Genomic DNA, 57110 nt, shown 5'->3' with positions numbered 1-57110 from the left:
GCTCTACGGGTCGACGCGAGGCTCGCGACGTTGGTCCTACAACGAGCGCGCCATTGCCAAAGAGAGCCGCAGCCGAGACGGGCTAGCGCTCGGCCGAAGCACCATCGGCTGGGAAGGTGACGCGCTCGTCGTCCGCATCGACGAACGCCAAACGCCCTTCGGCGGGCTGTTCCATGGCGGCGCCATTCGCGGGACCGTCGTCTTTCGGCCGGAGTACGGAGGCGGCGAGGCTCACGCGCTAGACGAGCGAGGCGACCACCTCTGGTGGCCCGTCGCTCCAGCGGGACGAGCCGAGGTCGCCTTCGAGGAGCCCTCTCTGCGGTTCGCGGGCCACGGCTATCACGACGCGAACGCCGGTCGCGTGCCCCTCGAAGAGTCGTTTTCCCGTTGGACGTGGTCGCGCGCGCGGCTCGGCGCTGGGACCGCCATCACCTACGACGCGATGACCAAAGACGGCCGCTTGGCGGCGTCACGCGTCGCGATGGTCGCGTCGCACCGCGGCGTCGAGGCCCTCTCGAACGCCGAGTCTTTCGCGCTCCCGACGTCGCGCTGGCAGCTCGAGCGACGAGCCCAAAGCGACCGCGGACGGGCGCCGACGCTGCACCGGAGCCTCGAAGACGGGCCGTTCTACGCGCGCGACTTGGTATCCGCGTCGTTCCACGGGGAGCGCGTCCTTTCTGTTCACGAGACCCTGTCGCTCGACCGATGGCGGGCGCCGTGGGTGCGCGGCCTCGCGGCCTTCAAATGTGGGAGCGCCCGTTGAACCTGCGCCTCCTTGTCCAGGCCTGGAGCCTCGCGCCGGTGGCCGTGGCGCTCTACGCCGTCGTGGCTCGGCGCAGCGCCCGCCTGAGCGTTTCCGCCCAAGTCACAACGGACGCGGGGCCGCTCGTTCTCTTGCGGCCAGCAGCCGGCGCCGAGCCCGAGCTCTACCGAAGCCTCGCCTCGTCGCGGCATGTGCCACGGGACGCGTCGGTGCGGTTTCTCTTGGCGTCGATCGACGATGCCGCGTACCCGTGCGCAGAAGCTGTTGCCGAGGAGCTTCGCGGCGAAGGTGTCGACGCCGCGTGCCTCATCACGGGAGCCACGAAGGCCAACAAGAAGGCCGACCAGATCGCGCGGGCCCTCTCGGCCTTGCCGCGTCGGCCTGGGCAGCTTCTCGCTGTGGTCGACAGCGACGTTGAGCTGGACGAAAGCTCGCTCGCAGGATTGCTCGGCCCTATTGCCACCGGCGAGAGCGACGTCGCATGGGCCGTACCGGTCGAAACGGAACCCCGAACGTTGGCAGACCATCTCAGCGCCACGATCTTAGGGGCTCGCTCCACGCCTTCGCGCTGCTCTCGCGGCTGGACGACAGAGGCATGGTTGGAAAGTGCTTCGCGGTGCGACGCGAGCTCTACGCGGACCTCGACCCGCACTCGTTTGTTGCGACGCTCGGCGAGGACATGGACCTGGCGCGGCGGATCACGCAACGAGGCGGGCGCATCACCGTTTTAGTCGAGCCGGTTCGGTCGCTGGCAAAGGGCCGCAGTGTCCGCGAGGTTTGGGCGCGCTACCGCCGCTGGATCACGGTGATCCGCGCGCAGCGCGCTCACCTCTTGCCTTCGTATCCGCTCCTCTTCGCGTGCACGCCAATCCTCCTCGTGCTGAGCGCGCTCTTGGCCATCGGCGGCGACACTTCCGCCGCCAGCGAGACGGCGATGGTGGTCCTCCTTACCCGCGTGAGCGTCGCCGCCGTAGCGCGCGCCTCGTCACGGCAGCCGACGTCGCTCGCGTCTCTGGCGAGGCTTGCCTGGCTCACGCTCGCCGCGGACCTCTTGTTGCTCACGGCCTTCGTGGGTGCCCTCGCTTCACGACGCGTCGTGTGGCGCGGCACCCCGCTCATCGTGCGAAACGGCACCGCCGAGGTCGACGGATGATCCCCTCAGCGTTCGCCGAGGCGTCGCGGCGCTGTCAGCCACGACAAGATGCGGGCCGCCACGTCGACCCCAGGTCGCCTTTGGCTTCCGGCGAACAACGGGGCGAAGTCTGCCCCCGTTGTGCCGGCGACGAGCGAACGCTCGATGACGTCGAGCGCTTGGGTGACGCCCTCCTCTTGCGCGGCGAGGGTCTTGGTGAGCACCGGTTCTCCGACGGACACGAAGAGCTCTGGCAGAGGGGCGCTCCGCATCTCGTAGCGAAGTCCAATGGGGATCACCGTCACGGCCCGCGACGCGCGCGCGATATGGGCGCTCCCGGCCTTGAAGCCGAGGGGCCGCTCGGTCACGGGCCGCTCCGCCCCCTGGGGGAAGATCCAAAGGAGCCTCTTCTGCTCATGATCGAGGAGCTTCTTCGCGTAGCGGAGGGCGCGCGCGCCGTCGGCGGGGTCGTCGAGGTCGACGCCGAAGGCCCCGACCTTGGCGAAGAAGGGGAAGCGTCGGAGGTTCTTTGCGTCCATGAGGGCGTACGCGTCCACGTGGAGCACGCGGTACGAGAGCGCGATGGCGACGAGCGGGTCCCACCAGGCCGTGTGGTTCGACACGACGAGCACGGGGCCGGCCCCGGTGGCTGCGGCGAGTCGATCGAGACCGCGAACCCCAACCGAGGAGAAGGCGGCGCGCAACCGGCGCTCGGCATGAAGCGAGAAGAAGCGTCCGAAGAGGTCGCTCTTGGCCGCAGGAATCACAGCGCCACCGAGGTCACATGAGCTCCAGCTTGATGCATGCCCTTGTCTTTGTCCCCACGGCGCTCGCCGCCGCGCTCGCCATGGACCTGTGGGCCGCGTTCCTTCACGGGCGCGTCTGGCATCGCAGCTTGTGGTTCGTCCACGCGTCGCACCACGAGGCGCGGCGCGGTCGCTTCGAAGCCAACGACGTGCTGAGCGTGACGCACGCCCCCTTCGCCATCGCGTTCATCCTCTACGGGTGCCTCGCGGAGCCGACCGTGATGCGAGAGGTCGTCTTCGGCACCGGCCTCGGCATGACGCTCTTCGGCCTCGCTTACCTCATTGTTCACGACGGGCTCGTGCATCATCGGCTCCCGGTACGCATTCTGCTTCGCTCTCGATACCTTCGCACAGTCGTACGCGCTCACTTGGTGCACCACACGGGCCTCTCGGGCGGGCCTCCCTACGGGTTCTTCCTCGGGCCCCTCGAACTAAGACGCGCCGAGCGCTCGCTCGCGCAGAAGAGCGACGATGCGCGCGGCACTACGCACTCGCGGTCCACATCGCGCGGACAGCGCCGAGTCCCCAACGGCCAGCGGTGACGGGGCCGAGACCGCGGATGACCTGACGCCATACGGCGGGGTGCCTCGTGGCGGTGCGACGCAAGAACGCGATGAAGTCGGCTGGCGCCATCTCGTCGCGCAGGAGCGCGGCATAGTGCCCCTCACCCATCTCGAAGAGCGTGCGAAAGGCCGCGTCCAGGAGGCCGTTCAGTTCGCCCCCGGCCATGCTGCGGGAGGCCATCATGTGGGCGAGCGCACCGGAGAGCGAGTGAACGCTTGCGTCGTCGACCACGGCGGCACCCGAGGGGCGCTCGCCGGAAACCATGCCCGCGATTCGCTCCGTCGCGAGGCCGAGTGAACGAAGGGTGGCTCCGAAGCCGCAATAGGTCAGCGGTGAGTGCCGCGCCGCCGCATCACCGACGAGGACCACGTTCCCCGGCGGAGGCCGTGGCGCCGGCGAGAGTCGCGACCAACCGGGGATGAGTCCGAAGGTGGGCCGCAGCAACGCGGCGTCACCGCGCTTGTAGCTAGGCAGCGTGCGAAAGAAGCGGGCGTAGAGTTCGAGGAGGCTAAGGGGCTCGCTCGCCTTGGCGTAGTAGAAGAGGTAGACGGTCGTCTCGCCCGTGCGCCCGGGGAAGGCCTCCCAGATGTGCTGCCGACCTTCGTCGATGCCGTCGATGGTGGCGAGGATGTCTCCGACGCGCGGGTTCATCTCGCAAGGACCGAGGCCTTCGCGCAGGCCCGAGACGACACCGCCGACGGTCGGGCACACCAGATCAGCGGTCGCGTAGGGACTCGCGGCGCCGCGGGCATCGACGAGGACCTTGGCCACGAGGTCTTCCGATACGCCACCGGACGTCGTTCGCACACGAACTCGAGCTCCCCCAACGGAGTGCGAGCCCACGATGCGCCCGTCGAGGTACCGAACGGCCCGCGCCTCACCGAGACGCCGGCCGTGTTCGAGCAGCCCCTTCGCATCGACGGCTTCATCGAGCACGCCGCGGATGGGATAGTCGCCGCCGCCAGCAAATCGACAGGTGCCGTAGTCGTATCGTGCGACGACGAGCTCGCGCAGTTCGGCTTCGGTCATCAAACCGAGCGAGACGAGCCGCGCCAGCTCGGCGCCGCTGGCGTTCCACTCGCGGTGCGATTGCGCGGCGCGCGCGCGGTCGGCGACCATGACGGAGACGCCGCGGGCGCGGAGCAGCGGCGCGAGGAGCGACCACAAGCCGCCGCCGGCGATGACGACGTCGACGTCCACGGAGTCGTCGTCGCGCGGTGGCGGCGGCGCTGCTGACGGGGGCTGCAGCCGCGACTCGCGGAGCCGCTCGAGGTGCAGCAAACGCTCCGAGAGCTCGACGCCACCACGTTCGCGGACGACGCCGAACGCTTGCTCCGCGGCGCGATTCACGGCGCGTCCTCGCAGGCCCGAACGAGAAAGCGCGTCGGCCCGAGCGCCGGCGCCACGGTGGGCGTCGTCCGCCAGAAGCGTGCACCAAGGGAACGAAGGAGCAGCCAGAGCTTGCGCCCTCGCGAGACGTAGGCGCGCTGGGTGACCGAGTCGAAGCCATTTTTCGCCACGACGCGGCCGATGTCCGCGTAGATGAGTCGCGCCGCCCGGATCGACGTCCGGCAATCGCGCGGCAGGCAGCCGATGCCCTCGTCGGCGCGCGCGTAGAGCTCTTCGGCCGTGCGCAGCAATCGCTCAACGACGGCCGCCACGGCGACCGTCGGCTTGGGCTCCGCGAGCCAACGGTCAACGTCGACGCCTTCCTCTCGCAGCCAGGCCAGCGGCAGGTAGACACGACCGCGCGCCGCGTCTTCGCCAACGTCGCGAGCCACGTTGGTGAGCTGCATCGCCACCCCGAGATCGCAGGCGCGCGCCAACACCTGCGGCTGCCGCGGCCCCATCAGCACCGTCATGATGGCGCCCACGGCGCCGGCGACCCGGGCCGCGTACGCATAGAGCTCGTCCAAGGTTTCGTAACGCCGCGCCGTCGCGTCCCACGCGAAGCCTTCGAGGAGCGCGTCCAGCAGCGCAAAGGGAACTCGACCGTTCGCGACGACGGCCGCGAGCGCGCGATCGACCGGCGAGTCGTCAGGGGCCCCCGCGTAGACGCGCTGCAGGCGCTCGCGCAGCGCGTCCACCGTGCTCATCGACGCGTCGGGGTCGGCGTCCACGGCGTCGTCGGCGACGCGACAAAACGCGTAGACGACGGTGGCCGAATCGCGGACGCGCCTCGGAAGCAAGAGGGCCGCCATGGCGAAGCTCTTGGAGCCCGCCGCAAGGAGCGCGCGGCACGCGGCCAAGTCCTGCGCATTGACCTTCACGAGGGCCTCGGAGCTAAGCGGCGGCATCGGGAATGAGCCCATCGAGGACGCGCGCCGAGGAGAGGACACCGGGGACGCCGGCGCCGGGGTGCGTCCCAGCGCCGACGAGGAAGAGCCCGTCGACGTCTTCGCTCCGATTGTGGGGCCGAAACCATGCGCTCTGGGTCAAGACGGGCTCGAGCCCGAAAGCCGCGCCGCGCTCGCTCAGCAACTCTTCTTTGAAGTGGACCGGGGTTATCACCCGGGGACGCGACGATGTGCTTGGAGAGGCCCGGCAGCACGCTCCGCTCGAGCGCCGCAGCGATAGCCCGACGGTACGGCTCGGCGCGCGTGGCCCAGTCGACGCTGGCGTCCAGGTGCGGCACCGGCGAGAGCACGTAGAACGTCTCGCCTCCAGGCGGCGCCAGCCCCGGATCCGTGGCCGTCGGTCGGTGGAGATAGAGGCTGAAGTCCTCCGACAAGACATGACGCTCAAAGATGTCCGTGAGCAGCTCCTTGTAGCGAGGGCCGAGCATGATGGTGTGGTGGGCCACGTCGCCGTACAGGCGATCGGTGCCGAAGTACCAGACGAAGAGGCTCATGGAATAGCGCGCCCGCTCGAGCTTGCGGTCGGTCCAACGGCGGCGCACCTCTGGCGGCAGAAGGCGACGGTAGGTGAAGGCCGAGTCGGCGTTGGAGACGACGATCTCGGCGGGTACGATCTCGCCGCCTTCGAGACGCACGCCGGCGACTCGTCCCTGCTCCACGAGAATCTCCTCGACGGTCGCCCCGGTGCGCAGTCGGCCTCCTTGCCCTTCGAGGAGCGAGACGAGTCCATTCACGAGCGCGCCAGTCCCTCCGATGGGAAAGTGCACTCCCCATTTGCGCTCGAGGTAGGGAATGAGGCTGTAGATCGACGTCGTTTTGAAGGGGTTACCGCCGACCAATAGAGGGTGAAACGACATCACCTGCCGGAGCTTCTCGTTCTTGATGAACTTCGAAACGAGCCCGTAGACGGTGCGATAGCTCTCGAGGCGAACCATCTGGGGGGCGATCTTCGCCATGTCGGTCCAGGAGCCGAAGGGGACGTGCGCGAGCTGCTCGAAGCCGATCTTGAAGATGTCTTCGCTCATCGCCACGAAGCGTTCGTAGCCTTCGACGTCGCCGGGCGAGAGGGCCGCGATCTGCTCTCGCATCCGCGCTGCGTCGCCCGAATAGTCGAAGACCTCGCCATCGTGAAATCGGATCCGATAGAACGGGTCAACGGGGCGAAGATCGATGGTGTCGCTCATGCGCTTCCCGCAGAGCGCCCACAGCTCTTCGAAGAGAAATGGCGCCGTGATCACCGTCGGCCCGGCGTCGAAGGTGAAGCCATTCTCGCGAAACACGCGGGCTCGGCCGCCCGGCTGCTCATGGCGCTCGAGCACCGTGACGTCCCATCCGCGCACCACGAGCCGAATCGCGGCCGCGAGGCCGCCGAAACCGCTACCGATGATCACCGCGCGTCGCGCTTGCGCTCGTTGCATAGAGTTACCTTCTCTTGTATATGGTTCGTATAGGCTTGAGCAGCCTTCGTCAACCCATGGTCGACCGCGAAGACAGAGCCACCGACGCTGAGGGGCCGTTCCGCATCGCGAGCGTCGCGGAAGCGACGGGCGTGCCGGAGCCAACGCTGCGCGCCTGGGAGCGGCGCTACGGCATCCCTTCGCCGGAGCGCACCGACGCCGGCTATCGGCTCTACGGACGGGCGGAGATCGCGGAGGTCCGCGAGATGCGACGCTTGTGCGACGAGGGCATGGCCGCCTCGGAGGCCGCGGGCGTGCTGCTCGCGCGCCGAGGAGGAGGGCGAGGGGGAGAACGTCAGGCGCAGCTCGAGAAGAGCCCTTTCGAGCTGACGGCCGAGGCCATCGTGCGCGCCGTCGAGCACTTCGACGATGACGCGCTCGAGGCCGAGGTCCGACGACTGCTCGTGATGGGTTCGGGCTCGATGGTGTTCGACCGCGCCATCGCGCCGGCGCTCGACATCATCGGGCAGCGTTGGCACGCCGGCGAGCTGAGCGTCGCGCAAGAGCACTTCGCGTCGCAGCGCTTCGAGACGCTCCTTCGCGACCTCTTGCGCTTGTCGCCCGGCGCGTCAGCGGACGCGCGCGTCGTCCTCGGCTCGTTCGCCGACGACGAACACCAACTCGGCCTGCTGGGCACAGCGATTCGCCTGGCCGATTGGGGCTTTAGGCCTGTTCTCTTGGGCGCGCGAACACCTCCGTCGGCGATTCGCGGAACCGTGGCCGCCGTTTCACCCGAGCTCGTCGCGCTCTCCGTCACCTTGCCGCCAACCCGCGTGAGGGCCCGGGAATTGCTCGAGGAGTACGCCGCGGCCTGCGGAACCGTTCCGTGGCTTGTCGGAGGCGCCGCGGCCGCAAGCGTCGGAGACCTCGTGAGCAAGATGGGCGGGCACGTGGCGCCTCCCACCACGAAGGCGCTCTACGAGCTGGTGCGTTCGCTGACGGGCGGCACGCGAAAAGCCAGCGCTCGAGTCCCTACCAAGCGTCGCCCCCAGAGGAGTCGATGAAGCTGAACCTTAGGCTCGTGGCCGCCGGCGTCCTCGCGGCGACCGTCCTCGCGTTGCCGCTGCAAGTGGCGGCGCTTCCGTCGCCGGGCGCTCTGCGGCCCGATGTGCGCCTCGACGATCCCTGGGGACGCGCGGTGCAGCTCTCGAAGTTTCGAGGCATGCCGACCCTCGTGGTCTACGAAGACAAAGGTTCGGCCGAAGAGAACAAGGAGCTCAAGGCGCAGTTGAGCGAGCTGGCCAAGGGCGACAAGTACAAGCGCCTCGTGGCGCTGGTGGCCGTGGCCGACGTGTCCGGCTACGACTTCTGGCCGGTGCGCGGCTTCGTCAAAGACGCGATCCAAGTCGAGTCGCACAAGCAGGGGACGATCATCTACTGCGACTGGACCGGGTCAATCCGGCGGGCGCTGGATCTCAAGGCGAAGGCGAGCAACGTGGTGCTCTACGGGCGCGACAATCGCGTGCTGTTCGCGCACTCGGGTCCCATGGGGCCCGAGCAGCGGGCCGCGCTGATTGGCCACCTGCGGGCGGAAGTGGAAGGCGCGCCCTAGCGCGCCTGAGTGTCAGAGTGCCAGAGGTCGTCGCGGGGAACGCGTCCGGCGTGAGGGCTCCGCGTTAGGGCTCCGCGCAAAAGGGCTCGGGCGGCGTCCCCTCGCAATGCATGAACGCGTTCTCGCGCATGACGAGGGGCGGCGCGCCGCATCGCGCCGAAGGCGCTGCGAGGCGAGGATCACAAACCTCGCGCAGGTCGTCGAGCTCGGTGCACCAGCGCAACGACACGGTCGCGCTCTTCTTGGCGAGCGTGCCCGCTTGCGCGTCGAAGCCCGCCGCCATCTCGTATTCGAGCCACGCGACCTGGTAGCCGACGGTCCCTTGCTTCGCTTCGATGGCGCGGCGCGTGAGCACGCCATCGCGCATCGAGTTGGTCCACGAAATGGAGAACGGCTTTAGCGCGCGCGTCTTCTCAATGGCGCACTTGCGCACCGCGTCCTTGCACTCGTCGTTGCAGACGCCCTCCGGCATCACGAGGCCGCAGTCGCGCGGCACCGTTCGGTCGCGGTGCTTGGCCTGGGCCGCCTCGAGCCAACATCCCGGCGGAAAGGCGGGCGCTGCCGCGCGGGGTGCCCCCGCCTCGCAGCCTGGCAAGAGGAGCGCAAGAAGAAGGCCGTGGCGACGCACGACCTTCTCGTAGCGCGGAGACGGGCCGGCGGCGAGGAGACGCAACCGTGCCCTGAGGACGCTACTTGTTGCAGGTGCTCCCGCACGAGTCGAGGCACGAGCAGAGCTTGCTGTTGCAGCTGCTCACGCACCCGGAGTAGTTCGGGTCTGGCGACGGCAAGCCGGTCGCCGGGTCAACCTTCGTTCCATCTCCGCAGGCGGTCGTGCAGCTGCCGTGTGCGTCGTTGCACTTCTTCTCCTCGTCGGCGGAGCAGACACCGCCGCTGCAGGCCGTCGTGGCCACGGGGCCAGCGAGCGCGATGAGGGCTGCGGCGGCGGAGAAGAAGAGCGAAGCACTGAGACGAAGCGACGACAATGACATGGTGAAACTCCTTCAACTTGAACCGAGTGACTCGGCGATTGTCCTACGAGCTGCACCCCGCGCGCCAAAGACTGGCGGGCCGTCGAGCGAAGCAACAATCGTCTAGTGTTCATGAGATGGCCTCCGAGGTCCCGCCCGGCCCGCGTCATCGGTGACGCGGAGCGCCGCGCCGGCGCCCTCGCGAAGGGCCCTCGATGACGCGGAAGGCACCTGGGTTCCACCGTAAAACCACCAAGATCGACGCGACGTTGAAGCGTCTCGAAGATTCAATCGGCGACCTCCCGGAGACGCGACGCGAGGCCCGTCGCGCATCGCGATGAGCGCGATGACAGCCTCCGCGCTCGCGGGGAAGCGCCGGATCGCAGCACCCGAAGGAGAGTCGCAGGGCATCGTTGATCGTCCTGGGTGGCCAACTTTCGCCCAGAGACCTGGCAAAGACCTTGCGCCGGTCGGGCAACATGCGCACCCATAGGGGCGTCCCATGCGACCGCAGCTCGACGCAAGCAGGCCCAGCGCCGTGGCCGGCACCTTCTACCCAGAAGATCCGGAGGCGCTCGGCGCCCTCGTCGACCGACTCCTCGGCGCCGTGCGGCTCGACGCTAGCGAGCCGTCGCCGAAGGCGCTCGTCGTCCCTCACGCCGGCTACGTGTATTCGGGTGCCGTCGCGGCGAGCGGCTTTGCGAGGCTCGCCAGCGCCCGCGACGTTGTGACCCGGGTGGTGCTTATCGGTCCGGCTCACCGCGTGGCCGTGCGCGGTCTCGTCTGGCCCGGCGCGCGCTCTCTCGCGACGCCCCTCGGAAGCGTCACCGTTGATCTAGAGGCGCTTCGTCAGATTCCGGAGGTCGAGGCGAGCGCCTTCGCCCACGCGAGCGAGCACTCGCTGGAGGTGGAGCTCCCCTTCTTGCAGCGCGTCGTCCCGCGAGCCGAGGTGGTGCCGCTCGCTGCTGGCACCGCCAGCGCAGCGGAGGTCGGTGAAGTGCTCGAAACGCTCTGGGGCGGCCCCGAGACGCGCATCGTCATCAGCACCGACCTATCGCACTACCTGCCGTACGAAGAAGGCAAGCACCGCGACGAAGCCACGGTCGCGCGGATCGTCGCGCTCGATTCGGAAGGCGTCGACCACGACCAGGCCTGCGGCGCCACGGGGCTCGCAGGCCTCTTGTGGGTTGCGCGCCGCAAGGGACTCACGGCGCGGCTCTACGATCGACGAAGCTCCGGCGACACCGCCGGCGACCGCCGCCGAGTGGTCGGCTACGCCGCGTTGGGCTTCTCGGAGCCCGAGAGTTCGGGAGGCCTGTCATGAGAGTCGATGAGGCCGAAGGCAAGAGGCTGGCTGCCTACGCCCGCGCGGTCATCGCCGAAGCGTTGGGCGGCACCCGCGCTAGCAAGCCACATTCGCCGGCCATCGACGAAGAGGGCGCGACCTTCGTCACGCTGCGGCGTCGCGACGGCGACCTCCACGGCTGCATCGGCGCCTTGGAGGCGCAGCGCACCATCGTCGACGACGTCGCAAAAAACGCCGTGGCGGCCGCGCTCTACGACCCGCGCGCTCCGGTCATCACGCTGCGCGACGTCGCCGAGCTCGACGTCGAAGTCTCGCTGCTCTCGCGCCTCGAACCCATCGAGTTCGATGGCACCGAGGGGGGCGCCGTAAGGGCCCTCGTGCCGTTTCGGGACGGCGTCGTCCTCGAGCTGGGCCACCGTCGTGGCACATTTTTGCCTCAGGTTTGGGAGACGTTGCCTCGCCCGGTCGACTTTTTGGAGCACTTGAAAGAAAAGGCGGGACTCGCCAAGACGTTCTGGTCTCCTGACATTCGCCTGTCCCGCTACACGAGTCGCAAGTGGCTCGACCGAGCCTCATGACCGAAAACGCGCCGCATCCCGGCCGCTACTTCAGCAAGACCCACGACGGCCGCGTCCGCTGCGAGCTCTGTCCGCGCGACTGCGTGCTCGCCGAAGGGCAACGCGGCATGTGCTTCGTACGGCAAAACGTCGGCGGCAAGATGGTGTCGACGACCTACGGTCGCTCGTCAGGCTTCGCCCTGGACCCCATCGAGAAGAAGCCGCTCCACCACTTCTACCCGGGCTCGAGCGTCCTCTCCTTCGGCACCGCCGGCTGCAACCTCGCGTGCAAGTTCTGCCAGAACTGGGACATGTCGAAGTCACGTGACATGGACACGCTCGCCGCCGACGCGACGCCGTTGGCGATCGCCAAGGCTGCCCGCGAGAGCGGCGCCAAGAGCGTCGCCTTCACCTACAACGACCCGACGATCTTTCCCGAATACGCGATGGACGTCGCCGACGCTTGCCATGAGCGGGGCATCAAGACCGTGGCCGTGACGGCTGGCTACATCTACCCGAAGCCCCGAGAGGAGTTCTTCTCAAAGATCGACGCGGCGAACGTCGACCTGAAGGCCTTCACGGAAGAGTTCTACTTCAAGCAGACAGCGGCTCATCTCGCGCCGGTCTTGGACACCTTGAAGTACCTGGTCCACGAGACCAACGTGTGGACCGAGATCACGACGCTCCTCATCCCAGGCCTCAACGACTCCGACGCCGAGCTCGTCAACCTCTGCGAGTGGGTCGCGCGCGAGCTTGGTCCCACGGTCCCGATTCACTTCACGGCCTTCCATCCAGACTACAAGATGCAGGACGTCCCTCCGACGCCGCCGGAGACGCTCAAGCTCGCGCGCAGCATCGCGCGAGCGCTAGGCCTGCTCTACGTCTACACCGGCAACGTTCACGACTACGACGGCGACCAGACGCTGTGTCCGTCGTGCAAGACGCCGGTCATCGAGCGCGACTGGTACGAGCTCTTGAAGTACCGCCTCGACGCCGAGGGGCGTTGCGCGTCTTGCAAGGCCGAGGTGCACGGCGTGTTCGCTCCCACCGCCGAACGTTTCGGACGGCGGCGCATGCGCGTGACGGTGTAGCCGCTACGCTCGGGCGCGGGGCGCGACGCCTCAGCGAACGACGCCGCCCTTCGTGGCGCAGCCGAACGCGATCGAGAGCTTCCCCTTCTTCGCGCGGATGTCGCTGCACGTGGCGGGGCACAGCTCCACGCGCGTCGGCGCGTTCGCGTCGTCGTAGTGCCAGCCGGTGCCGCCGGTGCAGTCCTTGTTGTACGTGAGCACGTCGTCGACACCGTTGACGTTCGCCACGACGTTCACGGCGTTGATGTCGAGCTTCTTGCCGTCGGGCGGGCTCGGGAGCGGCACGTTGCACGACAGCTCCTTGCCGCGAATGGCTTCGAGTGCGGCCAGCAGATCCGCCGACGTCTTGGCCGGGTTGCCAACGGTCACGAGCGTGGCCGTGGATGTACCTCCGCCGGCGGCGATCTCGTTCAAGTTCGTGAGGCTTGCGCCGACACCGATGACGTAGGTTTTGAGCGGCGTCTTCGCGTCGGCAGCGGCGGCCTGCGCCACGCCCTTGACGACACCGATGGCTTGGGGCGTCGCGTCGCCGCACTCGGTGGGATCGCCGTCGCTCACGAGGACGATAGCCGTGATCTCGTTGGGGCGCGCCGCCGCGACGGTCTTCGCGTAGGCGATCGTGCCCTTGAGGGCGATCTCCGTTGGCGTGTTACCGCGCGGGGTCTCGCTCGCGATGGCGCCTTTGAACGCGGCCGCGTTGGGCAAGGCTTGCATCGCGACGGCAGGCGTCTCGTACGCGGAGGGCTGGCACATCGTGCCGCCGGCGCCCTGCTTGGGGAAGAACCCCATCGACGCGGAGAGGCCCGCCGACTTGGGATCCGCGAAGAACGTTTCGACCGCTTGCCCAACCGGGACCCACTTCGCGGCCGGGTCAAAGAACAGCGTTTGGCTGCAGCCCGCGGGGCTCGCGCAAAGAATCGCCGGTTCGCCGCCCACCGTCCCCGAGGGGCACGGCGAGCCGTTGTAGTTCGCGCTGGTGGCGTTCGGAAACGTCAACGCCCCAAGCTGGCCCGCGGGGTAGCACGCGTAGAGATCGCTGTTTCCGCTGGGCCCCGTCAGCGTCAACGTCTGGCACACGACGTCGCCGCCGCCGCATGAAGAGATGCGCATCTTGTCGCCCATGCTCCCGCTCTTGTCGTAGAGGAAGACGAGGTTCAGGGGCTTGAGCGTGGCTTCCTGTTGCGAGGTGGCGCACGCGGCGAGGGAGCCGAGACCGCTGCCGGGCCCGGCATCGTTGCTAGAATTCACGAATCCGGGACCGCCGTCGCCCACCCCCTCTGCGGTGCCAGCGTCTGCGGGCCCGCAGGCGTTCGCGAGCACAACGACGAGCGATGCGGCGAGGAGGGTCGTGCCGTGGTGGGGGCGGAGCATGCCGCCTACTGTGACACGCATGCGCCCGGATCAGCGGCGATCGTCCCGTAAATCCCAGGAACGTCCTCGCGGTCGGGACGCTCGCGAGACTCGCCGCGGTACGACCCGCCTGTTGCCTATCGGCCGAGCAAACGCTGAAAGAAGTTGAGCGTGCCCCCGCCCCCGGCTGCGCTTGCGTCACCTAGGGCGCCGGCGCTGTTGCTGGCGATGTCGCGGCCCTCGGTGCGGACCACTTGCCGAGCCACGGCCGCGAGCGCACCACCGTTGGTGCCGTCGGGCGCTGCCAGCGCGCGGGCCGCGGCCTCTCCGCCGTAGGAGCGGAGCGATTGCTGAAGCACCGTGAAGCGAGCGTCGCGCGGCACTTGTTCCATGGCGCCGGCGCCGCGGCCCAACGTTTCCACCGCTTGGTCGGGGCGCACGCGGTAGACGCCGGCCTCGGCGTCGAAGCCGTAGCGGTTTCCGTCGCTGGCCACGCGCTGCGACGCGCGCGCGCGCATCGCGTCGTCGCCCGAGGGACGGCCGCCCTCTTCCGTAGGCCGCGCATTGGCATCTTCCGTCGGCCGCGCCTCGCCGTCTTCGCCGGGTCGCGCGTTGGCGTCTTCCGTCGCCCGCGCCTCGCTGTCTTCGCCGGGCCGCGCGTTGGCATCTTCCGTCGCCCGTGCACCACCTTCTTCGGCGTCCGCGCCGGACGACGGACGCGTCGCGAGGCCCTCTTGGGTGAGCTCGCTCGCGAGGGCCGACGCGCGCGTCGGCTCGGCTTCGGCGCACGAGGTGCAGGTGCGAGACCCGGTCGGTGGAGTCTTTGCTTCTGACGTCACCACCAGGCGCGATAGATCACAAAGGTCGCGGACATTATGGCCTTCCGCGTCCGAATAGTAGCGATTGTAGAACTCGTAGTCGAGGACGCCTCGTTGCCCTGGGACGCCGCCGAGCTCGGCCGGGATCGCATCTCCTTGCGCCGCGCCGACGGCGCGGTGCCTACCCTCGAGGACGAACACACGATCGTCGGCGAGCGTTCGTCCGGCCGTCAGTCCCGCCTCCGCGTCCGCCGAGTAGGCGCCTTGACCGGGGTTGATCGGCGCGCCGGTGCGCGCATCCTCGGCGCGAAAGCGGACGCGATCCGGACCTTCGGCCGGCCGATAGATGACCCAACTTTCACCATCGGCGCCGCCGCGACGAAGGATCGCTGCGTCCTCCGGGAGACCTTCCGCGATGCTGGGCCGCGGTGGCGGCAGCGCCTGGTCGACGAGAGCGGGCCGAAGCGGGATATGCGCTTCCGGGCTCGTCCGAGGCACAACCTCGCCGCGAAGACTCAGCGCGTTGCCCTCGGCGTCGTAGGCGTGTCCGTGCGGGAGGCGCGAGACCTCGGCGGCTTGGCGAGGGTGCCCCGGATCGATGCGCTGGTAGGGGCTCTCGTCGGCGCGGCGCGTTTGATAGAAGCCGCCACCGCCCGTGGTTCGACCGCCCGGGGGCTCGACCATCATCTCGCCACCGGGCGTGCCGATGAAGCGCCCCACCGGCTCGCCGGTGCGCGGGTCAAGGCCGGCGGCAGAAGCGCCGAGGTCAGACCCCGTGTCGTCGCCGAACTCGGCCCCGTCATCGGTGCCGCTCCCGCCCTCCAAGTCGACGTCCGCCTGACCGTCGGCCTGGCCCAGCGCCGCGCCGGTCTCGGCGGCGCGCACGCTGCCGCCGGCGCCAACGCCAACGAGCGCGCTGGTCGCGGCGCCAATGGCCAGCGAGCTTGCCTGCTGCAAAGCGCCGGTCACGAGCGACGGAAGGGCCGGCATCGCCCCGCTGAGCACCGAACCGACACCGCTCGATGCAGCTTGCAACAATTGCCCAGAGGCCGCCGCGGCGAGGCTCTGCCCCGTGACAGCGCCCGTGGCGACGCCGAGCGCCATGCCACCGGCCTGTTGAAGCGCTCCGGCGACGCCTTCCGGAAGCGCGGGCAGCGCGCCGGCCAGCAGGGCCCCGAACTGATTCGATGCAAGTTGCAACAATTGACCGCTGAGCGCGCCGGTGAGACCGCGCAAGAGAACCGCTGCGACACCGGCAGCTGCGCGCCCACCGGCGCCGCCGCCGCTCGCGGTCGCCGACGCGCCACCGATGAGCGTGCGCCCCGCGCCGGTGATGACCGTACCGCCGCAGTGCGACGCATCGCCGACGCGCGTCAACGGCTTGCCGTTGACGTAGACCGTGGCGCTGCCGTGCGAGAGCTTCTCATGACCGTGACCGCAGCCGTCGGCGGAGGCGCGGGCGACGGCGCGGCCCTCGATGAACACGTTCGGCGAGCCCGCTGCGATCTGCCCGCAACCGCCACCGAGCGACGCGGCGCCGGGCGACGGCCGCGACGCGGCGCCAACGATCGCGGACACGAGCGCGCTCGGTCCGCCGAGCGAGAGGCCGGCCAACGCTCCGACCACCGCACCCGCGGCGGCCACCGATTGAAGGGCGCCGCCGCCGCCGCCATGGCGGCCCACGCGATCGCCCACGCGGGCCGCGGCGCGACTGCCGGCATTGCCCTGTGAACCCGAATGCGGTCGGGCCAAGAGCGACGCGACGGGCGCCAAGAGCGGCAGGGCCACCGGCGCGATGGTCGACAGGGACGGAACGACTTCGCTGATGGGCGCGCCGGCCAGGGCGCGGTCAACGGCCCCGACGGCGGTCGTGGCGAGCGGCATGGCGGCGGAGGCGCCGAGGGCGGCGACGGAGGCAGCGGTTCCAGTGCGAGCCATGACCGCTCCCACTGCAGCGGGCGGGCCATTGGCTCCGCAAAAAGCCCCCCACGAAACGCTTCAGCAAGAGGGGGCGCTGGCGCCGATCACTCGCGGCAATGGGTCACCAAGTTGCGCTGCAAGATGCCGCAATGCTGACGTAAAACGGGGATGCTCGCCGCCAGCGTGGGATCGCTCTTGCCCCCAGCCTTGACATAGATACCAGGAGCATATATGCTGTTGGTATCTAAGATGGCGCGCGCTCCCAAGTCACCGCAACCGAAACGTGCCGAGGGCGCTCCGCCTACCGACGAGGCGGCGTTCCTCACCGAATACGACGCGAGCGAGTACGAGCGGCCGTCGGTCACCGTCGACGTCGTCCTTGTGTCGGTCAAGGGCGACGCCCTCGTCACGCTCGTCCTCGAGCGCGACGACCACCCGCACAAGGGCAAGGTCGTCTTGCCCGGCGGCTTCGTGCGCATCGACGAGTCACTCGAGGAAGCTGCCGAGCGCGTGCTCCAGGGCAAGGCCGGCCTCAGCCACGTCTTCTTGGAGCAGCTCTACACCTTCGGCGGCGTGCGCCGTGATCCGCGAACGCGCGTCATCACGGTCTCGTACTTTGCGCTCGTTGCCGCGGAACGCTTCCCGACCGAGGGTCGCGACGGCAAGGGCATGACGGCCCGCATCGACGTGCCCTGGGCCGGAGAGACGGGCGGCGCCGTCGAGCTCAAGGGACCTCTCGGGCAAACGCTCGATGTTGGCTTCGATCACGCCGACATCGTCGGCATGGCGGTCAAGCGCCTGCGCGGCAAGCTCGGCTACGCGCCCATCGGATTTCAACTTCTGCCAGAGCGATTCACGCTCCTCGACCTGCAACGCGTTCACGAGATCATCCTCGGGCGCGACCTCAACAAGGACTCGTTCCGGCGCAAGATGCTCGCCTCGGGTGAGCTGGAGGCGACGGGCCGCCACGAGATCGACGTGGGCCACCGCCCCGCCGAGCTCTACCGCTTCCGCCACCGCTCCGCCGTGTAGCAGGCGACGACGACGCTCCGACACTCGTGGACGGACGGACCGCGCCGGTCGCGGTCCTCCGTTCACGCGCGCCCGCGAAACCTCAACCGAAAGGACAGTCCCATGGGTGAAGTCAGACGTTTTGGCCCCTTCGGTCACTACCGCGCCGAGTCGAGCTCCTACGTGCTCCGCTTCCGTGGCGGACGGTTGCTCGCGCGCGGTCGCGCCCTCGGCTTCTGGTTCCTCGCGCTGAGCACCAGCGTGGCGGAGGTGCCGGTTGACGACCAGGAGCTCGCCTTCCTATTCCGGGGTCGCACCACAGACTTTCAGGACACGCACGTCCAAGGCGCCGTGACGTTCCGCATCAAGGAGCCCGACAAGCTCGCCGAGCGCGTCGACTTCTCGATCGATCTGACGACGGGCGCGTTCCGCAAGAAGCCGATCGAGGCCCTCACCGAGCTCGTCAGCCAATTGGCGCAGCAGCTCGCCGTCTCGTGGATCGGCGAGCATGACCTTGCGACGACGCTGACGAAAGGACCGGCCGAGCTCCGCCTCTGCATCGAAAAGGGGCTCGTCGCCGACGGAGCGCTCTCTGACCTCGGCCTCGATGTCGCGACGGTGCGCATCGTCGCCGTGAAGCCGGCCCCTGAGCTGGAGCGCGCTCTCGAGGCGCCGGCGCGCGAGCGCATCCAACAAGAGGCCGATGAAGCGGGCTTCGCGCGGCGCGCGCTCGCCGTAGAGAAGGAGCGCGCCATTCAGGAGAACGAGCTCCAGAACCAAATCGAGTTGTCGCGGCGCGAGGAGCAGTTGATCAGGCAAAGGGGCGTCAATGAAGAGCGCCGCGTGACCGATGAAGCAGAGGCCGAGCGCGTGCGCAACGAAGCAGAGCTCGCGCGAAGGCGCCGCGGCGTCGAGACCCGCGCCGACCTGATGCGCATCGAGGCGAGCGCCGAGGCGGAGCGCACGACGACGACGGCCAAGGCGCAAGCGGAGGCGGTGCGCCTCGTCGAGACCGAGAAGGTCGCCGCCGAGAAGGAGCGACTCCTCTCCTACAAGGACCTGGCACCCCACGTGCTCGCGGGCATGGCGGCGCAAGAGCTGGCGGGCAAGCTGCAGAAGATCGAGCACGTGCGCATTGAACCCGACACGCTCGCGAACCTCATGCGCGGCCTTGGCGGCGCCTTCGCGGCGCCCAAGGAGTCTTGAGCCGTGGGCATCGTGAGTCCTCGCGCGGTGCTGGTGACGCGCGCCACCGACTACGAGCTCGTGGTGGCGCGCCACGGCACGCGGGCGCAAGCGGAGTTCTTCCTGAAGGGCCGCGGGCAGACGCTGGAGGCCGCCGACCAACGCCACGCGAAGCAGAAGGAGGCGGAGCAAGCGGCGGCAGCGGCGATCCCGCGCGCGTGGCGTCGCACGCACGTGGCTCGAAGCGACCTGTGTCGCTTCGTCTTCGACCCGACCGACGTCATCGTGGTGGTCGGCCAAGACGGCCTCGTGGCCAACGTTGCCAAGTACCTCCGCGGGCAACCGGTCATCGGCATCAACCCCGACAAGGCGAGCTACGACGGCGTCCTCGTGAAGCACGCGCCGAAAGACGCCAAGGACCTCTTCGGTGCCTCTGCCGATGGCCGCGCCCGTGAAGAGCGCACCATGGTCGAGGCGCGGCTCGACGACGGCCAACGGCTCTTGGCCATCAACGAGATCTTCGTCGGGCATCGCTCGCATCAATCGGCGCGGTATCGGCTTCGCGCGAAGGGCCTCGAGGAGCGTCACTCGTCCTCGGGCGCGGTCGTCGCCACCGGCACCGGCGCCACCGGATGGGCGCGCTCCATTCACCGCGAGCGCGTCGCAGCGCCGCCTATGCCTTCGCCGACGGAGCCGGGCCTCGCCTTCTTCGTTCGCGAGGCGTTTCCCAGCGTGGCGACGCAGACGTCGCTGACGCAAGGGCTCCTCACGGCCGAAGAGGCGCTCGAGATCACTTCGGAGATGAACGAGGCGGGCGTCGTGTTTGGCGACGGGATCGAGGACGACCGACTGGAATTTCCCTGGGGCATGCGCGCCCGCATCGCCGTGGCCAAGGAGCGCCTTTGCTTGGTCGCGTGAACCCAACGACGCCGCTCCGCTCAGTGAGCCATGAGTCGCTCCACGAAGGCCAAAACGACCTTCGCGAGCTCGGGGACGCGGTGACCATGGTTCACGAGCGGCGGTCCGCCGAGGAAGAGCGCGAGGAAACCGACGGTGACCCAGGGCGAGTGTTCTTCGTCGGCGGAATCTTGCGCCGCGTCGGCTTGCCGTACCGGCGGCGGTGGTGACGGGACCATGGCCCGTCGCTGCGCGTCTCGGACGACCTCCAGCATCGTGGCCGTTGAGAGGGCCGAGCCTTGAGCAAGGACCTTGGCCACCTCATCTCGATCGAACCAGACACCGTGACGCGTGCAGACGTCGAGGTCGACGCCTTCGAATCTTGCGCGCACCGCGCTCGCACGGCACTCGGGACACAGGACAGCGGGAACGCCGGACGGTCGTGCGTGCGCACACGACTCGAGTGTGGCGGCCACGACTTCGAGGTTGCCGGGCGTGGGGCCGGCGCCGACCCATAGCCCGCCGCAGCGGGAACACCCGGAGAGGCGAGCCGTCGCGGTTGTCATCAGGGCAACGCCACAACGGGGACAACGAAAGGCCACCCACCATCGATGGCCATGCCGCTGAGTCCTGCCAAGAACAAATGCGACGCGCCGTGGAGGATTTGTCCGCTTCCACGTGGTGAGCGTCCGTCGTGATTTCCAACAGCGTCCTCGAGAGCCTCGCGGCGCACATCGAAGTCAGCTCGGCGACCAAGCCCATCGGCAACTACGATCTGACCCGGCTCGGAGGCCGCGTCATGCGCGACACGTGCCGCAACCGGCCGTCGATGCGACCTGCACCGAAATGGTGCGGGGCCTCAAGACCTCCGGCGTGAGCAACAACGGCGGTCGCCTCACGAAGGAGTGTTGACAGCGCCTCTCCGCCGTCGACGCCAAGGGCGGCGACCAGATTCGCGCCTGCGCCAACGCGAAGAAGAAGCGCGCGCGGCTCCGCGCGGTGGACCTGACGCGAACCAGTCACTCTACTGGTGCATGTCCGATCTCTCGCCAGCGCATGTCGACGCGACCTTCGGGGCGCTCCAAGCCGCATCGCCGAGCTCGCGGTGTGTAGCCGCGGCGGGGAGCGCCTTTGGAGACACCCTTGCGAGAGGTCGATGTCCGATATGAACAAACGGGAACAACGAGTGGAAGTCGTGCGTCGACGTTGGCCAGGGCCTGCTGGTGGGCCAGCAAGCTCCTCCGCGCGGCGCGGGACACCGCTTACTGAGCGGGGCTAGGACGCGAGATCCGCAGCGCTGACGGTCCGGAGGTCCCACGCATCCGGTGCGTCGCGCTTGAGCGATGGAGCTGGCGAGAAGGGAGGCGCAGCGACTCCGTCCAGGAGAAACCCCAGGAGGCTGGTGCGTCGAAGGAGTTGAAACAGGGGCGGCAGCGTCTCGCGAAGGTTTCGATCGCAGGGAATGTGAGTCTGGATGGCAAGCTGCGTGAGCGGCTCCCCGAGAAACTCCAGTGCGATGGACTCGGCTGCGTCTTGAACGGTGCCGAGTTCTTCGTCGTCGGGGAGCAGGTCCTCGAACAGCGGGGCGAGGGCTTGCTGGCCGAGTGGCGTGAGTTCGACGATGCGATAACGGCGATCGAACGGGTGTGGTCGTCGTTGCACGAGGCCAAGGCCTTCGAGCGCCTTGAGCATTCGACTCACGACGGGCGCGCTGACGCACATCTCGCGAATGATGCCAGCCTGCATCATCGGGTGATCACGCAGCAGAATCATCAAGTCCGCGCGGGCGGGCGTGAGGTCCGCGACCCTGGCGAGTTGGCGGGCCCAATGGTTCACGAGGAGCGTGGTGCGTTTGAAGGTGAGTTGCAGCGGCGGGAGCATGGCGTGGCAGACGCACAGGCTGGGCCAGCGCGCCGGGGCCCGGCCCGGCGCCGCGGGCCCGGCGGGGGCCGAGGGGCGCAAGACCGGCAGTTTGCATGCTAATTGATGCGGCAGCGGCCCGGGCCTCCCCCCGCCCGCCGGTCGCCCTGATGCGCGCCGGGCGCAGTCGTTCGTGTCCACGGCCACTCCCGGACGTCCGGCGGACACCCGCGGAGGCGATCGTGCCCGCTGCGCGGATCGGACACTTGCACCGCAGCCAAGTGCACCGGCACGCCGATCCCTTGTGCATCGGAGCGCGCGTCACGCTGCATCAGACTCACCGGCGATCGGCGTCGGCGCGTGTCCGCCCCTACGACAACGAGCTTTGAGCGAGAGTCCGCTCAGCGCTTCGTGCGTCGCCCAAAAAGCCCCAGGAGGGCCAGCGCGAGGCCCAGCGCGAATGCGCCACGCGCCGGCGAGCCGCTGGGGGACGCGACGGCGCATCCCCCATCGCTGCTCGGCGTGACGGGCGAGTTCGTGTCGGGCGTTGTGCCCGGGCTGCCCTTCGCGCCGGCGTCGTTGCCCGACGACGACGAGCCGCTCGGCGACGGCGTTCCTGGCTCCGGCGCTCCCGCGTCGGCGGCCGGTGACGCGCCCGCATCGGGGGGCGCTCCCGTGCACGGTGCGCCGGCCGTGACCGACACGCCGCTGAGCTCGGCGTCGGCACCGAGGGCGCCGGCCGTGAGGAGCGCCGCCGCCGTCGTGTCGTCTTTCAGGTTCGCGAGAAAGAACGCGGTGGCGTAGCGAGCGTGAACGTCCTGGCGAGTGGCGTTGGCCGACCCACCGCAGAAGACGCCGCAGGCCGCGCCACGCGAAGCGTTCTCACCGTCGCAGTGGGAGGCGCCCACCACGTCAAAGACGATGCTGGGGCCCGTCGATTGCGCCTTGTATGCGGCCCATCCGCCTTGGTTGTTGCAGCCACCTGGCGCGGCGAAGAGCGACAAGATCGGCGTGCAGATCTTGGGCATTGCCGTCTTGCCCGCGTTGGCTTTGTCGACGGGATCGAAGAGGACCGTTGCGCGCGGCCGAAGCTCGGCCGACGCCACGGAGGTCGCGAGGCCTCCCGCGCTGTGTCCCTCGAGCCCGATGCGGGCGCCGTCGACCTTGCCCTTCGCCCCCGACGAGAAGCCCGGGTCAGCGAACGACTTGGCCAGCGAGACGATGACGTTCTTCTGCGTGGTCGGGTCCGGGTTGAAGGGGCTCGGCAGATCGGGGACGACGACGACGAAGCCGTAGCTCGCGAAGTGTTCGGCCCACCCGAGCTGGTTGTCCGAGCTGGCCGACCAGCCGTGGCTCGCGATGATCAAAGGGTGCGGGCCCGCCGTCGTGGGGACCACGAGGAACCCGCCCGTCGCTCCGCCTACGGCGCCGAGCGCGGACGTCTTGAACGCTACGGGCCCCGGATCCGCGTAGTCGGCGGACGCGGTAAAGGCCCAAGTGAACAACGCCGCGAACGCGGCACCTCCCCCGAAGAATCGATGCATGGCGGCGGCGAGTGTGCCCTACCGATCGGAAGGCGCAAGCCCGTGAGCGATTTTGCGCGACTTCGTTCGGAAAGGATTGAGCTTTTCGTGATCCTATCGATCCCCTCGAGGGGACCGCGAGCTCTTGGGTACCCTGCGCGGATGCCTGCTTGGTCTGCCTCGTGGTTCGCCGCCTCCGTCGTGGGCTTGCTGCTCCTCGTCGCCGTTCGTGATCGCCTGCAGAAGCGACACACGATCATTCGCAACTTCCCGCTCGTGGGGCGCTTTCGGTTCTGGTTCGAGAAGCTCGGCGGGCCGCTCCGTCAATACATCGTCACCGGCAACGACGAAGAGCGCCCCTTCAGTCGCGATCAGAGGCGGTGGGTCTACGCGTCGGCGAAGAAGGAGAACAACTACTTCGGCTTCGGCACCGACAACGACCTCGAGCTCTCACCGAGCTACCTCGTCGTGCGCCACGCGGCCTTTCCGCTCACGAGTCCGCACGAAGGTGAGCCAGGCTACGACCCGAAATACGGGTGCCCCAGCGCGAAGGTGCTGGGCGGCTTTCGCGGTCGGAAGAAGGCCTTTCGCCCCACGAGCATCGTGAACACGTCGGCCATGAGCTATGGCTCGTTGAGTCGCGCCGCCGTGGAAGCCATCAACCGGGGCGTCGCCATCGCTGGCGCCATGCAGAACACCGGCGAAGGCGGCATCGCCGAGCCGCATCGCTCCGGCGGCGATCTCGTTTGGCAGATCGGCACCGGCTATTTCGGCTGCCGCGATGAGAAGGGCGGCTTCTCCATCGACCGCATGCTCGAGACGCTCGCGACGGCCAAGGTGCGGGCCCTCGAGCTCAAGCTCAGTCAAGGGGCCAAGCCGGGCATGGGCGGCGTGCTCCCGGCGGCGAAGATCACCAAGGAGATCGCCCGCATTCGGCTCATTCCCTTGGGGCAAGACTGCATCAGCCCCGCAGCCCACGGCGCCTTCAGCGACGTCTCGTCGATGCTCGACTTCATCGAGATGCTTGCAGAGCGCACGGGTCTTCCGGTGGGCATCAAATCGGCGGTCGGCGACATGACCTTCTGGCACGACCTCGCGAAGGCCATCGAAACTACGGGCCGCGCGCCGGACTTCGTCACCATCGACGGCGGCGAAGGCGGCACCGGGGCCGCGCCGTTGGTCTTCGCCGACCACGTGTCTTTGCCGTTCAAGCTCGGCTTCTCCTCGGTGTACCGCGCCTTCGCCGAGCGCGGCGTTCAGGAGAACGTCGTCTTCATCGGCTCTGGAAAGCTAGGCTTCCCGGAGCAGGGCCTCCTGGCGCTGGCGCTCGGCTGCGACATGATCAACGTAGCCCGCGAGGCCATGTTGGCCATCGGCTGCATTCAAGCGCAGGAGTGTCACACGGGCCATTGCCCCACGGGCATCGCCACGCAAACGCCCTGGCTCGTGGGCGGCCTTGACCCCACGCTCAAAGCAGCGCGCCTCGCCAACTACCTCATGACGCTCCGCAAGGAGCTCATACAGCTGGCCCACGCATGCGGCGAAGCGCACCCGGCCCTCGTGCCGCTCGATCGCCTGGCGGTGCTCGACGGCTTCACGCAGCGCTCGGCGCGCGAAGTCTTCGGCTACGAGTCCGGCTGGGGCCTGCCGCTCGAGCAAGAGCGAGCCGCCATCAAGAAGCTGATGATGCCAGGCTGACGTCGTCGCAGGCCGCCGACGGCTCGCGCTACGTCTTGACCCACGCGTCGAGGAAGCCGCCGCGGCACCACTCGCGCTCTTCGAGGCGGTAGTCGGGTGGGAACGTGCCTCCAAAGCCGTGGTACGTGACGACGCGCGTCTTGGGGCGCGCGCGGGAGAGCCAGGCGATGGCCCGATCCACGTCGTCACGGAACCGCGCCTCCGACAGGTCAACGGTGTCGTCGAGCCAATCGCTCGGCCCCCAGAGGTTCTCCTCAAAGGGATTGAAGAGGTAGACGCCGTCGTACGCCGTGACGTCTTGGTCCTCGAAGGCGCCGACCACAAAGCGCGCCGAGCGAGCCTCGAGGCGCTCGGCAGCACGGATCGCCGCGGCCACGAAATGGGGGCGACGCTCGACGCCGACGAACGTCGCACCGGTCGAGAGGGCGCCGACGATGCACATCTTTCCGACGCCGGAGCCGACGTCGAGGACGCGCGTCTCGGGCCCACGGACGAGCCACTCGGCCGCGCGAAGCGCGACCGAGACGGGGGTCCAGAAGCACTGCGACGATTCGCGAAACGCGGCCGGGTAGATGGACTCGAAGACGTCGTCAGCGGCGGCCTCGCGCCCGCGGAGCTGGTTGGCGAGGGCCGAGAGCTGGGCGGCGTCGCGGAGCTCCACGGAGGCAATTCGCGATTCCAAGGGGCCTTGACGTTACCTCATCGCGCGGTCCCGCGACGGCGGTGACGCGCTCCCATTCATAACGCGTCGCAAGTTTCTTGCGTGGACGTGTGTTTTCCTGAGCGGTCCTTACCCCAGGCGCGCAAGACGGACGCTGCGGGCCTTCGTGGCCTACGTGGGACATGGCTCGCGAGCGGCGGGGGCGCGCGCCACCGGTGTCTTCGGGAGCGCGCCTCCGGAATCCCGTGAGAACGCGAGCGTCGCTGGCGTGTCGCTCGGCGACCCCGCCCATGGCACGCGCGCTGCACCTCCGTGCTGCGAAGGCGCGAACGACCGCCTGCCGCTTCGGAGTCCGAACGGCGCGTTTTCCTAACCTAAGAAGAAAGCCAATCGCCATGAAGCAGAACCTCACGACCGCGACCCTCGAGACCCTCGACAGCGATGCCCTCGAGACCGTGTGCGGCGGCGACAACCCGGGCATGGGCCCTTACAACTCGCCATCCCAAAATGCCTGCACCGACCGGGGCAACAGCGGCGGAACCTTCGTGGGCCTCCTTGGCGACGACTGGTCCTTCGGGCTCTGTTTCTGACGGGGGGCCCGGGCCATTGCGAGCCGGGCCGGTCTTCTTCGAAACGGCCCGAATCTTCGCTACGGTTGTGTCTCTTCATGAGCCACGTGCGGGGGCGCCATGTCACGACGGTCGGAGCAAGCGTCATTGAGAGCGTGGGCGTCGTGAGGCCTCGGTCGACAGGCCTCGGCATCGCGGCGGCGCTGAGCCTCCTCTTCGGGGCCTCCTGCGCCCCGACGACGCGGGGCGGCGCGCCGCTCGCCCCCCTCCCGACCGTCGCGCCTGAACCCACGGCCGAGGTCCGCGCCGTCGTCGCGGCATCCGACGACGAGCCGGCGCTCCGCCCATGCGCGGCCTCGCCGGAGGCCGACGACGCGCGGACGGCCATCGCCGCGCTCTCGAAGCGCGTCGAGGCGCTGCTCCCGACCGACGATCCCAAGCCCCTCGCGGGCGAGCTCGTCACGCTCCTCGACGGCCCGTGCTTCCGCCTCATTCGTTGGGACCTGCACGAGCTCGGCGCGGCCTTCGATGCGAGCGCATCGCTGCGCGCCTTTTTCGGTCGCGGCGGCCGCGCCTGGCTGGAGCAGGTCCTGCACTACGACGAGCCGGCCGACGGTGGCGGGCGCGTGAGCACGACTCCGCCGACCCCGCGAAAGACGCTTACCCTCGACGTGGCCCCTTCGCACCCGCTCGCGGCGCTCTTGTGCCGCGAGGGCGACGCGGCGTGCGGCGCCGAGACGGTCGGCTGGCAGCGGCGCGCGGACCGCTTCTTTGAGCTCTTCGGTCTCGTGAAGCACCTGGAGCGTCGAGGCGCGGCGCCGCGCGCAGAGCAATCGGCGTGCGAAGCGCGGGCCCTCACCAAGCCAGTCCTAAGACGCTTCGCCGAGTTCCGCGCGTGCATGCGCGAGAGCGAGACACCACGCACCATGTTTCCGTTGGGTCGCTTCCGCGCGCCGCGGGAGGGGTGGTTCTTCGTCCGCGGCCGACGTGGACACCACTCGTTCTGCGATGAGGTGCGCGCCTACGACCTCGCCAGTGGCTCCGCCTACGTGGTCCGGAGCTGCAGTGGCTTGGTGCTTCGCGACGGCGGCTCCGTCGACGGGAAGAAGACCGACGCGGCCCGCGAGGCCAAGGACGAGGTCGGTCGCGTGTCCGCGGACGCCATCCGCGAGGCGGCGTGGATGGCGCTCTTCGCGTCGGAGGTCCAGCACGACGCCGTTCACGGCGGCCTCGGCTGGTACATCCCGCCGAGCATCGAGGTCGCCCACGCGGGCGGCGTCAGCGGCGGCTCCTTTGGCGGGTCGTTCCGCTCAAACAGCAGCCAAACGGAGCTTACGTACGCCTGGGTGACGCGCGGGAGCGTGGTCAAGGGCGGCACGCTCACGTGGGCGCAAGACTTCAACGACGCCGCGCGCGAGCACGCCGTTTCATTGCTCGCGATCGCCGAGGCCTCGTTTGTTGCGGGATGTCCGCCAACAGCGTTGCCCTCGCCGCTCGTCGCGGGGCCCAGCGGCAAAGGGGGCGTCTCGCGCCTCGACGCGGACCCCGTCTCGCTGAGCACGACGCAGCGCGACCTTGAAGACAAGCTGGCGCGCTTCAAGGGAACGAAGGTCTGCGGCGCGAAGTAGCGCGCCGGCCGCTACTGCGTCTTGCGGGTTGGGGCAGGCGACCTTGGTTGGGCCCGGGGCCAGGTCCCCAAACGCGTCGCGCTTGCCAATCACCGCGAGAAGCACGCTGTAGGAAGCGACGCGCACTTGCCCTTCGCGCACGAGGCCGACGCGCACTCGCCGGGCGCCACGCATGGCTCACCGGCCTCCTTGAGCGCCGTGCACTTGTCGGCGACGCAGCGGCCCGACGCGCACGCCCGGTCATTGCCGCAAGCTTCTCCGAACAACGCCTGCCTAACACACCGAGCCGCTTCGCAGACCGACCGGTACGCGCAGCGGTGCGTCGCGTCGCAGCTCTCCCCCTCCGCGACGATCGCCGGCGCGACGCATGTTCCCGCCGTGCACGACGCCCCCGTCACGCACACCCGAGTGGCGTCGCAGGGTTCGCTGACGAGGGCGCGCGGCTCGCAGCGCCCAGCGACGCAGGCGTCGTCGGGGTTGCACCGGACGCCGCTTCCGCAAGGTTCGCCGCGGCCGGCAGCTCGTTCGCAGGTGCCGCAAAAGTCGAGCCCCAAGGTGCAGGTCGCGCCGGCGCCGCACACGAAGCTTTCGACATCGACGCCGCAGGGTGCGCCAACGGGCGACGCTCCGGTCCACATGGAGCCGCAGGGGCCGCCGAGATCGAGCGGCTGCTTCACGCATTCGACCGTCGCGAGGTGTTTCGCGCACGCGTCGACGCCGCTCCGCGAAAGCGTGAGCAGCGCGGCACCCTCGAGGTCGACGTACCGCGGCTCGTAGCGGGCGTTGCACGTCTGGAGAAAGACGGAGCGACACTCGGCCTCGTCGCGCGCCACCATGCGGCCACATCGCATGTAGAACGCGCAGAACGCGTCGACCACCGTCTCGCAATAGCTCGAGGCGGCGAGGAGAGCGGGCGCATGCGCCTCCGCCGCCGACGCGTCGGCGGGCGCGGTGGGCGCGACGGGCGCCATCTCGCCTTGGCGCTCGCCACAACCGAAGGAGAGCGAGAGCGCTGAGAGCGCCATCGAAGCGGCCATGCGAGACATCACGGCGCTGTCTATCACGACGCCGTGTCGGCCCGAAGCCAGCTCAAGCGCAGCGCCGCCGCGCTCGCCGGAATCGCTCCTGATGAGTGGGCGCGCCAATCGGGGACCGAACGATCCACACGCGCGACGCGCGAAGTCTTGAGAACACTGACCTCGCGGCGGGCACGGCTCTTGAACGCGGAGTGCAAGATCATGCGCCGCCTTGCTTCTGCCTTTTCCGTGGTGCTCGCTCAGGGGCTTTTTGGCTGTTCCGCCGCCATCCCCGAGGAGACGAGCGAAGGGGCCCTCGAGGTGACGGAGCCTCAGTCCGACGCGCTCAAGATCCATCTGTCGGAGTCGCCGAGTCAGGGACCACACTTCACGTTTTGTTCGGCCCCGAGTCCCGACGCGCCGCTCCACCTCACGAACGCCGCTTGGCTCGCCTTGGCATCGGCGAACCAATACTCGCACCTCGGCTACTTCGCGCCACACCTCCTGGACCTCGGGTTCGGCAGCCCTGCCGACAGCTTGTGGGCTCAGTGCGGCCGCGATCTGGGCCGGGCCCGCGACTTCGAGGTGAGCCACAAGGAAGAGCTCCACGCGAAGGAGAAGGAGGGCCCGGAAGCGCTCCTCAAGTTCATGCGCCATCGCGACGTGATGTCGCCGGAGAATTTCGGCGTGTGCGCGCGCGACTTCTTCGAGAACAAGTACACCGCGCGAGACGACGACGGGCACCCCGAGCTGCCGGCGGCGGCCTTCAAGAACTACCTGCTCCGTCAAACCGACGACACGAACTGGATCCAGTTCTTCAGCGCGAAGCCCTACACGCTGCTCGAGCGGGCCATGAATCGCGGGAGCACCCAGGTCGCCATCGCAAGGCACTCGACCGAGCCCGTCGTCCTCGTGGTGTTCCGGGGCACCGAACCGCCGAGCGCGTCCGACCTGCAGGCGCGGGACCTCATCGACATCTTCAAAGACCTCGACATCTTCAAGTCGAAGCTGACGAACTATGGCTTCTCGGAAGGATGGGGCTACGCGCACCGCGGCTTCGTGACGGCGCTCCAGTCGGTCGATGACACCGAATCGACGAACCTTCTCTCGAACAAGATTCGGCAGCTCACGGGCGGCGATCCGAAGATCGGCGTCTGGATCACGGGCCACAGCCTCGGCGGCGCCCTGGCGACACTCATGACAGCGCGCCTGCTCGACCGCATGGACCGAGGCGAGGCGTTCAACTTGCGAGGCCTCTACACCTTTGGCTCTCCGATGGTAGGCAACAGCGAGTTCCGCGACTCGATGACCGCCGCGGCGCGGCGCCACGAAGTACCGCTCGTGCGATTCCGCAACGACCAAGACGCCGTGACGGGGATACCCGGCGTGATGGCGTTCTTGAACTATCACCACGTGGGCCGGTTAGCGCTCCTCGGCCCCAATGGTTTCGCCACACCGGACAGCGACCCCGATCTCGTCGACGACCGCGTGAGCGATCACGACATCGCGGGACTGTTAGGCCCGTTCCACTCACGGACGCGAACGAGCGGCTACTACTCGCGCATCTTGGCAGCCCTCGAGAAGGGTACCCCGCCAGCACTGACGGCGTGCCCGACGCCGGGAGGCGACGCGCCGCCGGCCCGATGACGGCTGAGCCGTCGGACTCTGCTGCGCACGCCTGTCGGGACCTCCTTTGGCGCGCGCTGTCGCTCGCGGCGGGGCGATTAGCACGCGCGCCAGGTACACTCGGCTCCGTGCGAAAACTCTCCGCGGCTGTGCTCGCAATCGGCTTGGTCCTTCTGCCCTTCTTCGGCTGCGACGGCGAGGACGCGCCCGCGACAGCGCTCGTCGGCGATGCCAACACGACCGCAACCGACGCCGGCAGCGACGCGACGCTCGCGATCGACGGCGGCTTTGACGCAGCAGCAGCAGAGGCAGGCCTGCGGCTCGAGCTGACACTTGACCGACGCACAGACGGCGGCTCCGACGGTGGCGCGACGGTCGTCGTCGTCGAAATCCGAGGAACGACCCCCGACGGGGGCGCGCTTTCCGCTTCGGATCTCGTGGTGGCGGCACCGGGCAGCGCCAACGTCACGGCCCCTCAGCCGACGCCGGGCGGCCTCGAAGTGCTCGTGACCCCGACGGACGTGAGCGGAGAGCAGCCGATCCAAGTTACGGCACGCAGCAGCGGCATGGAGCTCACGCGCACAGCCACGGCGCTCGTGTTGCCCCACGTCTCTGATGGCTGGGGACAGCCAGAGGCCGTGCCAGGCCTCGTGAACACGGCCGGCTACGAAGACGGGACCGTCGTGAGCCCCGACGGCGAGTGGCTCTTTGTTGGCAGCTACTCACCGGTCGACGCCATCTGTTGCCTGCTCGGCTGCGCCGGCCCCGCCAATCCGCAGTCGGCCGCGTGTCAAACGGTGCTGGGCCCCTACGGCGCGCCAGAGCGACCCAACATGTTCGGCGCCGAGCGCATCCTCTCGAAGACGCGCATCCTCAATCGTTGCGACAAGCTGTGCTTCACGGCCCCCGACGGTGGCGAAGTGGAGTCCTTTGCGCTCCCGCCGGTCACAGCCTTTGGCTTCAAGCGCATGAGCGACGGCTCTTTTGCCGAACCCTTCGTCATCGGCCGCGACGCCGACGGTTGCGGCGCGCCCTTCGGCTTCTCCCTCCTCGCGGCCCCGAAGGGCACGGCTGCCGAAGCCGTCTTTGGCGGCTATTCGGTGGTCCCCGCCGGGAGCGACAACGACCTCTTCTACACGCCGCTCACGCTGGGGAGTCCCAACGTGCTCGCCCGCTACTCGTGCGACGCGGGAACGGTCGTCGAGTCCGACCGCATCACCACGCGCCTCGTGACGACCCCGCTCGCGGGCGAGCAGGGCAACCCGCAGGTTCGTGCACCCTACATCTTCTTCGACGACGACAGCGCGCCGACGACGCCCAAAATGTACGTTGCCCGCTTCGATGGCGGCCTGCCAACGGCGGCGCTCGGGGCAACGGCGCCGCTGCCCGTGGGCGCCGACACCGACGATCGCCGTCAGCCGTTCCTCCATGGCACGACGCTCTACTTCGCCCAAAACCTACGCATCGCCACCGCAACGCTAAGTGGGGCGCCCGAGAGCGCGGCGTCGTGGTCCTCGCCGGAGATAGACCTTGCTGGCGAGAACGGCTCCTCGCGCCCTGGGGCGGTCGTCGCCTTGGGCCAGCCGACGATCGCAGACCGGCCCGGCGGCGCGCAGGAGCTCTACTTCGTCTACGGCATCAAGACCGCGACGGGCCTCGACATGCAGGCGGGACGAGTCCGGCGACGCTGACCCGGCCCGAGTTCAGCGCGCCAACATCTTGAGCGTCTTCGCGTCGGAGGTGTACGTGACCTCCACCCAGCGAAGCCGGTCGGTGTCGGGATCGACGCCGTAGCCGTCGTTCTCAAAGTTCACGCGAATCACGGCCTCCGAGCCGTCGGCCGTGGGGAAGCGCCCGGACCAAGCCGACGAGGCGTAGGCGATGGGCTCCGACACGAGCCTCACAGCGAGAGCTCGATCGGTGATGCGACCGCCGCCAAAGTCGGGGCGACGAACGCGAAGGTTGACGGTGACTTCGTCACTGCCGTTGCGGGCGCCAAGGGTCCGGAGCTCAACGGTCCCGGGACCGGCGTCGACCTTCGGCAGTGGTGAAAGCGAACACGGCCCGCGCCCCTCAAAACATGCGGCCACGTCGACGGTGCGCGTCTCCTTCTCTTGGAGCACGAACGTGCCCGTCTTGCGGTAGCCGTCGCCGGCGCTGAAGGCCGCCTCATCGCTGGCGGCCTCGGCACCGCCATCGTCGCCTCCGGAGCAACCGACGGCAGAGAGAGCCAGACAAGAGAGCGCGATTCGAAGCGTCGTTGTTTTCATCGAGTGAACCTCCACGACGCGGTCTAGCTTCCGCCAAACAAGTCGTAAGGATGCGCCCCGGAAAGAGTGCCTTTCGATTTCGGAAAGACCCTCAAACAAGGTCGCGCATTCCGAAAGGTTACCGACACCACGGGGGCGATCGTTTGCACTCCAACGTTATCAATTGCACCCTACAACTATCCAGACTTCCTCGACAAGTCACACCCCAAGTCTCGGTCCTAGGACTGCGAAGACGGCGGTCTCACTCGGCGGGTTTGGCAATGACGATGCGCTGGTGCGGCAGCGATTCGTCGACCGTGATGACGGTGAAGGCGGACGCTTCAAGCTCACGCCTGATCTGCGCGAGCGTCATCTTGTGCTCCGGCTTGACGGGGACTTTAGGGTCCTCGCCGCGGTACTCGACGAGCACGAGACGGCCGCCGCGGCGCAAGGATGTGCGCACTTGATGCAGCGTCAGATCCGGTCTGGGGAGCTCGTGGTAGACGTCGACCATCAGCGCAACGTCGACGGAATCGGCGACGAGGGCGCTTTCGGTCTCGGTGGCGAGGCGAGGCTCGACGTTGGTGAGCGCCTTGGCGGCCATCTTCTTCCGAATCATGCCCAACATCTCGGGCTGAAGATCGGTGGCGATGACGCGACCTCGCGGCGTGAGGCGCCGCGCGATGCGCTCGGTGAAGTAACCAGAACCGGCGCCGACGTCGGCCACCGTATCGTCGGGCTTGAGCGCGATGACGTCGAGGACGTGCTCCGGTCGATCGGTCACCTCGCGGTCGGAGCGCTCGAGCCAGTCGGCGCCTTGGTAGCTCATGGGCTTCGCGAGCGTCCGCCCCAGGTAGACGCCGCGGACCGGAGGTGGCGGCAGCGCGACGGAAGGCCGCGGCGGCAGCGACGAGGAGGCCGCGCTCGCCGAGGGCGGCGACGCGATGGTCGGTGTTGCCGCCACGGGAGCCGTTGGCGCGGGCGGAGGCGCCTCCGTGGGCGGCGCGGGCCGAGAGCACGCGACCACGAGGAGTGCGGCGCCGAGGAGGGCTCTCATGGGGCCCATGCTAACGCGTTCCTCGCGCGAGCCCGACCGGGCGCCACGCGACGGCAGCCGATCACGTCGGATCGGCGCAGCAGCGAAAGCCGATGGAGTAGTCCTTGTATTCGAACTCGTGAGCGATGGTTCGGTAAGCGCAGCCTTCGCCGTGCTCCTTGGTGTCGAGGTAATAGCCGCCCTGGAACGTGCCGTTGGGATCGGCGGTCCACTCGTGGAGGTTACCGACCATGTCCCAGATGCCGTAGTCGTTCACGCACGAATAGAACGTGCCGGCGCCGGCGACGGTGCCGGGATGCGCGTTGATGCGCGGGTCGTTGAGCTCGGCGAAGCCCCAGGCGTTCTTGGTGGCGCCGTGAATCAAGGTCACCGCCGAGACGCCGCGATCGTTGCACGCGCCGGCCACATGTTTGGGGCCGTACGGGTACGCGGTGCCCTGCTTGCCGCCGCACGCTGCGCGCCACTCGACGGGCTCGCAGAGGCGCTTCTGCGCCGCCTGACAAGCCGACGCCGCCTGCGCCCCGTTGATGTACGCCTGCGGCACCACGTAAGGCGCGCTATGTGCAAAATACACCTTACCGGCGGCGGGCGCGTGGTACGGCGAGTGCGGCACGAGGCGACGGTCGGGCGTGACCTCGAGGAGCGAGGCCTCGTAGCGGTCCACGCAGACGCGGCCCGCGACGAGGGCCATCTCGGCGGGGCAACGGGCGCCGACCTTGACCGGCGGTGCCGCTCCTTCACGAACCGGATTGGCGAAGGCAGGAGCGAAATGGGCGATGGCGGCTTCGAGCGTGCCCGGCGCGCCGGGCGCCGTGGATCGGGAGACGCCCAGGGTCACCCCCGCGAGGGCCTCGAGGGCGTCCACGACATGGAGGCGTGACGCGTAAGGGGTGCCCGGCGGCGAGGCCGCTTCCGCGGTGGCGGCCGCAGTCGCGATGGCCGCGCCGGAGAGCGTGACCAGGGCGATGAGGCGCAGGCGGGGGGATACGCAGAAGGTCGCTCGCAACCGATGCAGATGGGATGCCAGCGCGCTCGCGGCCCGCGGGGGCCATCTGACGGGCATTTTCGCGAGGTGAAGCGAAAGCAGGGGATCGATCGATCCGTCTGTCGCCGGCAGGTAACGTGACGTGCGCCAAGGTACGCACTCGATTTCGGCCGAGCGAGCTGCGAGCATCGCCGCGGCCGCGCACCCACGCGACGCCCCCGCGACGACCAAAACGACCACACCGTCAGCCCATCGGGAGTGCCCACCATGAAGCTATCCAAAGACGTGTTCCTGGCTCTCACCGCCGTGGCGTGGGCCGATGGCGTGGTGAGCGCCAAGGAGGCCGACGTCCTCGAACGAGCCGCCAAAGCCGCGGGCTTGACCGGTGCTGATCTCGACGCGGTCCAGAAGGCCATCCGGTCTCATGAGGTCGCGCGAAAGACCGCCAAGGCGACGCTCTCCGCGGAAGAAGGAGAGTTCGTGTACGCCGTCGCGTGCCTCCTCAGCGCCTCCGACGGCGACGTCGCCGAAGAGGAGCGCGAGGCCATCGCGACGCTCGCCGACCGACTGCGCATTCCGTTCGACGTTCGCGCCAAGGCCGCCGCCGCGAGCGTCGCCGTCGGAAAGGCGCTCGGCGTCGGGCCCGACGCGCTTGACGCGTTGGCCCGCGAGCTCTCGCGGACCTGACGCCGTGGCCGACGCGCTGAAGGACTTCTTCTCGCCGGCCATGGCGAGACGCCTCGCGGCTTCGGTGGCGGCGGTCCACCCGCCGTTCGACGCGAAGCGCTTCGTGGCGGACGCGACGAAGGGACTCACGGAGCTCGAGCTCAAGGCGCGCGCGCTTCACATGGCCGTCGCGCTGCGAGCGCACCTGCCGCTCGACTACCGCGAGGCGCTCGGTGTCCTGCTCGCCTCGCTCGGTCCGAAACACGCGACCGACGAGCTCGAGGGCGCGGGCATGGCGCCGTTCTTCTACATGCCTCACGTGACCTTCGTCGCCGAATACGGCCTCGATGCCTTTGACGCCTCGATGGAGGCGCAACACGCGCTCACGCAGCGCTTCACCGCCGAGTTCAGCGTCCGCCCCTTCATCGATCGTGACCCCGAGCGAGCCCTCGCCTTTCTCGCGCGCTGGGCTCGCGACCCGAACCCCCACGTCCGGCGCCTCGTCTCCGAAGGGACGCGGCCCCGCTTGCCGTGGGCCTCACGGGTGCGGTTCGTCGACGAAGAACCGGCGCGCTTCGTCGCCTTGCTCGAGACTTTGAAGGACGACCCGAACACGATGGTTCGGCGTTCCGTGGCCAACCACCTGAACGACCTCACCAAGTCGCAGCCCGACCTGGCCCTCGAGGTCGCGGCCCGGTGGCTGAAGGACGCGACGGCGGAGCGGCGCAAGCTCGTCGAGCACGCGCTGCGCTGGTCAGTCAAACAGGGTAACGCGGAGGCGCTCGCGCTCCTCGGCTTCGGCGAGAAGCCTCGCGTTCGCGTCACGGGCGCCTCCTTCGCGCCGAGTCGAGTGCCCATCGGCAAGAGCGTTCGCGTCACGTTCAACGTCGTCGCGAAGCGCGGGGGAGCGGCGCAGCGCCTCGCCGTCGATCTGGCGGTTCACTTCGTGAAGGCGCGAGGTGCGAGGTCCGCCAAGGTCTTCAAGGTGGCGAAGCTCGACCTGGCCCCGAAGGAAGGCGCGACGCTGTCGAAGACGATCTCCTTGGCGGTTCACACGACGCGGAAGCCCAACGTAGGCGAACACGAGGTCGTCGCTCTCGTGAACGGCGCGGCCTTCCCCCTGGGTGCGTTCGTCGTGGTGCGCCGCTGAGCGAGGGATCGCTACCGAACGTCACGGCAGCAGCGAACGCCGACCTGGGGGCCGCGGTAGACCTCGCCGTGACCGAGCGTCACCGCGCGGCACGTGTTCTTGCCCGGCAACCACCAAGCCCCCTTCATCGCCGAGCGCTCCGGCGCGCGCCCCTTGTCGAGCGTCGTCCACTCTTCGACGTTGCCGCTCATGTCGCGCACGCCGAACGGGCTCGCGCAGCGCGGCTGGGAGCCGGCCGGCACGCGCAGATCGCGCAGGCCCTCCTGCGGGCGACCGAGGCGCGTCTGATCGATGTTGCACGCCTCCCGATCGCGCACGAAGCCGTCACCGTACGGGTAAGGGGCCATCTGCTCGCCTTCGCACGCGAACTGCCACTCGCTCTCTTGGCACAGGCGCTTGCCCGCGGCCTCGCAGATGCGCGTCGCGCTCGTCCACGACTGGCCCACGAGGGGGAGCCTCTCGCCGGGTGACGTGTACTCGTCGCGGTCGATGCAGAAGCGCATCGCCTCGCGCGGCGACAAGCACTCGCTCGGCTTTTGGTACTCGGCGCAGCGAAACTCGCGATACGGCCCCGGCGGGTCGACCCATCGCAAGCAGACTTGGCGCACCTTCGGACAAGAGGAGCCGGACACGAGCACCATTTCGTCGGGACACGGCAGCGGCGGCGACGGCACGAGCGGGTCGAGCTCAGCCTCCCCGACCGACGACGACGGCTCGATGACGGGACTCGGCAGGGCCGCCGTTTGAGCGCAGGAAGCCAAGAAGACGAATGGGGAACCGAGCGCAAGACTCAGCCCGAGCCTCAGCCGCAAACAGGGCCGCGAACGCAGCCTCAACCAGAGAGCACGGAGGTCCAACGACTACCTCACCGAAGGGGGCGGCGCCGACGGCGTCACCACTGAAAACGATGACCCAACGGTCAACGCTTGGCCACGTCATGTTGCAGTGCAGCGACGCGAAGACTTGGGACGACCTGGCGTTTGATCTATGGAGACGGGCAGGTCGCTGCGCGACCCCCTTGTAGGAGATCGAACGATGACGGACCTCTTTGGACACCTTCGGGGGCACGACTACGGCGAGGTTCATTTCAAGCTCGACAAGGCGACGCAGCTCCAAGCCATCGTCGCCATTCACGACTCTCGGCTCGGGCCGGCCCTCGGCGGCTGCCGCTTCATTCACTACGACACCGACGAAGCGGCGCTCGTCGACGCGCTGCGTCTAGCCCGGGGCATGACCTACAAGGCCGCCCTCGCGGGTCTCGCCCACGGCGGCGGCAAGAGCGTCATCATTCGCCCCAAAGGCAACTTCGATCGCGTCGCCCTCTTTCACGCCTTCGGCAAGTTCATCGACGACCTCGGTGGCCACTACATCACCGCCGAAGACAGCGGCACCGGCCTCGAAGACATGGAGGTCGTGCGCTCGGTGACGAAACACGTCACAGGCGTTGACGAGCAACACGGCGGCTCCGGCGATCCGTCGCCTTTCACGGCGCTCGGCGTTCGACGCGGCATCGAGGCCTGCGTGAAGCACCAGCTCGGTCGGAGTTCGCTCGAGGGCATCCACGTTGCCGTTCAGGGCGTCGGGCACGTGGGCTATCACCTCTGCCGCGAGCTCCACGCTGCCGGCGCGAAGGTCTCGGTGGCTGACATCGACCCGCTCAAGGCTGAGCGAGCGCAGCGAGAGTTTGGCGCCGCGGTGGTCCCGCTCGACAAGATCTTCGCCGTCGAGTGCGACGTCATCGCCCCATGCGCGCTCGGCTCGGCCCTCAACGACCAGACGATTCCACACCTCCGCGCCCGCATCGTCGCTGGCGCCGCCAACAACCAGCTGGCGGAGCCGCATCACGGCGACGACCTCCACGCGCGAGGCATCGCCTACGCCCCCGACTACGCCATCAACGCCGGCGGCCTCGTCAACGTCGCCCAGGAGGTCAAGGGGTACGACGCCAAGAAGGCACGGGAGCAGACCCTCGTCATCTACGACACGATCCTCGAGATCTTGGAGCGAGCCCACAAGATGGGCTCCCCCACCCACAAGATCGCCGACATGATGGTCGAGGAGCGGCTCGCCCACGCGGCTCGGCTGACGCCCCCAAGCCGACCCCGCCGCGTCCATGTAGGCGAGCCCCCCACAAAAGCGTGTGATGGCTCGCCATCTGCTAAGGTCAGAGGCCTCTGCTTTGCGAAAGGACGCGCGGCTCATGACACGTGCGGCTCGCTGGGTTCGTCTTGCACTTTGGGTGTTCGCCGTCAGCGTCGTCGTCGGCGGCTGCGGGTTTTCGCTCGCCGGCGAGGGCGACGTCGTCATCACGGGCACGGAGCTCGAAGGCGGCGTCGGACCGCGCACCGGTGACCGCTCCGACCTCTTCGACGTGAACCCGAAGGATCTGACCTTCGACGAGAGGGCCGGCACGCCCGTCACCTTCACGGTGAAGCTCACGCAGGCGCCCACGGCGTCGGTGACGATACCGCTTCGTATCGCGCCGACCGATCGGCTCGCCATCGAGCCGGCCTCGCTGGTGATCACGCCCGACAACTGGGAGGCGGCGCAAACCGTCACGGTGCGCATGCCGACGACGAACACGCTCGTCGACCCGAGCACGTTCACCGCGGTGCTCGACACCGTCACCAGCGCCGACGCGAACTATTCTGGCGCGAACCCCGTCGACGTGAAGATCTTCTTCAAGGACGCGAACGACGCGATCATCGTCTCGCCGCGCCAAACGCCCACCGGCGAGAACTACAAGGTGTCGGAAGAAGGCACCGAGACCAAGCTCTTCGTGGAGCTCGGCGCGAAGCCCGCGCAAAACGTCACGGTCACATGCCGCGTCGGCGCCGACGTGACCAACCCGGCCGCGCCCGGCGATGGCAAAGACGAGCTCTCGCTCTCCGAAGCCTCGGCGCCACCGGCCTCCGATGCGGGCCCGGCACCAAGCGACGCCGGCGCGACCTTCGGCAGCGAGGTCGTCTTCGTGTTTCCCCGTGGCTACGAAGGCAAGCCTATGGAGCTGCGGGTTCGCGGTCTCGACGACGCGGCCGCCGATGGCAACCGCACCGTCGCCGTCGACTGCTCGGCGACCAGCGACGACCCGCTCTTCGAAGGCCGCGTGGCACCGCCAGTCCTCATCGACAACATCGACAACGACTCGGCGAACCTTCTGGTGAGCACAACGACGCTCACCAACGTCTCGGAGAACGGCACGACGGCGACGTTTACCGCGCGGCTGGCGACGCAGCCGGCGGCCGACGTGACGCTGATCGTCGAAACACTCGACGCGACAGAGGCGTCGGTTGCTGGCAGCACGTCGCGCAATTTCGTCTTCACGACGAGCAACTGGCAGACGGCTCAGACCATCACCATCACGGGCGTGGACGACGCGGTCACCGATGGCGACATCGGGTTCTCCATCCGCATCACGCCCAGCTCGACGGATCCGAACTACAACCTCAGCGCCGACGCCGGCGTCGGCCTCGGGACGCTGGTCGTCGCGGGCACGAACCTCGACAACGAGGTCGCGTCCATCGTGACCTCGACGAACTCGATCACGACGACGGAGGCGGCCGCCGGCACGCAGACGATCAACGTGAAGCTTGGGGCGCAGCCCACGAGCAACGTCCGAATTCTGGTGACGAGCAGCAACGCCGCCGAAGGCGCCGTCACCACCGGCGCGACGCTCGACTTCACGCCAGTGAATTGGGACCAAAACCAGCCTGTCATCGTCACCGGCCAAGACGACGCCTTCGATGACGGCAACGTCGCCTACTCGATCACGCTCGCCATCGACGATGCGAACACGCCCGACGCGAAGTACAAGGCCGTCGCGAACAAGGTCGTGAGCGGAACCAACACCGACAACGACGCGGCCGGTGTCACCACCAGTCCGAGCGCTCTCTCGCTGACAGAGGGCGGCGCGGCCAACCCCTTCATGGTGGTCCTCAACTCTCGGCCCGTGGGCACCGTCGTCGTGAAGCTCTCGCCACCGGCCTCCGCATTGCCCCCGTCGCTTGGGGTCAATACTTCGGCCGCGGTCACGCTGACCTTCGACACGAACAATTGGAACATCGCCCAGCCGGCGCCCTTCTCGATCCCCCAAGACTGCTTCAGCGACAGCCCGTCCATCCCCATCTCTGTAACCATCGAAAGCTCCGGGACGGATGCGGTCTACAAGGGAGCCGGCGTGCCCACGACCGACGTCAGCATCACGCCCACCGACGACGAGCCGGCGCCCACCATTACGGTCTCGCCGTTGAACCTTCCGGCGCTCGTGAAGGGCGGAAGCACGACGCAGATCACGGTGACGCTGACCACGCGGCCGCGAACCAACGTCACCCTGCCGATCTCCAGCTCGCAGACGATGAATGCCACGGTGGCGGGCCCCGATGTGGCTGGGAGCATCACGTTTCTCGCATCGGACACAAGCTGCCCACCACCGGCGCAGATCATCACGGTGACGTCAGGCCCGCGAACCGGCAACGGCGACTACACGGTCTTCATTAACGCCGACACGAGCGTGAGCACGGACTCCGACTACCGCAACGCCAACCCGAGCGACCCCACGGGCAACACCACGAACTGACCCTACGGCGCCGTGGCCTGAGACGATGCCACTGGCGCGGGGACCGCCGGTTCTACGGCCACGTCGAGCGCCGGAAAGACGAGGCCTTCGTCCTTCGACGCGGCTTTCGCCTCGTCGTTCTGTTGGCCCGCCGTTGCCCGCGGCTCACCGGGAGACGGCGCGCGCACCGGCGCCGCGCTCCACCGGAGACCTCGCAGCGCCTGTTGCTCGGCGCTGACTTGGTCGACGCGCGCGGCGAGCTGGTCGACCCGACGAGCCATGCGCACCGAGGCGACTGCGATGACAGCCACGGCTCCCACGAGGAAGCCGACGCCAACGAAGCGGACCCGCATCCACGCGTTCGTCAGCGCGTCGCGCGTGTCGGAGCGAATCGGTTTGGCGCCTTCGCTGCGTCGCCCGGCGGCCGGTGACACAGGGGGCGCCAGAGGCATCTGAACGGGTGCCACCTTGCCGGTTTCGAGACGCGGCCCTCTCCTGGGCGGCAGCGTCGGCCGAGGAGGCGCCTCGTGTCGTCGAACGTCTCGTTCATCACGAAGAGCGCCGCTGCATGGGACATGCGAGCCCGACCGGCTTCGCGAGGGGCGCGCTTTGCGACGAGTCTTCAAGAGGTTGGCCGAGTTTGGGCAGCGGCTCACCGCTCGGGCTGCACGACGCGCAACGACCGTTGCGGCCGCGAGGTGGGCCGAGGATCCAGGAGCGAAAGCTGCGACTCGCTGCGACACGTGGACAACGGGCGGCGTCCCGGGCGAACATTCGTGGCAGATGCACAAGCCTGGCATGGGCGCGAGAAAATGCGGGCATTGCGGCGCGCGCATCGAGGGGTCGCAGCTGCAGGTTTGTCCGCAGTGCCGCTCGCCGCTCTACGGACGCTTCGTTCCCGCGCCCGCGACGCAGCCGCCGACCGAGAAGAAGGGGAGCGGCCTCGGCGTGCTCTTCGCATTCATGGGGCTCGGCTTCTTGACCATCGTCGGCGCCGGCGCCTTCCTGCTGCTCCGCAAGAAGCCCGATGTGACGCCGCTCAGTTCGCCGCAGCCTACGTCGGCGGCGTCGGGACCGGTGCTGGCCGACGTCCCGGCGGGGGCGGCGAGCGCAGCCCCGAGCGCGATCAAGAAGGTCGCCCAGGTTTCCACGACGCCGAAGCCGCCCGATCCAAAGCTGCCGCCGCCGCCGCCGACCTTCTCTGCGCGCCCGCTCCCGGTACCGTCAACGACAACCTCCGCCCTCGCGCTTCAGCCGCAGCGCTGCAACGCGACCATCAGCGTCGGCCCGTTCCGGAAGTCCAGGCCCACGTGTTCGTTCAACGAGAAGGTCTCGACGGGCCCCACGAAGCTGGACTTTCCTTGTGAGGGCGGCGCGGCGACCGCCACATTCGCGACGCAGACATTCCGCGGCAGCGTCACGGCGACGAGCGTGAGCCTCAGCAACATCGACGACTTCACGTTCGGCGGCTGCCGCGTCCGGAGTACGCAACGCATCCTTGGCGCTCGCAACGCGAGCACGGGAACATACGCCTACTCGAGAGCGTCTTGTCGGGGGTCCTGCTCGGGCGTCACCACGTGCACCGCCACGGCGACGGTGGAGTTCCGATAGCCACGCGAGCTCCGATAGGCGCGTTGGCGCGAAGCGGGCTTGCGCGGTGATGGCGCTCCTCGATCGCGCGCTCATGGTGCTGGCGGCGGCGCTCTTGGCCATGACGGGCCTCGCCGCGTGGCTCGACGTCTCGCAGGCGTGGGACGTTTGGTACTACCACCTGCCGTTTGCCGCCCGGCTCGTGGGCATCGTGGGCGGCGACAGCTTCGTCTTCTCGCGATTGAATCAGGGACGTTTCGAGGGCTTTCCCCTCGGCGGGGAGATCGCGCAGGGGCTCCTCTGGCGCCTCACGGGCCGCCCCGAAGCGGCGAACCTCGTCGCCTTCTCCTCCATCCCACTCTTTGCGTGGCTCGTGCGCCGCTGGTTCGCGGTTCCGTTTCATCACGGGGTGCTCGCGCTCTTCGCTGTGCCGCTGGTGCAAACGCACGCGAGCGCGTCGTACGTCGATCTGCCGGCGAACGTCTCGCTGGCGTGCCTGGTGCTGCTCGTCCTCCGTGCCTTCGAGAGGACAGACGCGCCGAGCGCGCGCGATGCCGTGGTCGGGCTCGCACTGGCTTCCGGCGCCGCGCACTTGCGCTTTCAGTTGGCGCCGCCGGTGCTCTTGGCCCTTGTCCTGCTCGCGACGCGCGCCGCTCGGCGCGAACGCCTGACGCTCGCGCTCGGCGCGCCGCTCGTGTTCGCTTGGCCGCTCAAGAACCTCCTGCGCCACGGCAACCCCGCTTACCCCGTCGAGCTGCGAATCGGGCCCTTCACCATGCCGGGCCTCGACAGCCCTTACGCGTCGGCGCCGACGTGGCTCGAGAACGCGCCGCGGCCGCTTCGCTTCTTCGCGTCCGTCTTCGAGGTGGGCCTTCGCCCCCTCAGCGACGCGGGGCGATGGAGCGTCGATCAGTGGACGCCGCCCGATCACCCCGGGTATCGAATGGGCGGATTCTTTGGCGCGTACGTCGTGCTCCTGCTCGTTCTGCTCGCGTGGGCCTGGCGCGCGGGCAAGCTGACCAAGACGCAGCGGTGGGCCTTTCTGCTCCTGACGGGGGTCGTCGCGTTCATGCCCCAGAGCCACGAGCTTCGCTACTACATGGTTTGGATGCTCATCTTGGTGGCGCTCGCGCTTCGAGCAACGCCGCCGGCATCAAGACCGCTCGTCGCGCTCGCATGCTCCGGCTTCGCAGCCGTCGTCATCGCCAGCACCGGTGGCGCCTACGTTCGTCCTTCTGGGTCGAGCTTCGAAGAGCTCAAGAAGAAGCGCGTCGACGCGGCGCTTCTCGCGCCGCGCAAGGAGGGTGCGCGGCTCTGCATCGCTCGTCCGCCGTGGAACGTCCTGTACGCCGCGCCGCTTCGAGGCGACGTGGTGCGCTACGTCGTCGTCGAGGCCGACTCGCCCGACGATTGCCCCCGCTGAGGCGTGCCCACGACCTCTTTAGCTTGGAGGAGTGCCACTGCGCGAACGGTCTCCGTGAGGCGGTCGTCGAGCTCAAGGCGCCTCCGCCGATTCACCAGCGACTCGCGAGCGAGCCAGATGGCGGCCATGTACGAGACGAAATCGGCGCCGCGACCGATGCCCACGCGGTTCGCTAGACTCGTCACGCTGTCCGGTGAGGCGATGAGCACGGAACCGGCCAGAAAGAAGCACGCCTCGAGCGCGAGCATGCGGCGCGCAGGGCCGCGGAGCGTGACGGCGTCGAAGACGAAGAGTCCCCAGACGACGACGAGCAGCGCTGCCGAGGCGAGCGTCATCGCGTCGTGCTCGCTGGACCAGCGCCGAAGAGGTAACGCCGGAGCAAGTCCGCGACGATGGCGAGAGCGCCGAGCGAGCTTTGCCCCCGGCGGCGCGACTCGGGCGTGTAGTGCACGGTGACGGGCACCTCCACGACGCGGTGACCCGAGCGGCAAACGGCGAGCACGATCTCCGTCGCGTGGGCCATGCGCGCCTGACGGATCTTGAGCGACGCGATGGCGCGATGCGAAAACGCGCGCAGGCCGTTGTGCGCGTCGCCGAGCGGTCGTCCGACGAGCAGCGACTCAAAGAGCCGCGCCGCGTAGAGGACGGCGGCGCGAACACGAGGAATGCGCGAGCCCCCCGCGAAGCGATCGCCGAGCGCGACGTCGGCGCCGGACGTGATGGCGAAGACGAGCGGCGCGAGATCCGCGACCGAGTGTTGCCCGTCGGCGTCCATGGTGACGTAGGCGTCGAAGGGCGCATCTTGGAGCGCGAGGCAGCGCGCCGTCTCGAGGGCCGCGCCTTGGCCGAGGTTGATGACATGACGGGCGAGTCGCACGGAGAAGCGCTCCGAGGGGCCGGGGAGCGCCGCGACGTCCACGGGCGCAGGGGCGCCGTCGTCGACCAAGAAGACACGCAACGACGCGAACGCTTCGGCGGCGCGAGCCAGCTCATCGAGCGTTGCGCGGAGGCGAGGCTCGTCGAACGACGGCATCAAGATGGCGATGCGCTGGGGCATCACGTTCCGCCGTCTTCTTCCGCAGGTGCGGCGCGACGCGGCGCGCTGGCGTCGGTGCTCTCCGCGGGCGACGGCTTTCGCGGTGATTCGCTCGCGGCGGCTCGCGGCGCGGGAGCCTCGGCGTCGACCTCGCGAACCGCAACGGCGGGCGACGGCCCCGCTTCGCTCGGCTCCGCGACGCTCGTGCCGGCCTCCTCTGCGGCCTGCTGCAGCGCTCGCTCTCGCTCTCGCTCGCGGCGGCGCCGCCGCTCCGCCGCGAGCCGCGCCTCGAGCTCCGCGGCGGCTTCGTCCACGACAGCAGCGTCACCTTGCGCGACGGCCTCCGCGCCGCTGCCGGCGTCGGTCTTCTCGCCAACGACCGCGGCCTCCGACGCGTTCGCGTCGCCGCCGACGGCCAAAGGCCCGCCCGCGTCGGCGGCGTTGGCGGCGTTGACCGGGGCGGCGCCGGCCTCGTCGGCCACCGTGAGCGCCAACTGCGACGACGGCGTGGCGAAGGCCGCGTCGATGGTGGCCTTGCGCGAGCCTTGCCGCGGCAGGAAGATGAAGAACGCGGCGCCCGCCAGCACGCCGAGCACGCCGGCGATGACGAGCGGCTTCGCGGGCACGCGAGCCTTCGAGCGACCCGGCAGGCGAACGGTCGGCGGCGGCGGCTCGTGTCTCTCTTGTCGCGCGGCTCGCGGCGGTGTGGGAGACGGAGCGCGGGGAGCCAGGTCGACGACCGTCGCGTCGCCGCGCGGAGCTGCGCGAATGAGCGTGTCGGGCTCATCCTCCGCGGGCATCCGCGCCGAATCGCGGGCTTCGGGCGCGCTCTCCGACGTGAGGTCGGCGCCGGGAACTCGCGGCGGCCTGGGGATGTCGGGGCTGCGCACGTCCAGGGTCACCGCCGACTCGGGCCGGAGCGGCGTCTCACGACGGCGCGAATCGGGCGCGATCGATGCACTCTGCAAGGTCGGCTCCGACACGCGGCGGAGGGCGACGCGCGGCGCGTCGGGCGGCGGCGAGTCCTTGCCCGCCGCGTGCCCCACGAGCGTCTGTTCGACGCCCGGCGCGACCGCTTGTGGCGTCTCCGCCGGCGAGGTGCCAGGGGCGGCGCTGTCGTTGACGCGATTCATTTGCGTCACGGAGGGCGGACCGCTGGCGCCCTCTTCGGCGAGGGGGCGCGCGCTCTTCTGCCGGAGGAGCCGCGCTTGCTCCGCGAGCGGCGACGGCTCGCCGCGCCCGAAGCCCCCCTCGAGCGAGCGCCTCGCCCAGCGCAAGGCTTGCTGCAACGAGTCGACATCGGGCCAACGATCGGCGCGATCGAACTCGAGCGCGCGATCGACGATGCTGACGAAGGCGCGCGGAAGGTCCAGCGGCGAGCCCTTGAGAGCACGGACCGGCACGCTCGCTACCGACTCGGGCGGGGCGTCGGGCGAGCGCGCCATGCCACCGGTCACGAGGCGGTAGAGCAGCGCGCCGACGGCCCAAAAGTCCGACCGGGCATCGGAGCTCTCATCGAGCAGAAGCTCGGGCGCCGTGAAGGCCACGGGCCAGCGGGCCGAGTGTTGCGAACGCTCGAGCAGGGTGCGAGGGCGCGCGTCGAGGGCCCCGAGGTCCAGAACCTTGAGCAGGCCGGTGTTCGTGAGGAACACGTTCGCGGGGGAGATTTCGAAGTGCAAGACGCCGGCTTCGTGGGCGGCTCGCAAGATGTCGAGGAGCAGGTCGGCGATGTCCAAGACCTCTTCGATGGGGAGGCTGCCGCCCTTGCGTCGACAGCGAGCGTCGAGCGTCTCGCCTTCGAGCGGTTCGAGCAACAGGAGCGGAGCGCCCTCTTCGGTGACGTCTTCGTCGAGCGCGCGCAAGACGCCGCTGTGATTCACGAGCCCCGCCAGCTCTGCCTCCTCGGTGAGACGCTTCTTGATGCGCTCGTCCTGGGCGAGGTGAGCGTGCACGATCTTGAGCGAGACCGGACTTCCGGTGCGCGCCGTCGCCACGTAGAGCCCCGCGGCGCTCCCGGCCCGGAGGACGCGGGTGATGCGCCACTTACCCTTGACGAGCGAGCCAATGGCGCGCGCGTTGCCGCGCATGCTTTCGCGCGACGTCACGAAGCTCCTCCTTCGACGGAAGGCGGGGCCGGGCAAGTCGAGACGCCGAGCTGCGGCGCGCACGGTGAGATCGGTCGGGCGAAGATCGGTCGGGCCATGATCGGAGCGAGGGCGGCTCCAGTGTACATGGACTCGGCGGCGCGGAGGGCGCGGGGAACGCCGCCAAAACGGGCACTTACGGAAGCCGGCCGCGCACGTCGCCGGGGCGTGGGACCCCCATGGCGAGCCACGCCCGCGCCCGCGCGGCAGGAGCCGGTAGGACGGTCAAGGCCGCGAGGGCGAGCGTCAGGGCCTCCTCCGGACGCACCAGCGCGAAGCGAAGGGCGCGCGCCTGGTCGGACTCATCGAGCGCGAGACCCCGCGGTCCTTCGACATTCGCCAGAAGCATTCGGTCCTGATGAAGGGCGAGCGCCCAACGGCCGAGGACGAGCGACAGTTCGAGCAGCCCCGCCGGGTCCTCGTTCTGCGCCAAGGCTTCGAGGAGCGCGTGGAGCGGCACCTGCTCCGGCGCCGGGAGCGGCAACGATTCACTGGCCGCGGGGCCCACGAGGCGCGACAGAGCGCGACTCCCGGACTCCTCGCGCGCCTGGCGCAGAGCGTTCAAAGCCGCGCCGTTGGCCGACGCGAAGGAGCGCTCCGCGACCACGAGGGCAGAGCTCAGGTCCGCCGGTAACGGTCCCGCGAAGAGCTCGACGCGGCGCCGCGTCACCTCCCAGGCGGGGAGCACCTCGCCGCGATGCGGCGGCGAGCCCTGAATGGAAATGCGCAGTCGCGCCACTGCCGCCGATGTCGCCACGAGGCCCGCGGCACCACGCTCGAACGCATCGAGCGAATCGTCCATCTCGGCCAATTGCATCGACCCGAGGCCTCCATTCTTCAGCGAGACGCCGATGCGATCGAGGCACTTCGCGAGCCCTTCATCGACGCTGGCGCGCTGCCCTGCGTCAAGCGACGGCTTGAAGGGCGCGGGCAAGAGCGGCACGAGGGAACGAACGATGGCGCTCCCCGAGCTCGGCAGCTCCCGCTCGTTCTCGAGGCGCGCCAGCTCCTGACGAACGAGGAGGCGCTCGGGGGCCTGCTGCGTCTCTGCGAGGGCCGCCTCGGCGCGCCGCAGGACGGCGAGGCGCGCGTCGAAGTCGAAGAGCGCAGGAATCCGCGACGCGGGCGCCTCTTCGGGAAACAGGTGACTCGTGTCCTTGGCGACCTGCCCGAGACGACGCGCGAGGCGCGCATCGACGGCGGCGAGCGCCACCTTGAGGGCCGTCAGGTCAGGCGCCGCAGAGACGCGAGGCGTCGCTGGCGACGCCGCCGGGGGCGCCGGTGAGCCGCACGCCGCGAGGCCCACCGCTAGCCACGAGCACCATGCGTGACGCGGAGCGCGCCGGACGTTACGCACCCATCACCTTGATGACGATGCGCTTGTCGCGACAGCCGTCGAACTCCGCGTAGAACACCTCTTGCCAAGGCCCGAGGTCGAGGCGCGCGGCGGTCACCGGAACGATGACCTCGTGGTGAATGAGCAGCGACTTGAGGTGTGCGTCGCCGTTGTCTTCGCCGGTCCGGTGATGGCGATAGTCGGGACCCTCGGGCGCGAGCTTCTGGAGCCACTCCCAGATGTCGTCGTGGAGTCCGGCTTCGTTGTCGTTAACGAATACGCCCGCGGTGATGTGCATCGCGCTGACGAGCATCATGCCGTCCGTCACGCCGCTCTTGCTCAAGATTTTCTCCAAGGTCGGCGTCAGGCGAACGAGCTCCTTCGGCTTCTTGGTGTGCATGGTCAGGTATTCGGTGAACGCCTTCATGGTGCCGCAGGGTACGGCGATTCAGGACCGTGAAAGGCCGGTTTCCGCCGACGTCGCGCGAGGGCGCCTTCGTTTGCTATAGTGCGCCGTCGCCAATGCCTTGCCGGGGTACGTTTCATGACTGAATCACTCGACGGGGGGCCCCATCAGGCCGAGGCCGCCCTCCGCTTGGCCGAGCGCCTCGCTTCCGGTGCCGCGAAAGCCGCCTGGCCTCTCGTGCAGCGCTTCAACAAGGCCTTCGAGCGGCCCGCGCCCTCGCCTTCTTGGGCTCCCGGTCCGCTGCTCAAGCGCCGCGAGCGCACGTTCCCTACGTTCGGGTGGCCGCGCGAGACCGACTCCCTGTGTCCCTCCTGCGTGAAGGAAGTGCGCGCCGAGATCCTCTCGGGCCGCCGCGCCGTCTCTGACCTCATCGACGAGAAGCCCGGCGAGGTTCGCGCCTCGATCGTCCTCGAAGACGGCGTCGTGAAGATGAAGAAGTCGTGCCCCAAACACGGCGCCGTCGAAGACGTCATCTCGATCGACCCGAAGTTCTTGGAGCGCATCGAGAAACTCTACCCGGGCCGCGACTATCTCGCGCCCTTGTCGACGCTCCGTAACCACGGCAGCTCCACCGTCAAATACGGTCGCGGCTCCGTCCTCACGGTCGACCTCACGAACCGCTGCAACATGATGTGCGATCCATGTTTCATGGACGCCAATCAGGTCGGCTACGTGCACGAGCTGACGTGGGCCGACGTGCAGAAGCTCTTAGACGACTCGATGACGATCAAGCCGCGTCGTCAGATGAGCGTGCAGTTCTCCGGCGGCGAGCCGACGCTGTCGCCGCACTTTCTGCCGGCCATTCGTTACGCCCGAGAGGTCGGCTACTTCTGCGTTCAGTGCGCCACCAACGGCGTGCGCTTCGCGCAGGATCCGGAGTTCGCCAAGCAAGCCAAGGAGGCGGGCCTCCGCATCGCGTACTTGCAGTTCGACGGCGTCACCAACGAGGCCAACTCACACCGAAAGGTCAAAAACCTCTTCGACGTGAAGCTCCGCGCCATCGAGAACCTGCACGCCGCTGGGATCGACGTGGTCCTCGTCGTCACCGTGGTGAACGGCATCAACAACGATCAGGTGGGACCCGTCGTTGATTTTGCCATCGCCAACGCCGACAAGATCACCGTCGTCAGCTTCCAGCCGGTGAGCTTCACGGGCCGCGACGAAGACATCTCTGACGAGCTGCGGCGAGAGCAGCGCTACACGCTGAGTCACCTCGCCCACGATCTATCCAATCAGCTCGGCGTCACCTCGCCGCACCGCGATTGGTTTCCCCTCTCGGCGCTCGGGCCGTTCAGCGATCTCACCGATCTGATGATGGGCGAGAAGGCCGAGTGGGGCTCCATGAAGTGTGGATGCCACCCCAACTGCGGCGTCGGCACAGTCCTCTTCGTGAACAAGCGCACCAAGCAGATGGTGCCGCTCATGGACTTCCTGAACGTCGAGCAGCTCCTCTGGGACATCGGCGACATCACCGACGCCGCGCAGGGCAAGGCCGTCACGCTCGCCGAGCTGGTGCTCGCGCTCTTCAAGAACTTCGACTCGGAGAAAGCGCCGCCTGGCTTCTCCTTCTACGATCTCGTGAAGCAGTTCATGAGCCAGACGGGGAACCGTGGCGGCAAGGTCGGCGAGTTCGAGAGCGACGCCGCCGAGTTCGAGTGGCGCGTGCTCTTCGTCGCCGGCATGTGGTTCCAAGATCTCTGGAACTACGACTTCCGCCGCACCGAGATGTGCATCATTCCCTACGGCACGCAGGCCGGCGAAATCAGCTTCTGCGCGTACAACACCGGCGTCGGCTGGCGGCAGATCGTCGAGAAGATGCACAAGACGGCGACCGTCGCCGAGTGGAACAAGGAGCACGGCCGGCACCCCGTGTACGCGAAGAATCAAGATCTCGCGCTGCCCGAGGGCCAGGGCACCATCGTGCTCCCCGAGTCGGCGCTCCGCATGGAAGCCGAGTCGAAGAAGAAGCGGCCGCTGCTGATCGCGGCGGAGTAGAGGCGACCGAGGGTCTGGCCCGCGACTCTCGTCTCGCCGCGCGCATCGGGAGCTGTCATCGCGCCGCCGGAAGGCCATAGAATGAACGCTCCCACCACAACCGCGCCGTCGCCCAGGCCGAGAAGGAACGTTATGAGCCGAACCACAGCCGCCGCACTCGTACTTGTTGGCGCCACGGCGTGGTGGTGCGCCGCTGCCTCGACGAGCCATGCGGGCCCACGCGACAGGCCCCTGCCCTTGTGCAAAGCGGGCACAGAGATGATCGGTGGCAAGTGCCGACCGCCCTGCCCCGCGGGCCAATCGTGGACCCAGCGAAACGACGGCGCCTTTCAATGCGCGCCTCCACCTCCGCCGCTCTGCAAGAACCCCGGCGAAGAGATGATCGGCGGCAACGCCTTTCAATGCGCGCCTCCACCTCCGCCGCTCTGCAAGAACCCCGGCGAAGAGATGATCGGCGGCAAGTGCCGACCGCCCTGCCCCGCGGGCCAATCGTGGACCCAGCGAAACGACGGCGCCTTTCAATGCGCGCCTCCCCCCACGCCGATCTGCAAGAAAGGCGAGGAGTACGTCGCCGGAAAGTGCCAACCGGCTTGCCCCGAGGGACAGGTGCGGACCGAAAAGGGAGCCTGCGGCGCGCCGCAGTGAGCGGCCGAGCGTCGGAGGTGGGGCTCAGGTGGCGCGATGCCGTTGGAGCATCACCGGGAGCGAAGAGCGGACGCCGTGAGGTCCGCGCGAACAGGTAGCCCTATCGCAGGCGCGTGAAGGCGGAGACGTCACCGCCACGGAATCGAGCCCTCGCGAGCTGAGGCACGAGCGCAAGCGCTCGCCGCTTCCAGCAGCTCTTCATCATGTATCGCCCGAGCGACGCTCGCGCGGGGGCCCCGGGCCCGGGCCATTTGCGCGCGTTTTTGAGGCGTTCGAGCCCGCGTGGGTGTCTCGTGAGAGGCCCCGCGCAAGACACACCGTGGCACGCGAGGTGCTCGAACCGGGCTCATGGGTCACGCTCACCTCGCCACCTCGAGCACCGTGCTTCTTCTCCTCTCAGGGGCGGTCCTCGCCTGCGCCGGCGACCCCGCTTCGGGCACGCCCGCCGAGGACCAAGCTGGAGAAGGCACTGTCGGCTTCGTGAACGGAGGGAGCGCCACCACGAGCTGCCGCAGCGACGCTGACTGCCGAGTCGGCGAGCGATGCGAGAAGCGCACCGGCGGCGAGTTTCAAACAGGACGATGCGTGGCCGCGCGTACGGACACTGGCGCCGTGCAAGCGCCGGGCGACGAGAAGCCTCAGACACCGCCCGCGCCTCCTGTTCCTCCTGTTCCTCCTGTTCCTCCTGTTCCTCCAGCGCCTTCCACGCCTCCCCTGGCCACGACTCCGCCGGCTCCTCCGCTTCCGCCTCCTCCAACGTTCGAGCCATCGCTGGTCGCAGGCCACTACCACACGTGCGCCGCCAAGGCCGACGGCACGGTTCGGTGCTGGGGCCAAAACGGCGGCGGTGGTCTGCTCGGGACGGGCATCGGGGAGCGTCTCGTCCCTGCGCTTGTCGGGGGCCTCGGCGGCGTCAGTCAGCTCTCGGCCGGCTACGGCGATACGTGCTCGCGCACATGGCTTGGCGAGCTCCAATGCTGGGGCCAGAACACCTTCGGGCAGCTCGGTGTCGCGAGCGCAGCCGCCGCACCGCAGACGACGACGCCGGCCAAGGTGGTGGGAGTGAGCGCGGCCTCGGCCATCCATAGCGGCTGGCAACACACGTGCGCCATCACGGCCGGCGGGGCCGCGAAGTGTTGGGGCATCAACGAAAACGGTCAGCTCGGCGACGGCACGACGAGCACGCGTTCGGGTCCTGTGGACGTCGTTGGGTTGACCCAGGCTCGCTCTATCAGCGGCAGCTGGTATCACTCGTGTGCCGTACTGACCGACGGCTCGCTGAAGTGCTGGGGCCACAACCCCTATCAGCCAAGCGTCTCGAGTCCCTTGGTGGCGACAACCGTCGCGGGGATCACCAACGCCAAGTCCGTGACCACGGGCGTCGTGCACACGTGCGTGCTCTCGGCGACGGGCCAGGTGAGCTGCTGGGGCGGCGCCGCGTTCGTGGGCGGTGGCGACGGCACGGCACCCCGCGCGGTCTCGGGTCTCTCGGACGTGGTCTCCGTCGCCGCGGGCTGGGCCCATACATGCGCTGTGCATGCAACGGGCAAAGTCAGCTGCTGGGGTTATGGGACCTTCGGTGCGCTTGGGGCGGACTTGCCTGGAGGAGCCACGACCCCCGTCCACGTGCAGGGACTCGACGACGCGACCCACGTGACCGCGGGCTACGGCCACGCCTGCGCCCGCACGCGAAGTCGTCGCGTGATGTGCTGGGGATACAACGGCTTTGGTCAACTGGGCAACGGGAGCAAGGTCGACAGCTCAGCTCCTGTGGAGGTCAGCGGACTCACGCTTTGAACGCGCCACGGGGCGTCGTGCTGCGCCCGCTCCCCGTCGTGCCTCCATGGCAACTGCGATGCGACCGGACCTGGGTTGATTTCCGTGGGGGCTACGGTACGGCCGCCGTACGCGGGGGGTGCAGGCCGCGATGTCGTCCCAAGTCGCCCCGCAGAACTGCGGGACGCGACGCGCAACGCGCGCGCAACCGCTGTGGGCACGGGGCGCGTGCCCTGCCGGTCACGGCGAGCCATTGTGGTTCCATCGCGCGCGCTCGCGAGAGGCGCACTGCGCTTTCGGACATCGGCGTGAGCCGTGCGGGGCGCGGTTGGGCAGGTCTACTTCTGCGCGGCGGGTTGGCAGCGCACGCCCAACGCGGTGAAGCGATAGGTTCCCTCTGGGAACACGGTGCTCTCACCCGCGATCCATCGGAGTCGTGCGTCGCGGTAGGCCTTTCGGAAGCCGCGGAGCGCCGAGAGCTCTTGGCGCCGCCGCTCTTTGTTGCGACAGGCCACATGGGGCCGGAGCTTGCGGCGAGGCTCGACGGTGCGGGGCCTGCTCGTCGGCGCCGTGCCGAGCACGGCCTTGCGTCCAAGCACGCGTCGCCCCCGTCTTCGCGCGCCGCGCTTTCGCCGCGTCCTCTTCCGCACGGACCGCAGCGGCGATCTTGTCGGCCCATTCCTTGGCCGCGAGGTGCTCGAAGCCGTCAATGGGCTCGATGCGAAGGGTCACCTCTTTCGGCATCGGGCCGTCTTCCCGGAAGAAGCCGCGTGGGCGCTTGATGGTCCTCGTCGTGCCGCGAAGATGTTGGCCGAACGACGACGCACCGGGCCACTCGGCGACTCGCTCGACGAGGTTGTCAGCGACGGGGTTGCAGAGAACGTAGATGAGCTTGTCGAAGCGGTCTTGGGCCTCGACAAGGTAAACGGCGTTGGGCTGCTCGGTGGCCCAGAGGTTTTCCCAGCGACCCCAATGCGCGTTGAGAGCCTTGGCGATCATCTTGTGGAAGTGGGCGAAGAACTCGGGGTAGTTCCCGAGGTTGTCCCGGACGAGCAGGTGCTGGTGGTTGCTCATCGCGATGAAGCCATGCAGCGTGATCTTGTAGCGCTCGCACGCCTCCGCGAGGCAGTAGAGGTAGATCTGCTCGACGCGCGCATCGGGACGAAGCAGGTGCTGCCGCTGCGTGCAGCGGCGACTGGTGAGGTACGTGCGACCAGCGACGACCTGACGGGGAAGCGTCATGAACGTCACATCGGCGGCGACGCGACCGAAGTTGCGTCGTCGGGGGGGAAAAGGAACTCGGGGCGTGCTGCTGGAGGGTTCTCACTGGAAGGAACCCAGGACGGGTCTTGCTCGCTTCGTGGATGCAGAGCTTGCGCATCGGGCCGAAAGCCGACGATGGCGACGAGGTCATCGCTTGCCGGAAAGACCCGCGTGCCGGCGGCCGCCCTCGGCGGCGGCCAGGCCCTTCGACAGGAGCTCCCCGCCCCCGCCCCCCTCACGGCGGGAATGCGCACTCGCCCGTCGTCGCGTTGCACGTCGAGCCCGGCGCCACGTACGGGCAGATGTCGCCGACGAAGTTCGTGCAGTCGTTGCCGCAGGCCCAGACCGTGGCCTTGTAGCAAAACTGCCCATTGGGGCACTGGGCGTTGTCGGTGCAACGGCACGCGAAGTCGTCGACGATGCCGTTGGCGTTGTCGTCTTTCCCGTTGCACGTCTCGGTCACGTAGTAGTCCGACGCGTGGCAGTCGCTGTCGGCGCTGTCGATCTTGCCGTCGCAGTCGTTGTCGACGCCGTCGGTGCAGGCCGTCACGCCCAGCTCCGCTTGGCCCGGTTGGCCGCCGCGGCACGTCTTGCACGGGGCCACGTTCGCGCAATTCGGGTCGGCGCAGTCGGTGAGGCGATCGCCGTCGTCGTCGCGGCCGTTGTTGCAAACCTCGGTGGGGTTGGCCGTGAGCGACACGTTGAGGACGTACCTCCCTTCGTCGGGGCCCAGCGTCGGGTCGACGGTGAAGCCGTCCACGAACACGAAGTACGTCCCCGGGTAGAGGATCGGAATGTCGAGCTTGGACTTTTGGCTCCCGCCCGAGTCGTCGTCGCACGTGAGCTCGCGGCCAGCGCGGCAAGCGCCGGTGCGCAAGTAGAGCGCCGTGTCGAAGGCCGAGCCGATGGTGTCGAGGACCACGTGGCTGGGCTGAGTCACGGTCAACGCGAACACGGCCTCTCCCGCCGCTCCTCCACATGAGCCGGTCTGCTCGCCGGCAAAGCCTGTGGTGTCGCCGGTGTAGCTGCCGCTCGCCGAGATGGGCAACGGCGTGAGGCAGTTCTTGTGCTCCGTGATGCACAGCGGATTCGTCCTGCAGTCGGGGTCCGCGCAGTCGATGAGCGTGTCGCGATCGTCGTCGGTGCCGTTGTTGCAGAGCTCGGGCTTGGGCGCGCAGTTGGGCGCGAAGGCGCAGGCGTCGTCGGCGCAGTCGATGCGGCCGTCGCAGTCGTTGTCGACGCCGTCGGTGCACTGCTCGGGCGAGCACTTGGTGCACGCCGGCGTGCCGACGCACTCGGGATCTTGGCAATCGGGCCGCCCGTCGCAGTCGTCGTCCTTGCCGTTGTTGCAGGCCTCCGGCTGCGGACCGCCAACGCACGCGCAAGGACCAACGCCGGTGCAGTTCGGATCCGCGCAGTCGACGAGGCCGTCGCAGTCGTCGTCGGCGCCGTTGTCGCAGCTCTCGGGCGTCGCGAGGCACCCGCACAACGGCGAGCCGCCGCACGCCGGGTCGTCGCAATCGATGAGACCGTTGCAGTTCTCATCGCGGCCGTTGTCACACGTCTCGGGCCGGTTGCAGCCGCAGGCCGGCGTGCCGTCGCAGGCGGCGTCGTCGCAATCGGTGAAGCCGTTGCAGTCGTCGTCGACGTTGTTGCCGCAACTCTCGACGTCGCTGCAGTTGCAACCGGGGGAGTTTCGGCAGGCCGGGTCGGCGCAATCGGTTCGACCGTTGCAGTCGTCGTCGGCGCCGTTGCCGCAGAGCTCGGAAGGACCGCATACGCAGCCCGTTTGCCCCTTGCAGGTCGCGTCAGCGCAGTCGACGAGACCGTTGCAGTCGTCGTCGACCTTGTTGGTGCAGTTCTCGCGCGCGCCGGGCTTCTTCGAGGCGTCGTTGTCAGCGCAGTCCTTCCCGCCGCAGGCGATCGAGACCACGCCGTCGCCGTCTTCGTCGCGAGGCGTCGTCTTGCACACGCCGCTTATGCAGCGGTCGGTGGTGCAGGCGTTCTTGTCGTCGCACTCGGTGACGACGGTGCACGGGCGGCCGTCGGTCGACGGAGGCGCGCTGGCGTCGGCGAGGTCAGGGCGAAGGTCGCTGCGCCCGCAGCCTGCGGAGACGACGAACAGCGTGATGAGGAGCGAGACGAACGACGCTAAGAAGGAGCTGGACTTCATGGTGCCTCGGGGCGGGCCTACGGAGCCGTAAGGCCGGCGAGCATAGTCGGTTCGCCCAGGCCATGGGACGGCCCTTCGGACACGCGCCCTCGGGAGATGCAACGGGGACGAGCTCGCGCGCGGCCCAGAGGCGCCTAAAACGAGCCGCTTCCAGCGAATCCCGCGTAGCCGGCGCCGACCGAGGGCACCAGAACCGTTCGCGCCTGTTTCTGCTTCTGGTCGGAGAGGTAAAAGAGCGCGCCGCCGCCGGCCCCGGCCACGATGCCGAGGGCGAAGAAGACGGTCG

General features: G+C 68.7%; 50 protein-coding genes and 1 pseudogene (2 of these 51 running past the window's edge). 25 read left to right on the top strand and 26 right to left on the bottom strand.

Annotation, left to right across the window (positions count from 1 at the left end):
- Together IPG50_34900 and IPG50_34895 are read left to right on the top strand one after the other, a co-directional pair.
- On the top strand, positions 1-763 hold the 3' portion of the coding sequence (locus tag IPG50_34900; GenBank protein MBK6697341.1) for a carotenoid 1,2-hydratase. 5 nt of this gene lie to the left of the window's left edge; 763 of the gene's 768 nt are visible here — the last part of the coding sequence; its start codon lies beyond the left edge, outside the window; the stop codon is at positions 761-763.
- 595 nt (positions 764-1358) lie between these two features.
- The gene (locus IPG50_34895) at positions 1359-1916 is read left to right on the top strand and encodes a hypothetical protein (GenBank protein MBK6697340.1); all 558 of its coding nucleotides are present in this window, start codon (positions 1359-1361) and stop codon (positions 1914-1916) included.
- Between the two features lie 5 nt (positions 1917-1921).
- On the opposite strand, the gene IPG50_34890 is transcribed toward IPG50_34895, so the two are convergent.
- Positions 1922-2662 (bottom strand): lysophospholipid acyltransferase family protein, encoded by a 741-nt coding sequence (locus IPG50_34890; GenBank protein MBK6697339.1) that lies wholly within the window; start codon positions 2660-2662, stop codon positions 1922-1924.
- 32 nt (positions 2663-2694) lie between these two features.
- On the opposite strand from IPG50_34890, the gene IPG50_34885 reads away from it, so the two are divergent.
- A complete protein-coding gene (locus IPG50_34885) occupies positions 2695-3243 on the top strand; it encodes a sterol desaturase family protein (protein MBK6697338.1) in 549 nt (182 codons plus the stop codon).
- Here IPG50_34885 and IPG50_34880 read toward each other — a convergent pair.
- The 3 genes and pseudogenes from IPG50_34880 to IPG50_34870 all read right to left on the bottom strand — a co-directional run bounded on the left by IPG50_34880 (position 3185) and on the right by IPG50_34870 (position 7040).
- Entirely contained in the window at positions 3185-4630 is a 1446-nt protein-coding gene (locus IPG50_34880) for a lycopene cyclase (protein MBK6697337.1), read from the bottom strand. The genes IPG50_34885 and IPG50_34880 overlap by 59 nt on opposite strands.
- Entirely contained in the window at positions 4612-5562 is a 951-nt protein-coding gene (locus tag IPG50_34875; protein MBK6697336.1) for a phytoene/squalene synthase family protein, read from the bottom strand. The genes IPG50_34880 and IPG50_34875 overlap by 19 nt, the downstream gene beginning before the upstream one ends.
- A pseudogene (locus tag IPG50_34870) lies at positions 5549-7040 on the bottom strand (phytoene desaturase). Before IPG50_34870 ends, IPG50_34875 begins: the two are co-directional and overlap by 14 nt.
- A gap of 35 nt (positions 7041-7075) precedes the next feature.
- On the opposite strand from IPG50_34870, the gene IPG50_34865 reads away from it, so the two are divergent.
- Together IPG50_34865 and IPG50_34860 are read left to right on the top strand one after the other, a co-directional pair.
- The gene (locus IPG50_34865; protein MBK6697335.1) at positions 7076-8083 is read left to right on the top strand and encodes a MerR family transcriptional regulator; all 1008 of its coding nucleotides are present in this window, start codon (positions 7076-7078) and stop codon (positions 8081-8083) included.
- Positions 8080-8631, top strand: coding sequence for a hypothetical protein (locus tag IPG50_34860; protein MBK6697334.1), 552 nt, complete (start codon positions 8080-8082; stop codon positions 8629-8631). The genes IPG50_34865 and IPG50_34860 overlap by 4 nt, the downstream gene beginning before the upstream one ends.
- Positions 8632-8695: 64 nt before the next feature.
- Here the strand turns inward: IPG50_34860 and IPG50_34855 are convergent, their stop codons facing one another.
- Together IPG50_34855 and IPG50_34850 are read right to left on the bottom strand one after the other, a co-directional pair.
- A complete protein-coding gene (locus IPG50_34855) occupies positions 8696-9259 on the bottom strand; it encodes a hypothetical protein (GenBank protein ID MBK6697333.1) in 564 nt (187 codons plus the stop codon).
- Between the two features lie 61 nt (positions 9260-9320).
- Positions 9321-9620 (bottom strand): hypothetical protein, encoded by a 300-nt coding sequence (locus IPG50_34850; GenBank protein MBK6697332.1) that lies wholly within the window; start codon positions 9618-9620, stop codon positions 9321-9323.
- Between the two features lie 481 nt (positions 9621-10101).
- Between IPG50_34850 and amrB the strand changes: the two genes are divergently transcribed.
- From amrB to amrS, 3 genes are read left to right on the top strand one after another with little or no spacing between them, the layout of a single operon-like run.
- Entirely contained in the window at positions 10102-10923 is an 822-nt protein-coding gene (gene amrB / locus IPG50_34845) for an AmmeMemoRadiSam system protein B (protein MBK6697331.1), read from the top strand.
- Positions 10920-11483: an AmmeMemoRadiSam system protein A gene (gene amrA / locus IPG50_34840; protein MBK6697330.1), complete on the top strand. Its 564-nt coding sequence runs from the start codon at positions 10920-10922 to the stop codon at positions 11481-11483. Before amrB ends, amrA begins: the two co-directional genes overlap by 4 nt.
- On the top strand, positions 11480-12553 hold the full coding sequence (gene amrS / locus IPG50_34835; GenBank protein MBK6697329.1) for an AmmeMemoRadiSam system radical SAM enzyme: 1074 nt from the start codon (positions 11480-11482) through the stop codon (positions 12551-12553). Before amrA ends, amrS begins: the two co-directional genes overlap by 4 nt.
- Before the next feature lie 30 nt (positions 12554-12583).
- Here the strand turns inward: amrS and IPG50_34830 are convergent, their stop codons facing one another.
- The gene (locus tag IPG50_34830) at positions 12584-13924 is read right to left on the bottom strand and encodes a VWA domain-containing protein (protein ID MBK6697328.1); all 1341 of its coding nucleotides are present in this window, start codon (positions 13922-13924) and stop codon (positions 12584-12586) included.
- Between the two features lie 116 nt (positions 13925-14040).
- Entirely contained in the window at positions 14041-16659 is a 2619-nt protein-coding gene (locus IPG50_34825; GenBank protein ID MBK6697327.1) for a PAAR domain-containing protein, read from the bottom strand.
- A gap of 231 nt (positions 16660-16890) precedes the next feature.
- Here IPG50_34825 and IPG50_34820 point away from each other — a divergent pair, with 231 nt between their 5' ends.
- From IPG50_34820 to IPG50_34810, 3 genes are all read left to right on the top strand, one after another.
- Positions 16891-17673, top strand: coding sequence for an NUDIX domain-containing protein (locus IPG50_34820; protein ID MBK6697326.1), 783 nt, complete (start codon positions 16891-16893; stop codon positions 17671-17673).
- Positions 17674-17775: 102 nt separating this feature from the next.
- On the top strand, positions 17776-18858 hold the full coding sequence (locus IPG50_34815; protein MBK6697325.1) for a band 7 protein: 1083 nt from the start codon (positions 17776-17778) through the stop codon (positions 18856-18858).
- A gap of 3 nt (positions 18859-18861) precedes the next feature.
- On the top strand, positions 18862-19755 hold the full coding sequence (locus tag IPG50_34810) for an NAD(+)/NADH kinase (protein MBK6697324.1): 894 nt from the start codon (positions 18862-18864) through the stop codon (positions 19753-19755).
- A gap of 20 nt (positions 19756-19775) precedes the next feature.
- On the opposite strand, the gene IPG50_34805 is transcribed toward IPG50_34810, so the two are convergent.
- Entirely contained in the window at positions 19776-20300 is a 525-nt protein-coding gene (locus IPG50_34805) for a zf-TFIIB domain-containing protein (GenBank protein ID MBK6697323.1), read from the bottom strand.
- A gap of 128 nt (positions 20301-20428) precedes the next feature.
- Between IPG50_34805 and IPG50_34800 the strand changes: the two genes are divergently transcribed.
- Positions 20429-20611 carry a hypothetical protein gene (locus tag IPG50_34800; protein ID MBK6697322.1) on the top strand — a complete coding sequence of 61 codons (183 nt, stop codon included), beginning with the start codon at positions 20429-20431 and terminating at the stop codon, positions 20609-20611.
- A 398-nt stretch (positions 20612-21009) separates the two neighbouring features.
- Here IPG50_34800 and IPG50_34795 read toward each other — a convergent pair whose 3' ends face one another.
- Both IPG50_34795 and IPG50_34790 read right to left on the bottom strand, forming a co-directional pair.
- Positions 21010-21615 carry a MarR family transcriptional regulator gene (locus IPG50_34795; GenBank protein MBK6697321.1) on the bottom strand — a complete coding sequence of 202 codons (606 nt, stop codon included), beginning with the start codon at positions 21613-21615 and terminating at the stop codon, positions 21010-21012.
- 380 nt (positions 21616-21995) lie between these two features.
- Positions 21996-23138, bottom strand: coding sequence for a hypothetical protein (locus IPG50_34790; GenBank protein ID MBK6697320.1), 1143 nt, complete (start codon positions 23136-23138; stop codon positions 21996-21998).
- A gap of 141 nt (positions 23139-23279) precedes the next feature.
- Here IPG50_34790 and IPG50_34785 point away from each other — a divergent pair, with 141 nt between their 5' ends.
- Positions 23280-24815, top strand: coding sequence for an FMN-binding glutamate synthase family protein (locus tag IPG50_34785; protein MBK6697319.1), 1536 nt, complete (start codon positions 23280-23282; stop codon positions 24813-24815).
- Positions 24816-24843: 28 nt separating this feature from the next.
- Here IPG50_34785 and IPG50_34780 read toward each other — a convergent pair whose 3' ends face one another.
- Positions 24844-25497 carry a class I SAM-dependent methyltransferase gene (locus IPG50_34780; protein ID MBK6697318.1) on the bottom strand — a complete coding sequence of 218 codons (654 nt, stop codon included), beginning with the start codon at positions 25495-25497 and terminating at the stop codon, positions 24844-24846.
- A gap of 374 nt (positions 25498-25871) precedes the next feature.
- Between IPG50_34780 and IPG50_34775 the strand changes: the two genes are divergently transcribed.
- Positions 25872-26066, top strand: coding sequence for a hypothetical protein (locus tag IPG50_34775; protein MBK6697317.1), 195 nt, complete (start codon positions 25872-25874; stop codon positions 26064-26066).
- Between the two features lie 77 nt (positions 26067-26143).
- On the top strand, positions 26144-27673 hold the full coding sequence (locus tag IPG50_34770; GenBank protein MBK6697316.1) for a hypothetical protein: 1530 nt from the start codon (positions 26144-26146) through the stop codon (positions 27671-27673).
- An 89-nt stretch (positions 27674-27762) separates the two neighbouring features.
- Here the strand turns inward: IPG50_34770 and IPG50_34765 are convergent, their stop codons facing one another.
- Positions 27763-28722, bottom strand: coding sequence for a hypothetical protein (locus tag IPG50_34765; GenBank protein MBK6697315.1), 960 nt, complete (start codon positions 28720-28722; stop codon positions 27763-27765).
- A gap of 21 nt (positions 28723-28743) precedes the next feature.
- Here IPG50_34765 and IPG50_34760 point away from each other — a divergent pair, with 21 nt between their 5' ends.
- Together IPG50_34760 and IPG50_34755 are read left to right on the top strand one after the other, a co-directional pair.
- The gene (locus IPG50_34760) at positions 28744-30336 is read left to right on the top strand and encodes a lipase family protein (GenBank protein MBK6697314.1); all 1593 of its coding nucleotides are present in this window, start codon (positions 28744-28746) and stop codon (positions 30334-30336) included.
- 107 nt (positions 30337-30443) lie between these two features.
- Positions 30444-32006 (top strand): hypothetical protein, encoded by a 1563-nt coding sequence (locus IPG50_34755; GenBank protein ID MBK6697313.1) that lies wholly within the window; start codon positions 30444-30446, stop codon positions 32004-32006.
- 12 nt (positions 32007-32018) lie between these two features.
- On the opposite strand, the gene IPG50_34750 is transcribed toward IPG50_34755, so the two are convergent.
- The 3 genes from IPG50_34750 to IPG50_34740 form a co-directional block, all read right to left on the bottom strand.
- A complete protein-coding gene (locus tag IPG50_34750; GenBank protein MBK6697312.1) occupies positions 32019-32585 on the bottom strand; it encodes a hypothetical protein in 567 nt (188 codons plus the stop codon).
- A gap of 241 nt (positions 32586-32826) precedes the next feature.
- Positions 32827-33621: a class I SAM-dependent methyltransferase gene (locus IPG50_34745; protein MBK6697311.1), complete on the bottom strand. Its 795-nt coding sequence runs from the start codon at positions 33619-33621 to the stop codon at positions 32827-32829.
- Positions 33622-33682: 61 nt separating this feature from the next.
- Positions 33683-34627 carry an SUMF1/EgtB/PvdO family nonheme iron enzyme gene (locus IPG50_34740; protein MBK6697310.1) on the bottom strand — a complete coding sequence of 315 codons (945 nt, stop codon included), beginning with the start codon at positions 34625-34627 and terminating at the stop codon, positions 33683-33685.
- A 246-nt stretch (positions 34628-34873) separates the two neighbouring features.
- Between IPG50_34740 and IPG50_34735 the strand changes: the two genes are divergently transcribed.
- Together IPG50_34735 and IPG50_34730 are read left to right on the top strand one after the other, a co-directional pair.
- A complete protein-coding gene (locus tag IPG50_34735; GenBank protein MBK6697309.1) occupies positions 34874-35293 on the top strand; it encodes a TerB family tellurite resistance protein in 420 nt (139 codons plus the stop codon).
- A 4-nt stretch (positions 35294-35297) separates the two neighbouring features.
- Complete coding sequence (locus IPG50_34730; protein ID MBK6697308.1) at positions 35298-36422, top strand: DNA alkylation repair protein; 1125 nt, start codon at positions 35298-35300, stop codon at positions 36420-36422.
- A gap of 11 nt (positions 36423-36433) precedes the next feature.
- Here the strand turns inward: IPG50_34730 and IPG50_34725 are convergent, their stop codons facing one another.
- Positions 36434-37183, bottom strand: a complete 750-nt coding sequence (locus IPG50_34725) for an SUMF1/EgtB/PvdO family nonheme iron enzyme (protein ID MBK6697307.1) — start codon at positions 37181-37183, stop codon at positions 36434-36436.
- Positions 37184-37457: 274 nt separating this feature from the next.
- Between IPG50_34725 and IPG50_34720 the strand changes: the two genes are divergently transcribed.
- Positions 37458-38774: an amino acid dehydrogenase gene (locus tag IPG50_34720; GenBank protein MBK6697306.1), complete on the top strand. Its 1317-nt coding sequence runs from the start codon at positions 37458-37460 to the stop codon at positions 38772-38774.
- Between the two features lie 2226 nt (positions 38775-41000).
- Here the strand turns inward: IPG50_34720 and IPG50_34715 are convergent.
- The gene (locus tag IPG50_34715) at positions 41001-41429 is read right to left on the bottom strand and encodes a hypothetical protein (protein MBK6697305.1); all 429 of its coding nucleotides are present in this window, start codon (positions 41427-41429) and stop codon (positions 41001-41003) included.
- Between the two features lie 331 nt (positions 41430-41760).
- Between IPG50_34715 and IPG50_34710 the strand changes: the two genes are divergently transcribed.
- Together IPG50_34710 and IPG50_34705 are read left to right on the top strand one after the other, a co-directional pair.
- Complete coding sequence (locus IPG50_34710) at positions 41761-42588, top strand: hypothetical protein (protein ID MBK6697304.1); 828 nt, start codon at positions 41761-41763, stop codon at positions 42586-42588.
- Between the two features lie 46 nt (positions 42589-42634).
- On the top strand, positions 42635-43990 hold the full coding sequence (locus IPG50_34705; protein ID MBK6697303.1) for a hypothetical protein: 1356 nt from the start codon (positions 42635-42637) through the stop codon (positions 43988-43990).
- Here the strand turns inward: IPG50_34705 and IPG50_34700 are convergent.
- From IPG50_34700 to IPG50_34680, 5 genes are all read right to left on the bottom strand, one after another.
- Entirely contained in the window at positions 43945-44325 is a 381-nt protein-coding gene (locus IPG50_34700) for a DUF2304 family protein (GenBank protein ID MBK6697302.1), read from the bottom strand. The genes IPG50_34705 and IPG50_34700 overlap by 46 nt on opposite strands.
- Entirely contained in the window at positions 44322-45050 is a 729-nt protein-coding gene (locus IPG50_34695) for a glycosyltransferase family 2 protein (GenBank protein MBK6697301.1), read from the bottom strand. Before IPG50_34695 ends, IPG50_34700 begins: the two co-directional genes overlap by 4 nt.
- The gene (locus tag IPG50_34690; GenBank protein MBK6697300.1) at positions 45047-47131 is read right to left on the bottom strand and encodes a protein kinase; all 2085 of its coding nucleotides are present in this window, start codon (positions 47129-47131) and stop codon (positions 45047-45049) included. The genes IPG50_34695 and IPG50_34690 overlap by 4 nt, the downstream gene beginning before the upstream one ends.
- 175 nt (positions 47132-47306) lie before the next feature.
- Entirely contained in the window at positions 47307-48476 is a 1170-nt protein-coding gene (locus IPG50_34685; protein MBK6697299.1) for a hypothetical protein, read from the bottom strand.
- 43 nt (positions 48477-48519) lie between these two features.
- On the bottom strand, positions 48520-48933 hold the full coding sequence (locus IPG50_34680; protein ID MBK6697298.1) for a YjbQ family protein: 414 nt from the start codon (positions 48931-48933) through the stop codon (positions 48520-48522).
- Between the two features lie 117 nt (positions 48934-49050).
- Here IPG50_34680 and IPG50_34675 point away from each other — a divergent pair, with 117 nt between their 5' ends.
- The 3 genes from IPG50_34675 (at position 49051) to IPG50_34665 (ending at position 53409) form a co-directional block, all read left to right on the top strand.
- Positions 49051-50967 carry a radical SAM protein gene (locus IPG50_34675; GenBank protein ID MBK6697297.1) on the top strand — a complete coding sequence of 639 codons (1917 nt, stop codon included), beginning with the start codon at positions 49051-49053 and terminating at the stop codon, positions 50965-50967.
- A gap of 132 nt (positions 50968-51099) precedes the next feature.
- Positions 51100-51612 (top strand): hypothetical protein, encoded by a 513-nt coding sequence (locus IPG50_34670; protein ID MBK6697296.1) that lies wholly within the window; start codon positions 51100-51102, stop codon positions 51610-51612.
- Between the two features lie 348 nt (positions 51613-51960).
- Complete coding sequence (locus tag IPG50_34665) at positions 51961-53409, top strand: hypothetical protein (GenBank protein MBK6697295.1); 1449 nt, start codon at positions 51961-51963, stop codon at positions 53407-53409.
- 393 nt (positions 53410-53802) lie between these two features.
- Here the strand turns inward: IPG50_34665 and IPG50_34660 are convergent, their stop codons facing one another.
- From IPG50_34660 to IPG50_34650, 3 genes are all read right to left on the bottom strand, one after another.
- Positions 53803-54630: a hypothetical protein gene (locus IPG50_34660; protein MBK6697294.1), complete on the bottom strand. Its 828-nt coding sequence runs from the start codon at positions 54628-54630 to the stop codon at positions 53803-53805.
- A 256-nt stretch (positions 54631-54886) separates the two neighbouring features.
- Positions 54887-56824: a hypothetical protein gene (locus IPG50_34655; protein MBK6697293.1), complete on the bottom strand. Its 1938-nt coding sequence runs from the start codon at positions 56822-56824 to the stop codon at positions 54887-54889.
- Positions 56825-56958: 134 nt separating this feature from the next.
- Positions 56959-57110, bottom strand: partial view of a hypothetical protein gene (locus tag IPG50_34650; protein ID MBK6697292.1) — the 3' portion only. Its footprint extends 808 nt past the window's final position; the window shows 152 of its 960 coding nt (coding positions 809-960); the start codon falls outside the window, past its right edge — the gene reads right to left on this strand; it ends in the stop codon at positions 56959-56961.

Source organism: Myxococcales bacterium (assembly GCA_016703425.1).
Taxonomy (GTDB): Bacteria; Myxococcota_A; Polyangia; order Polyangiales; family Polyangiaceae; genus JADJCA01.
Note: the sequence above shows the minus strand (reverse complement) of the source record. Positions and strands in the feature narration are given on the sequence as shown.

What these genes read in the sequence shown, in the direction of transcription:
- IPG50_34895 (MBK6697340.1), top strand. Translation starts at nt 1,359, where the DNA reads ATGGTTGGAAAGTGCTTCGCGGTGCGACGCGAGCTCTACGCGGACCTC.
- IPG50_34885 (MBK6697338.1), top strand. Translation starts at nt 2,695, where the DNA reads ATGCATGCCCTTGTCTTTGTCCCCACGGCGCTCGCCGCCGCGCTCGCC.
- IPG50_34875 (MBK6697336.1), bottom strand. Translation starts at nt 5,562, where the DNA reads ATGCCGCCGCTTAGCTCCGAGGCCCTCGTGAAGGTCAATGCGCAGGAC.
- IPG50_34860 (MBK6697334.1), top strand. Translation starts at nt 8,080, where the DNA reads ATGAAGCTGAACCTTAGGCTCGTGGCCGCCGGCGTCCTCGCGGCGACC.
- IPG50_34850 (MBK6697332.1), bottom strand. Translation starts at nt 9,620, where the DNA reads ATGTCATTGTCGTCGCTTCGTCTCAGTGCTTCGCTCTTCTTCTCCGCC.
- amrB (MBK6697331.1), top strand. Translation starts at nt 10,102, where the DNA reads ATGCGACCGCAGCTCGACGCAAGCAGGCCCAGCGCCGTGGCCGGCACC.
- amrA (MBK6697330.1), top strand. Translation starts at nt 10,920, where the DNA reads ATGAGAGTCGATGAGGCCGAAGGCAAGAGGCTGGCTGCCTACGCCCGC.
- amrS (MBK6697329.1), top strand. Translation starts at nt 11,480, where the DNA reads ATGACCGAAAACGCGCCGCATCCCGGCCGCTACTTCAGCAAGACCCAC.
- IPG50_34830 (MBK6697328.1), bottom strand. Translation starts at nt 13,924, where the DNA reads ATGCTCCGCCCCCACCACGGCACGACCCTCCTCGCCGCATCGCTCGTC.
- IPG50_34825 (MBK6697327.1), bottom strand. Translation starts at nt 16,659, where the DNA reads ATGGCTCGCACTGGAACCGCTGCCTCCGTCGCCGCCCTCGGCGCCTCC.
- IPG50_34820 (MBK6697326.1), top strand. Translation starts at nt 16,891, where the DNA reads ATGGCGCGCGCTCCCAAGTCACCGCAACCGAAACGTGCCGAGGGCGCT.
- IPG50_34815 (MBK6697325.1), top strand. Translation starts at nt 17,776, where the DNA reads ATGGGTGAAGTCAGACGTTTTGGCCCCTTCGGTCACTACCGCGCCGAG.
- IPG50_34805 (MBK6697323.1), bottom strand. Translation starts at nt 20,300, where the DNA reads ATGACAACCGCGACGGCTCGCCTCTCCGGGTGTTCCCGCTGCGGCGGG.
- IPG50_34795 (MBK6697321.1), bottom strand. Translation starts at nt 21,615, where the DNA reads ATGCTCCCGCCGCTGCAACTCACCTTCAAACGCACCACGCTCCTCGTG.
- IPG50_34790 (MBK6697320.1), bottom strand. Translation starts at nt 23,138, where the DNA reads ATGCATCGATTCTTCGGGGGAGGTGCCGCGTTCGCGGCGTTGTTCACT.
- IPG50_34785 (MBK6697319.1), top strand. Translation starts at nt 23,280, where the DNA reads ATGCCTGCTTGGTCTGCCTCGTGGTTCGCCGCCTCCGTCGTGGGCTTG.
- IPG50_34775 (MBK6697317.1), top strand. Translation starts at nt 25,872, where the DNA reads ATGAAGCAGAACCTCACGACCGCGACCCTCGAGACCCTCGACAGCGAT.
- IPG50_34770 (MBK6697316.1), top strand. Translation starts at nt 26,144, where the DNA reads ATGAGCCACGTGCGGGGGCGCCATGTCACGACGGTCGGAGCAAGCGTC.
- IPG50_34750 (MBK6697312.1), bottom strand. Translation starts at nt 32,585, where the DNA reads ATGAAAACAACGACGCTTCGAATCGCGCTCTCTTGTCTGGCTCTCTCT.
- IPG50_34745 (MBK6697311.1), bottom strand. Translation starts at nt 33,621, where the DNA reads ATGAGAGCCCTCCTCGGCGCCGCACTCCTCGTGGTCGCGTGCTCTCGG.
- IPG50_34735 (MBK6697309.1), top strand. Translation starts at nt 34,874, where the DNA reads ATGAAGCTATCCAAAGACGTGTTCCTGGCTCTCACCGCCGTGGCGTGG.
- IPG50_34720 (MBK6697306.1), top strand. Translation starts at nt 37,458, where the DNA reads ATGACGGACCTCTTTGGACACCTTCGGGGGCACGACTACGGCGAGGTT.
- IPG50_34715 (MBK6697305.1), bottom strand. Translation starts at nt 41,429, where the DNA reads ATGCCTCTGGCGCCCCCTGTGTCACCGGCCGCCGGGCGACGCAGCGAA.
- IPG50_34710 (MBK6697304.1), top strand. Translation starts at nt 41,761, where the DNA reads ATGCACAAGCCTGGCATGGGCGCGAGAAAATGCGGGCATTGCGGCGCG.
- IPG50_34700 (MBK6697302.1), bottom strand. Translation starts at nt 44,325, where the DNA reads ATGACGCTCGCCTCGGCAGCGCTGCTCGTCGTCGTCTGGGGACTCTTC.
- IPG50_34680 (MBK6697298.1), bottom strand. Translation starts at nt 48,933, where the DNA reads ATGAAGGCGTTCACCGAATACCTGACCATGCACACCAAGAAGCCGAAG.
- IPG50_34675 (MBK6697297.1), top strand. Translation starts at nt 49,051, where the DNA reads ATGACTGAATCACTCGACGGGGGGCCCCATCAGGCCGAGGCCGCCCTC.
- IPG50_34670 (MBK6697296.1), top strand. Translation starts at nt 51,100, where the DNA reads ATGAGCCGAACCACAGCCGCCGCACTCGTACTTGTTGGCGCCACGGCG.
- IPG50_34665 (MBK6697295.1), top strand. Translation starts at nt 51,961, where the DNA reads ATGGGTCACGCTCACCTCGCCACCTCGAGCACCGTGCTTCTTCTCCTC.
- IPG50_34660 (MBK6697294.1), bottom strand. Translation starts at nt 54,630, where the DNA reads ATGACGCTTCCCCGTCAGGTCGTCGCTGGTCGCACGTACCTCACCAGT.
- IPG50_34655 (MBK6697293.1), bottom strand. Translation starts at nt 56,824, where the DNA reads ATGAAGTCCAGCTCCTTCTTAGCGTCGTTCGTCTCGCTCCTCATCACG.